The sequence below is a fragment of the Kribbella sp. NPDC043289 genome (genome assembly GCF_056436705.1).
Map to the genome: position 1 here is coordinate 399,621 of NZ_JBWKCB010000004.1, position 54,221 is coordinate 453,841.

General features: G+C 68.8%; 63 protein-coding genes and 1 tRNA gene (2 of these 64 cut by a window edge). 31 read left to right on the plus strand and 33 right to left on the minus strand.

Annotated elements, in window-relative coordinates:
- Together AC0662_RS26200 and AC0662_RS26205 are read left to right on the plus strand one after the other, a co-directional pair.
- Window positions 1-512: the 3' portion of a GNAT family N-acetyltransferase gene (locus tag AC0662_RS26200; RefSeq protein WP_478303874.1), read on the plus strand. 274 nt of this gene lie to the left of the window's left edge; the window shows 512 of its 786 coding nt (coding positions 275-786); the start codon falls outside the window, past its left edge; its stop codon occupies window positions 510-512.
- A gap of 259 nt (window positions 513-771) precedes the next feature.
- Complete coding sequence (locus AC0662_RS26205; RefSeq protein ID WP_478303876.1) at window positions 772-2,049, plus strand: MFS transporter; 1,278 nt, start codon at window positions 772-774, stop codon at window positions 2,047-2,049.
- Between the two features lie 54 nt (window positions 2,050-2,103).
- On the opposite strand, the gene AC0662_RS26210 is transcribed toward AC0662_RS26205, so the two are convergent.
- Window positions 2,104-3,093, minus strand: coding sequence for a TerC/Alx family metal homeostasis membrane protein (locus tag AC0662_RS26210; RefSeq protein ID WP_478303878.1), 990 nt, complete (start codon window positions 3,091-3,093; stop codon window positions 2,104-2,106).
- A gap of 293 nt (window positions 3,094-3,386) precedes the next feature.
- Window positions 3,387-3,956, minus strand: coding sequence for a DinB family protein (locus AC0662_RS26215; protein WP_478303880.1), 570 nt, complete (start codon window positions 3,954-3,956; stop codon window positions 3,387-3,389).
- Between the two features lie 65 nt (window positions 3,957-4,021).
- Here AC0662_RS26215 and AC0662_RS26220 point away from each other — a divergent pair, with 65 nt between their 5' ends.
- The 6 genes from AC0662_RS26220 (at window position 4,022) to AC0662_RS26245 (ending at window position 10,316) form a co-directional block, all read left to right on the plus strand.
- A complete protein-coding gene (locus AC0662_RS26220; RefSeq protein ID WP_452194574.1) occupies window positions 4,022-4,570 on the plus strand; it encodes a TetR/AcrR family transcriptional regulator in 549 nt (182 codons plus the stop codon).
- A gap of 53 nt (window positions 4,571-4,623) precedes the next feature.
- Window positions 4,624-6,117: an MFS transporter gene (locus AC0662_RS26225; protein WP_452194576.1), complete on the plus strand. Its 1,494-nt coding sequence runs from the start codon at window positions 4,624-4,626 to the stop codon at window positions 6,115-6,117.
- 307 nt (window positions 6,118-6,424) lie between these two features.
- Window positions 6,425-6,661, plus strand: a complete 237-nt coding sequence (locus tag AC0662_RS26230) for an RlpA-like double-psi beta-barrel domain-containing protein (protein ID WP_452194578.1) — start codon at window positions 6,425-6,427, stop codon at window positions 6,659-6,661.
- Between the two features lie 13 nt (window positions 6,662-6,674).
- Window positions 6,675-7,277 (plus strand): cell wall protein, encoded by a 603-nt coding sequence (locus AC0662_RS26235; RefSeq protein WP_478303883.1) that lies wholly within the window; start codon window positions 6,675-6,677, stop codon window positions 7,275-7,277.
- Window position 7,278: 1 nt separating this feature from the next.
- Window positions 7,279-8,100 carry a MauE/DoxX family redox-associated membrane protein gene (locus AC0662_RS26240; RefSeq protein ID WP_478303885.1) on the plus strand — a complete coding sequence of 274 codons (822 nt, stop codon included), beginning with the start codon at window positions 7,279-7,281 and terminating at the stop codon, window positions 8,098-8,100.
- Window positions 8,101-8,273: 173 nt separating this feature from the next.
- Window positions 8,274-10,316 carry a PQQ-dependent sugar dehydrogenase gene (locus tag AC0662_RS26245; RefSeq protein ID WP_478303887.1) on the plus strand — a complete coding sequence of 681 codons (2,043 nt, stop codon included), beginning with the start codon at window positions 8,274-8,276 and terminating at the stop codon, window positions 10,314-10,316.
- A 9-nt stretch (window positions 10,317-10,325) separates the two neighbouring features.
- Here AC0662_RS26245 and AC0662_RS26250 read toward each other — a convergent pair whose 3' ends face one another.
- From AC0662_RS26250 to AC0662_RS26275, 6 genes are all read right to left on the minus strand, one after another.
- The gene (locus AC0662_RS26250; protein ID WP_478303889.1) at window positions 10,326-11,183 is read right to left on the minus strand and encodes a haloalkane dehalogenase; all 858 of its coding nucleotides are present in this window, start codon (window positions 11,181-11,183) and stop codon (window positions 10,326-10,328) included.
- 11 nt (window positions 11,184-11,194) lie between these two features.
- Window positions 11,195-11,632 (minus strand): MarR family winged helix-turn-helix transcriptional regulator, encoded by a 438-nt coding sequence (locus AC0662_RS26255; RefSeq protein ID WP_452194588.1) that lies wholly within the window; start codon window positions 11,630-11,632, stop codon window positions 11,195-11,197.
- Between the two features lie 71 nt (window positions 11,633-11,703).
- A complete protein-coding gene (locus AC0662_RS26260; protein WP_452194589.1) occupies window positions 11,704-12,225 on the minus strand; it encodes an NUDIX domain-containing protein in 522 nt (173 codons plus the stop codon).
- A 53-nt stretch (window positions 12,226-12,278) separates the two neighbouring features.
- A complete protein-coding gene (locus AC0662_RS26265; RefSeq protein ID WP_478303891.1) occupies window positions 12,279-12,818 on the minus strand; it encodes a GNAT family N-acetyltransferase in 540 nt (179 codons plus the stop codon).
- A gap of 4 nt (window positions 12,819-12,822) precedes the next feature.
- Entirely contained in the window at window positions 12,823-13,698 is an 876-nt protein-coding gene (gene sigJ, locus AC0662_RS26270; RefSeq protein WP_478303893.1) for an RNA polymerase sigma factor SigJ, read from the minus strand.
- A 23-nt stretch (window positions 13,699-13,721) separates the two neighbouring features.
- The gene (locus AC0662_RS26275) at window positions 13,722-14,237 is read right to left on the minus strand and encodes a cupin domain-containing protein (protein WP_478303895.1); all 516 of its coding nucleotides are present in this window, start codon (window positions 14,235-14,237) and stop codon (window positions 13,722-13,724) included.
- A gap of 119 nt (window positions 14,238-14,356) precedes the next feature.
- Here AC0662_RS26275 and AC0662_RS26280 point away from each other — a divergent pair, with 119 nt between their 5' ends.
- From AC0662_RS26280 to AC0662_RS26295, 4 genes are all read left to right on the plus strand, one after another.
- A complete protein-coding gene (locus AC0662_RS26280; protein WP_478303897.1) occupies window positions 14,357-15,463 on the plus strand; it encodes an NAD(P)/FAD-dependent oxidoreductase in 1,107 nt (368 codons plus the stop codon).
- A 98-nt stretch (window positions 15,464-15,561) separates the two neighbouring features.
- A complete protein-coding gene (locus tag AC0662_RS26285; protein ID WP_452194598.1) occupies window positions 15,562-16,002 on the plus strand; it encodes an iron chaperone in 441 nt (146 codons plus the stop codon).
- A 3-nt stretch (window positions 16,003-16,005) separates the two neighbouring features.
- Window positions 16,006-16,872 carry an alpha/beta fold hydrolase gene (locus AC0662_RS26290; RefSeq protein WP_478303899.1) on the plus strand — a complete coding sequence of 289 codons (867 nt, stop codon included), beginning with the start codon at window positions 16,006-16,008 and terminating at the stop codon, window positions 16,870-16,872.
- Window positions 16,873-16,920: 48 nt separating this feature from the next.
- Window positions 16,921-20,034 carry a BTAD domain-containing putative transcriptional regulator gene (locus AC0662_RS26295; protein ID WP_478303901.1) on the plus strand — a complete coding sequence of 1,038 codons (3,114 nt, stop codon included), beginning with the start codon at window positions 16,921-16,923 and terminating at the stop codon, window positions 20,032-20,034.
- Here AC0662_RS26295 and AC0662_RS26300 read toward each other — a convergent pair.
- Entirely contained in the window at window positions 20,018-20,761 is a 744-nt protein-coding gene (locus AC0662_RS26300) for an ABC transporter permease (protein ID WP_452194603.1), read from the minus strand. The two genes, AC0662_RS26295 and AC0662_RS26300, sit on opposite strands and share 17 nt — an antisense overlap.
- Window positions 20,758-21,693, minus strand: coding sequence for an ATP-binding cassette domain-containing protein (locus tag AC0662_RS26305; protein WP_452194605.1), 936 nt, complete (start codon window positions 21,691-21,693; stop codon window positions 20,758-20,760). The genes AC0662_RS26300 and AC0662_RS26305 overlap by 4 nt, the downstream gene beginning before the upstream one ends.
- A gap of 158 nt (window positions 21,694-21,851) precedes the next feature.
- On the opposite strand from AC0662_RS26305, the gene AC0662_RS26310 reads away from it, so the two are divergent.
- Window positions 21,852-22,526, plus strand: a complete 675-nt coding sequence (locus tag AC0662_RS26310; protein WP_452194606.1) for a DUF4097 family beta strand repeat-containing protein — start codon at window positions 21,852-21,854, stop codon at window positions 22,524-22,526.
- Window positions 22,527-22,540: 14 nt separating this feature from the next.
- Here AC0662_RS26310 and AC0662_RS26315 read toward each other — a convergent pair whose 3' ends face one another.
- Window positions 22,541-24,004, minus strand: a complete 1,464-nt coding sequence (locus AC0662_RS26315) for an MFS transporter (RefSeq protein WP_478303904.1) — start codon at window positions 24,002-24,004, stop codon at window positions 22,541-22,543.
- Between the two features lie 92 nt (window positions 24,005-24,096).
- Here AC0662_RS26315 and soxR point away from each other — a divergent pair, with 92 nt between their 5' ends.
- Window positions 24,097-24,588: a redox-sensitive transcriptional activator SoxR gene (gene soxR / locus AC0662_RS26320; protein WP_452194609.1), complete on the plus strand. Its 492-nt coding sequence runs from the start codon at window positions 24,097-24,099 to the stop codon at window positions 24,586-24,588.
- On the opposite strand, the gene AC0662_RS26325 is transcribed toward soxR, so the two are convergent.
- Window positions 24,556-25,986: an FAD-dependent monooxygenase gene (locus tag AC0662_RS26325; RefSeq protein WP_478303906.1), complete on the minus strand. Its 1,431-nt coding sequence runs from the start codon at window positions 25,984-25,986 to the stop codon at window positions 24,556-24,558. The genes soxR and AC0662_RS26325 overlap by 33 nt on opposite strands.
- 224 nt (window positions 25,987-26,210) lie before the next feature.
- Between AC0662_RS26325 and AC0662_RS26330 the strand changes: the two genes are divergently transcribed.
- From AC0662_RS26330 to AC0662_RS26350, 5 genes are read left to right on the plus strand one after another with little or no spacing between them, the layout of a single operon-like run.
- Window positions 26,211-27,455, plus strand: coding sequence for an ROK family transcriptional regulator (locus AC0662_RS26330; RefSeq protein WP_478303908.1), 1,245 nt, complete (start codon window positions 26,211-26,213; stop codon window positions 27,453-27,455).
- Window positions 27,439-28,257, plus strand: coding sequence for an ABC transporter permease (locus AC0662_RS26335; protein WP_452194614.1), 819 nt, complete (start codon window positions 27,439-27,441; stop codon window positions 28,255-28,257). The genes AC0662_RS26330 and AC0662_RS26335 overlap by 17 nt, the downstream gene beginning before the upstream one ends.
- A complete protein-coding gene (locus AC0662_RS26340; RefSeq protein WP_478303911.1) occupies window positions 28,254-29,057 on the plus strand; it encodes an ABC transporter ATP-binding protein in 804 nt (267 codons plus the stop codon). Before AC0662_RS26335 ends, AC0662_RS26340 begins: the two co-directional genes overlap by 4 nt.
- Entirely contained in the window at window positions 29,057-30,064 is a 1,008-nt protein-coding gene (locus AC0662_RS26345; RefSeq protein WP_452194618.1) for an aliphatic sulfonate ABC transporter substrate-binding protein, read from the plus strand. The genes AC0662_RS26340 and AC0662_RS26345 overlap by 1 nt, the downstream gene beginning before the upstream one ends.
- Complete coding sequence (locus AC0662_RS26350; protein ID WP_478303913.1) at window positions 30,061-31,548, plus strand: sulfatase family protein; 1,488 nt, start codon at window positions 30,061-30,063, stop codon at window positions 31,546-31,548. The genes AC0662_RS26345 and AC0662_RS26350 overlap by 4 nt, the downstream gene beginning before the upstream one ends.
- 34 nt (window positions 31,549-31,582) lie before the next feature.
- Here the strand turns inward: AC0662_RS26350 and AC0662_RS26355 are convergent, their stop codons facing one another.
- The 3 genes from AC0662_RS26355 to AC0662_RS26365 are packed head-to-tail and all read right to left on the minus strand — an operon-like array spanning window position 31,583 to window position 34,022.
- Complete coding sequence (locus tag AC0662_RS26355; RefSeq protein ID WP_478303915.1) at window positions 31,583-32,326, minus strand: hypothetical protein; 744 nt, start codon at window positions 32,324-32,326, stop codon at window positions 31,583-31,585.
- Entirely contained in the window at window positions 32,257-32,715 is a 459-nt protein-coding gene (locus AC0662_RS26360; RefSeq protein WP_478303917.1) for a hypothetical protein, read from the minus strand. The genes AC0662_RS26355 and AC0662_RS26360 overlap by 70 nt, the downstream gene beginning before the upstream one ends.
- Window positions 32,712-34,022, minus strand: a complete 1,311-nt coding sequence (locus AC0662_RS26365) for a family 43 glycosylhydrolase (RefSeq protein ID WP_478303919.1) — start codon at window positions 34,020-34,022, stop codon at window positions 32,712-32,714. The genes AC0662_RS26360 and AC0662_RS26365 overlap by 4 nt, the downstream gene beginning before the upstream one ends.
- Window positions 34,023-34,198: 176 nt before the next feature.
- On the opposite strand from AC0662_RS26365, the gene AC0662_RS26370 reads away from it, so the two are divergent.
- Window positions 34,199-34,843: a dihydrofolate reductase family protein gene (locus tag AC0662_RS26370; RefSeq protein ID WP_478303921.1), complete on the plus strand. Its 645-nt coding sequence runs from the start codon at window positions 34,199-34,201 to the stop codon at window positions 34,841-34,843.
- Here AC0662_RS26370 and AC0662_RS26375 read toward each other — a convergent pair.
- Both AC0662_RS26375 and AC0662_RS26380 read right to left on the minus strand, forming a co-directional pair.
- Window positions 34,827-35,378 (minus strand): GrpB family protein, encoded by a 552-nt coding sequence (locus tag AC0662_RS26375; RefSeq protein ID WP_478303923.1) that lies wholly within the window; start codon window positions 35,376-35,378, stop codon window positions 34,827-34,829. The genes AC0662_RS26370 and AC0662_RS26375 overlap by 17 nt on opposite strands.
- Window positions 35,379-35,382: 4 nt before the next feature.
- Complete coding sequence (locus AC0662_RS26380; RefSeq protein ID WP_452194628.1) at window positions 35,383-35,694, minus strand: hypothetical protein; 312 nt, start codon at window positions 35,692-35,694, stop codon at window positions 35,383-35,385.
- Between the two features lie 94 nt (window positions 35,695-35,788).
- Between AC0662_RS26380 and AC0662_RS26385 the strand changes: the two genes are divergently transcribed.
- Window positions 35,789-35,914 (plus strand): hypothetical protein, encoded by a 126-nt coding sequence (locus AC0662_RS26385; protein ID WP_478303925.1) that lies wholly within the window; start codon window positions 35,789-35,791, stop codon window positions 35,912-35,914.
- On the opposite strand, the gene AC0662_RS26390 is transcribed toward AC0662_RS26385, so the two are convergent.
- Window positions 35,902-36,258, minus strand: a complete 357-nt coding sequence (locus tag AC0662_RS26390) for a YciI family protein (RefSeq protein ID WP_478303927.1) — start codon at window positions 36,256-36,258, stop codon at window positions 35,902-35,904. The two genes, AC0662_RS26385 and AC0662_RS26390, sit on opposite strands and share 13 nt — an antisense overlap.
- 152 nt (window positions 36,259-36,410) lie before the next feature.
- On the opposite strand from AC0662_RS26390, the gene AC0662_RS26395 reads away from it, so the two are divergent.
- Entirely contained in the window at window positions 36,411-37,460 is a 1,050-nt protein-coding gene (locus AC0662_RS26395; RefSeq protein WP_478303929.1) for an RNA polymerase subunit sigma-70, read from the plus strand.
- Entirely contained in the window at window positions 37,457-37,909 is a 453-nt protein-coding gene (locus AC0662_RS26400; RefSeq protein ID WP_478303931.1) for a DUF6069 family protein, read from the plus strand. The genes AC0662_RS26395 and AC0662_RS26400 overlap by 4 nt, the downstream gene beginning before the upstream one ends.
- Here AC0662_RS26400 and AC0662_RS26405 read toward each other — a convergent pair.
- Entirely contained in the window at window positions 37,878-38,609 is a 732-nt protein-coding gene (locus AC0662_RS26405; protein WP_452194637.1) for a class I SAM-dependent methyltransferase, read from the minus strand. The two genes, AC0662_RS26400 and AC0662_RS26405, sit on opposite strands and share 32 nt — an antisense overlap.
- 266 nt (window positions 38,610-38,875) lie before the next feature.
- Between AC0662_RS26405 and AC0662_RS26410 the strand changes: the two genes are divergently transcribed.
- The 3 genes from AC0662_RS26410 to AC0662_RS26420 all read left to right on the plus strand — a co-directional run bounded on the left by AC0662_RS26410 (window position 38,876) and on the right by AC0662_RS26420 (window position 40,570).
- Window positions 38,876-39,208 carry a hypothetical protein gene (locus AC0662_RS26410; protein WP_478303933.1) on the plus strand — a complete coding sequence of 111 codons (333 nt, stop codon included), beginning with the start codon at window positions 38,876-38,878 and terminating at the stop codon, window positions 39,206-39,208.
- A gap of 179 nt (window positions 39,209-39,387) precedes the next feature.
- Entirely contained in the window at window positions 39,388-39,705 is a 318-nt protein-coding gene (locus AC0662_RS26415) for a hypothetical protein (protein ID WP_478303935.1), read from the plus strand.
- A 226-nt stretch (window positions 39,706-39,931) separates the two neighbouring features.
- The gene (locus AC0662_RS26420) at window positions 39,932-40,570 is read left to right on the plus strand and encodes a macro domain-containing protein (RefSeq protein ID WP_478303937.1); all 639 of its coding nucleotides are present in this window, start codon (window positions 39,932-39,934) and stop codon (window positions 40,568-40,570) included.
- 60 nt (window positions 40,571-40,630) lie between these two features.
- Here AC0662_RS26420 and AC0662_RS26425 read toward each other — a convergent pair.
- The 6 genes from AC0662_RS26425 to AC0662_RS26450 form a co-directional block, all read right to left on the minus strand.
- Window positions 40,631-40,703, minus strand: a tRNA-Ala gene (locus AC0662_RS26425).
- Between the two features lie 721 nt (window positions 40,704-41,424).
- Window positions 41,425-42,069 carry a histidine phosphatase family protein gene (locus tag AC0662_RS26430; RefSeq protein ID WP_478303939.1) on the minus strand — a complete coding sequence of 215 codons (645 nt, stop codon included), beginning with the start codon at window positions 42,067-42,069 and terminating at the stop codon, window positions 41,425-41,427.
- Window positions 42,066-42,506, minus strand: coding sequence for a ribosome silencing factor (rsfS, locus tag AC0662_RS26435; protein WP_478303941.1), 441 nt, complete (start codon window positions 42,504-42,506; stop codon window positions 42,066-42,068). The genes AC0662_RS26430 and rsfS overlap by 4 nt, the downstream gene beginning before the upstream one ends.
- An 8-nt stretch (window positions 42,507-42,514) precedes the next feature.
- The gene (gene nadD, locus AC0662_RS26440; RefSeq protein ID WP_452194643.1) at window positions 42,515-43,126 is read right to left on the minus strand and encodes a nicotinate-nucleotide adenylyltransferase; all 612 of its coding nucleotides are present in this window, start codon (window positions 43,124-43,126) and stop codon (window positions 42,515-42,517) included.
- A gap of 14 nt (window positions 43,127-43,140) precedes the next feature.
- Window positions 43,141-43,299, minus strand: coding sequence for a hypothetical protein (locus AC0662_RS26445; protein ID WP_452194645.1), 159 nt, complete (start codon window positions 43,297-43,299; stop codon window positions 43,141-43,143).
- An 89-nt stretch (window positions 43,300-43,388) separates the two neighbouring features.
- Window positions 43,389-43,517 (minus strand): hypothetical protein, encoded by a 129-nt coding sequence (locus tag AC0662_RS26450; protein WP_452194647.1) that lies wholly within the window; start codon window positions 43,515-43,517, stop codon window positions 43,389-43,391.
- 144 nt (window positions 43,518-43,661) lie between these two features.
- Between AC0662_RS26450 and AC0662_RS26455 the strand changes: the two genes are divergently transcribed.
- A complete protein-coding gene (locus AC0662_RS26455; RefSeq protein ID WP_478303943.1) occupies window positions 43,662-44,111 on the plus strand; it encodes an Lrp/AsnC family transcriptional regulator in 450 nt (149 codons plus the stop codon).
- Here AC0662_RS26455 and AC0662_RS26460 read toward each other — a convergent pair.
- Window positions 44,044-45,243, minus strand: coding sequence for an MFS transporter (locus tag AC0662_RS26460; RefSeq protein WP_478303945.1), 1,200 nt, complete (start codon window positions 45,241-45,243; stop codon window positions 44,044-44,046). The two genes, AC0662_RS26455 and AC0662_RS26460, sit on opposite strands and share 68 nt — an antisense overlap.
- A 251-nt stretch (window positions 45,244-45,494) precedes the next feature.
- Between AC0662_RS26460 and AC0662_RS26465 the strand changes: the two genes are divergently transcribed.
- Entirely contained in the window at window positions 45,495-46,361 is an 867-nt protein-coding gene (locus tag AC0662_RS26465; protein ID WP_452194653.1) for a winged helix-turn-helix transcriptional regulator, read from the plus strand.
- Here the strand turns inward: AC0662_RS26465 and AC0662_RS26470 are convergent.
- Window positions 46,345-47,235, minus strand: a complete 891-nt coding sequence (locus AC0662_RS26470; protein WP_478303947.1) for an alpha/beta fold hydrolase — start codon at window positions 47,233-47,235, stop codon at window positions 46,345-46,347. The two genes, AC0662_RS26465 and AC0662_RS26470, sit on opposite strands and share 17 nt — an antisense overlap.
- Window positions 47,236-47,301: 66 nt before the next feature.
- Between AC0662_RS26470 and AC0662_RS26475 the strand changes: the two genes are divergently transcribed.
- Both AC0662_RS26475 and AC0662_RS26480 read left to right on the plus strand, forming a co-directional pair.
- Complete coding sequence (locus tag AC0662_RS26475) at window positions 47,302-47,880, plus strand: PadR family transcriptional regulator (RefSeq protein WP_452194656.1); 579 nt, start codon at window positions 47,302-47,304, stop codon at window positions 47,878-47,880.
- A complete protein-coding gene (locus tag AC0662_RS26480) occupies window positions 47,877-48,539 on the plus strand; it encodes a 4'-phosphopantetheinyl transferase family protein (RefSeq protein ID WP_452194658.1) in 663 nt (220 codons plus the stop codon). Before AC0662_RS26475 ends, AC0662_RS26480 begins: the two co-directional genes overlap by 4 nt.
- Window positions 48,540-48,543: 4 nt before the next feature.
- On the opposite strand, the gene AC0662_RS26485 is transcribed toward AC0662_RS26480, so the two are convergent.
- From AC0662_RS26485 to AC0662_RS26500, 4 genes are all read right to left on the minus strand, one after another.
- On the minus strand, window positions 48,544-49,788 hold the full coding sequence (locus AC0662_RS26485; protein ID WP_478304216.1) for a glutamate-5-semialdehyde dehydrogenase: 1,245 nt from the start codon (window positions 49,786-49,788) through the stop codon (window positions 48,544-48,546).
- 224 nt (window positions 49,789-50,012) lie between these two features.
- Window positions 50,013-50,429, minus strand: a complete 417-nt coding sequence (locus AC0662_RS26490; RefSeq protein WP_478303949.1) for a spore germination protein GerW family protein — start codon at window positions 50,427-50,429, stop codon at window positions 50,013-50,015.
- Between the two features lie 16 nt (window positions 50,430-50,445).
- The gene (locus tag AC0662_RS26495; protein WP_478303951.1) at window positions 50,446-50,631 is read right to left on the minus strand and encodes a hypothetical protein; all 186 of its coding nucleotides are present in this window, start codon (window positions 50,629-50,631) and stop codon (window positions 50,446-50,448) included.
- A gap of 13 nt (window positions 50,632-50,644) precedes the next feature.
- Window positions 50,645-51,163, minus strand: a complete 519-nt coding sequence (locus tag AC0662_RS26500; RefSeq protein ID WP_478303953.1) for a flavodoxin domain-containing protein — start codon at window positions 51,161-51,163, stop codon at window positions 50,645-50,647.
- Between the two features lie 138 nt (window positions 51,164-51,301).
- Between AC0662_RS26500 and AC0662_RS26505 the strand changes: the two genes are divergently transcribed.
- Window positions 51,302-51,730 (plus strand): hypothetical protein, encoded by a 429-nt coding sequence (locus AC0662_RS26505; protein ID WP_478303955.1) that lies wholly within the window; start codon window positions 51,302-51,304, stop codon window positions 51,728-51,730.
- Here the strand turns inward: AC0662_RS26505 and proB are convergent.
- Together proB and obgE are read right to left on the minus strand one after the other, a co-directional pair.
- Window positions 51,727-52,839: a glutamate 5-kinase gene (gene proB / locus AC0662_RS26510; RefSeq protein WP_452194670.1), complete on the minus strand. Its 1,113-nt coding sequence runs from the start codon at window positions 52,837-52,839 to the stop codon at window positions 51,727-51,729. The genes AC0662_RS26505 and proB overlap by 4 nt on opposite strands.
- A 4-nt stretch (window positions 52,840-52,843) precedes the next feature.
- Window positions 52,844-54,221, minus strand: the 3' portion of a protein-coding gene (gene obgE / locus AC0662_RS26515; RefSeq protein ID WP_478303957.1) for a GTPase ObgE. 206 nt of this gene lie beyond the right edge of the window; 1,378 of the gene's 1,584 nt are visible here — the last part of the coding sequence; its start codon lies off the right edge, out of view; it ends in the stop codon at window positions 52,844-52,846.

Below are 54,221 nucleotides of genomic sequence, written 5' to 3' on the forward strand. Positions count from 1 at the left end.
ATCGGGTGGCGTTCACTCGAGTGCGTATGACGATGGCGTTGGGCGACTCACCGGTGCCCGGATTACCCGCGGGGGTCGAGTTGCGGCCGGCGTCGGCGGCGGATCATCGGGCGGTGTTCGCGGCGAACGCGGAGGTGTTCGGCGGTAGTTCGCTCGGGTATGTGCAGGACTCGTTCGAGGAGTTCGAGCGGGATGTGGCCGACGACTTTCCGGACCACGGTCTGTGGTCGCTCGCCTGGGACCGGGACCGGCTGGCCGGTTGGGTGGTCAGCGGCCGGGACGACACTCCGTGGGTCGGCGTGCGGGCGGACTGGCGGCGCCGTGGGCTGGCGTCGGCGCTGCTGCGCGTCAACCACGCCGCGTTGTGGAGGTCCGGCGTACGGCGGGCATCGTTGTGGACTGTGCTGGAGAACCCGACCGGGAGCGTGGCGCTGTACGAGAATGTCGGGTACCGGATCGTCGAGCGGCAGTCGCGGTACCGGAAGTCTGTCCGGGGTCAGGAAGGAACCTGACCCGACCATCACGGGGGAACGGCCGGGCCAGGCACTCTCGATACTACCCCTGATCAGCAAGGACAGGTGTGTAATTCGGAGGCAGACGCGCCGGGTACTCGCCTACTCTGAGCGCCATGCGAACTCGCTCCTGAACGCGGACCCCGCGGCACCGGCACTGTCCGGCCCCGGCGCGTGCGCCACGTCAAGCGTTTGACCGCGCTCATACACCCCGGTCGCGCTTCGTCCTGCCCGCACACGCTTTCGGGAGCACCCCACAATGCCTGCCCTTCGGTCCGCCGACCCTGTCCGGACGTACTACGTCTACAACGCCGCCTGGTCGTTCCTCTTCGCCCTGTCCTTCACCCTCAGCGCGGTGTACTACGTCCGCGACGCCGGGCTGAACCCACTCCAGATGGTCCTGGTCGGGACCACCCTGGAGCTCGCCTGTTTCCTGTTCGAGATCCCGACCGGGATCGTCGCCGACCTGTACAGCCGCCGGCTCTCGATCGTGATCGGTTTCGTACTGATCGGTGCCGGATTCCTGCTCCAGGGGCTGGTGCCGGCGTTCGTGGCGATCCTCGCCGCCCAGGTGCTGTGGGGAATCGGCTACACGTTCATCTCCGGCGCCGACCAGGCCTGGATCACCGACGAGATCGGCACCGAGCGGGCCGGCCGGGTGTTCGTCCGGGCGCAGCAGTTCGAGCTCGGCGGGACGATCGCCGGTACGGTCACGGCCGGCGCTCTCGGGCTGATCAGCCTCCCGCTACCGATGGTGCTGTCGGGCGCCGGCATGATCCTGCTCGCGCTGCTGCTCGCAGTGTTCATGCGCGAGCAGAACTTCCACCGCACGCCACGCGAGGAGCGCGAGACGTTCCGGCACCTCGCGGACACGTTCAAGAGCGGCCTCGACGCGGCCCGCCGGCGTCCCGTCGTACGCACGCTGGTGATCATCAGCCTGATCGCCGGCCTGTCGAGTGAGGCGTTCGACCGGTTGTGGTCGGTGAAGATCCTGACCTTCACCTTCCCGACCGTGTTCGGTACGTCGGACCCGGCGTTCTGGTTCGCCGTCCTCGCGCTGGCCGGCACCGTCCTCTCGCTGGCCACGTCGGTCGCGCTCAACCGGTTCTCCCCCGAGCGCCTGCAGGCGACCCATCCGACCGGAATCCTCGCGACGCTCGCGCTTCTGCAGGTGATCGGTGTGATCACGTTCGCCCTGGTCGGCAACCTCTGGCTCGCACTGGCCGCGATGTGGATACGGACGATCGGCGACACGCTCGCGCACCCGATCCAGTCCGCATGGCTGAACCGGCACGTCGACTCCCGCTCGCGGGCGACGGTGATCTCGATGGTGTCCCAGGCGAACGCGATCGGTCAGGTCGCCGGCGGCCCACCGCTGGGCGCCCTCGGCCGTACGTCGCTCCGCGGCGCCCTGCTCGCGTCCGGCCTGATCCTGACCCCGATCCCCGCACTGTTCCTGCGCCTCACGTCCGCGCGAGCGGCGAAGGCGGACCGCCAACACTCACCAACCGCGTCCAGTGTCGACTCGACCGACTAGCCGCAGCGTCAGCCGCGGCGGTTCGGCAGGGTTGGTGAGTGGCTCAGGTCCGGGTCAGTCCTCGACGTTGATCCGGACCTCGGCGCGGCGGTTGTCGTACGACGACTTGATCAGGCTGGCGACCGTGGTGACGAACAGCGTGCCGACGATGAAGCCGAGCGAGGTCAGGATCCCGATGTGCGGCAAATGGATCGCGCCGATGTCGTCGATGTGCGAGCCGTGCAGCGCCTCGATGATCAGCTTCACACCGATGAAGGCGAGGATCACCGACAGGCCGACGTTCAGGTAGACGATCCGCTCCAGCAGGCCGCCGATCAGGAAGTACAGCTGCCGCAGCCCCATCAGCGCGAACGCGTTCGCGGTCAGCACGATGTAGGCGTCCTGGGTGAGCCCGAAGATCGCCGGGATCGAGTCGAGCGCGAAGATCACGTTCGCCATCCCGATCGCGGAGATGACGATCACCAGCGGCGTCAGCAGTCGTTTGCCGTTGTCGCCGCGCGTCGTCAGGTTGGCGCCGTCGTAGTCGTGCGAGATCGGCAGCACCTTGCGGAGCCCGCGCAGTACGGCGTTCTCCTGGAAGTCGGCGTCGTCGTTCTCGCCCTCGACCGCCAGCCGGATCGCGGTGTACACCAGGAACGCACCGAAGATGTAGAACACCCAGCTCGCCGCGGAGATCGCCGCCGCGCCGGCCAGGATGAAGATCGCCCGGAGCAGCATCGAGACCACGATGCCGATGTACAGCACCTTGTCCTGCGCGAGGCTCGGGACCGCGAACCGCGCCATGATGATCACGAAGACGAAGAGGTTGTCGACGCTCAGGCTGTACTCCGTGATGTAGCCGGCGACGAACTCGCTGCCCGACTGTCCCGGGCTGAAGAGGAACAGCCCGAGCGCGAAGAGCCCGGCCAGACCGACGTAGAACAGCACCCAGCGGGTCGCGTCCTTGATCGTCACGGTGTGGTTCCGGCGCGCGATGACGACCAGGTCGAACGCGACGATCGCGAGCAACCCGACGATCGTCAGCACCCAGACAACGGGTGGCATGACTGAAACCATGACGAACCTCCGGACGTCGGCGTACCGCTAGCGTGGTCCGGAGGTCTCTCCCACCCGCTCGGCCGACTCGACCGGAACGGGCCGGCAGCACCGGTTCGGCCGCCCAGGCCTCCCGTGATGACGACACTGCCGTGTCGGACCCGCACCGCGAGGGCGGGGTCCGAGAGGAATACTCCCCTCCTCAAACACGCCAAGTGTATCCGGTGCCGATCGATACCACCGTTCGGCAGGTCACATCCTGGAGCGTCGATCAGATCGTATACCGCATACAGCCTGCACGGCTAGCCCACGGCGCGGCCCCGATGGTTGTGGAGATAAAGGTCGCGGAGCAGGCAGAGCTCCGCGCCATGATGGACGATCTCGACGTTGCAGTAGAGGATCTTCTTCGCCATCGGCGCGTCGGCGAACGCGGGTGGATACCCCTGCGGTTCGCCGAGCCCCGCCGTACCGAGCCGGCGGACGCCGTCGACGAAGGCCGCGTACTCCACGTCGAACTGCCGCAGCGCCTCCCCCGCGGTCCCGGCGTACGGGTAGGTGTCGATGATCGACTCCTCGCCCCCGAAGTACCGCCCATTCGTGGCGGCCAGCCCGCCGATCAGATGCGCGATCCGCCACGCGATCGTCGTGACCGGCTCGGGGTCGTGCGGCGGCTCGGCGTAGTCCATCGTGAAGTCGCCCGATCCGAACGAGATCGGCGCCGAACTCTCGCCGCGCCGGCTGACCGTCCAGCAACCGGGCAACGGCTGCCAGAAGTACTCGTCGTCAGTCAGCCCGTCCAGCCGCGGGCGGAGGCGCTCCCGCCAGTGTGTGTCGAGCTGGTCGGCCACCTCTGCACCCCAGTCCACATCCATGCGCAGACCGTAGTCGCATCGGAGATAATGAGACACTGATGTCTCACATGAGCTACACTTGCCTCATGGCTGTTGATCGAGATCAGGTACTGCGCTCCGCCGCGAGCCTGCTGATGCGCAAGGCGACCGCAACGATGGACGAGGTCGCGCGGGCCGCCGGCATCAGCCGCGCCACGCTGAACAGGCAGTTCGCCGGGCGGGACGCGCTGGTGCGCGCGCTCGAGGAGCTCGGGATCACCGAGTGTGAGACCGCGATCGACAACGCCGCCGTCGACGACGGGCCGGCCACCGACGCGTTCCGCCGCCTGGTGCGCGAGATCGAGCCGGCCGCCGGACTGCTCGCGTTCCTGTACTCCGAGAACCAGCTCTTCGAGGGCGACGAGCAGAACGAGGGCTGGGCCCGGATCGACGCCCGCCTGGTCGGACTGTTCCGCCGCGGCCAGGAAACCGGCGAGTTCCGGATCGACCTCAGCCCCGTCTGGCTGACCGAAGCGCTGTACGGCCTGCTGGTCTCCGGCGCCTGGGCGGTCGTCGAAGGCCGGGTCGCCCGCAACGACTTCACACCGAATATCGCCGAGCTGCTGCTCGGCGGCGCTGTCCGGAGAAACGAATGACGCAACAGATCTCACCCAAGACTTCACCCAAGGACTTACAGGGGGCCGGCACCATGTCGCGGTCGGGGCGCTGGATGGCGCTCTCGGTCCTCGTTCTCGCCGTGCTCCTGGTCGCCGTGGACGCGACCGTGCTCGGCCTGGCAACGCCCTTCCTGACCGAGGATCTGCAGCCGTCGGGCACCCAATTGCTGTGGATCGGCGACGCGTACTCGTTCGTGCTCGCCGGACTGCTCGTGTCGATGGGCAGCCTCGGCGACCGGATCGGCCGTAAGCGCATCCTGCTGATCGGCGCGACGGCGTTCGGCGCACTCTCCGTGCTGAACGCGTACGCCGGTTCGGCGGAGCTGATGATCGTCGCTCGGGCGCTGCTCGGTGTCGCGGGCGCGACGCTGATGCCGGCCACGCTCGCCCTGATCCGCAACCTGTTCGTCGACGCCCGCGAGCGCAGCCTCGCGATCGGTATCTGGGGCGCGGCCGCCTCGGCGGGGATGGCGGTCGGACCGATCGTCGGCGGGGTCCTGCTGGAGCACTTCTGGTGGGGCTCGGTGTTCCTCATCAATCTGCCGGTGATGGCGATCCTGGTGGTCGTCGGCGCCAAACTGCTGCCGGAATCACGCAATCCGAACCCGGGTCCGTGGGACCTGATCAGCGTCGTCCTGTCGATGGCCGGAATGATCGGCGTGGTCTATGCGATCAAGGAATTCGCGGCCCACGGATTTGCCTGGGTATCGCTCGGTTCGGCGCTCGTCGGCGCGCTCGCGTTGTACGGATTTGTCCGGCGGCAGCGCCGACTGCCGATTCCCTTGCTGGATCTCCGGTTGTTCCGGAGTCGCGGATTCAGTAGCGCCGTGCTGGCCGATCTGTTGACCATTCTCGGACTGTCGGGTCTTATTTTCTTCCTGTCGCAGTACCTGCAACTCGTGCGGGATCTCCGGCCGATCGAGGCCGGGCTCGCTGAGCTGCCGGCCGCGATCGGATCGGTGGTCGCCGGGCTGCTCGCGGGTCGGGCCGCACGACGTTTCTCGGTGCGCGCGGTCGTGGCCGGTGGCCTGGCGGCGATCGGGCTGGCGCTCGCCTCGCTGACGACGATCAGTCACTCGACCGGCTATCCCCTGCTGGGTACGGCGTTGCTCGTGGTCGGTGCCGGTGCCGGGTTCTCGTTCACCGTCACGTCCGACGTGATACTCGCCGCCGTACCGAAGGAGGAGGCCGGCGCTGCGGGAGCGGTGTCCGAGACGGCGTACGAGCTCGGTACGGCGCTCGGTATCGCGCTGCTCGGGTCGATTGTCACCGGCATCTATCGCAACTTCCCGAGTCCGGCGGGGACGCCTACGACCGCGCACGAGTCGCTGGGCGGAGCGGTCGAAGCGGCCGCCCACCTTCCGCCGGACGCCGCGGCCGCTCTGCTCGACGCTGCCCGGCAGTCCTTCGCGAACGGCGTGGCGACTGCCGCCGGCGTCGGCGCCGTCGTCCTGCTGGCCACCGCGGTCGCCGCCTGGTTCCTGCTCCGCGGTCAATCCCTGGGCACCGAACAAGCGACCGACTGAACGATCTCCCGTGAATCGCAGGCAAAAAGTTCCCGTTTCTTTGCTAGGTGCTGGGAGATAGCGCCGAATCGGAGTACAAAGAACTTCTGTAGGTCTTTGTCCGCCCCTAGGCCTAGGAGGATTTGTCATGGCCGGATTCAACGGCGCAGCATCGTGGTTCTGTTGCGGAAACGCGTGGGGACCTTGTGGGAGCGCGGGCCACGGCGCCTGCGGAACCTGTAACTCGGGAAGTCTCCAGCACGCCTGGCCGAACACGTCCGACGCGTGTTACGCCATCACCCGACCGGATTCCTGCGGGTTCACCGGGATGTCCCGGCGAACCTGCGGTTACCGGCACGCCATCACCAATTTGTGCACCGGAAAACGCGTCACCTCGTCGATCGCGGACTGCGGTCCACAGACCGACCTGTTCTGCGGGCAACGTGCCTGCTGCGGCGGTACGTGCGCGACCAACCGGCTCGTCGACCTCACTCCGGCCGCGTTCACCGCGATCGGTGGGAGTCTCAGCGCCGGCCTGATCCCCGCCAACATCAACGTCGGATGAGGAGGGAGCTGAGATGACCACCACCATGGATCGCCGTTCCCTGCTCACCCGCGCCGCCCTCGGTGCGACCGGCCTGGTCGCCGCCAGTGCGATGGGCTCGCTCGCGCCGGAGGCCGCGTTCGCCACCACGACACAGTCCTTCGACGCGGGCCAGCCGGACCCGAACTTCGCCGAAGGTCTCGTCACCGGCCGGAACCGGGATCTCCTGCAGGTGCAGGGATCCGACGGCCGGCTGCACCGGATCCAGCTGACCGACGCGACCAGCGTCTGGAAGCTCCGCCCGACCACGATCAACCAGGCCAAGGTCGGCGACGGCCTGTACGCCCGCGGCGTGCTGCTACCGGACGGGATTCTGGCCGCGGAAGCGGTCTGGGTCAACATCGTCAACCTGACCGTCGCGATCACCTCGCTCGGCAAGGACAGCATGCATCTCGACCACCACGGCCAGAAGGTCGTCGGGCACGTCCAGCCGGGCACCACCGCAGCCGCGTACAACGGCACCCCGGCGGTCTCGGACCTGTCGATGCTCACGGTCGGCCGGCACGCGCAGGTGATCGGCGCCTGGCGACCGGGCACCAACGAGATCGACGTCGCGACCATCTACACGTCGAACTGACATGGGTATCGCACACATAGCGGCCGCCCAGCCGCTCCTGATCGGATTACTCCTGCTCTGGTCGTCGTTTGGCAAGTTCGCCGATCCGAAGCAGGCCGAGCGTACGGCGTTGCCGCGACTCGTCGGCGAGGCTCGCGCGATCACGGCGTACCGGACCGTTGCCGGGGTCGAGGCGTTGGTTGCCTTGGCTCTGCTACTGCCACCGGTGTGGACCGTCGAGGCGATCGCCGCGGTGGTCCTGGCGGCGGGCTTCACCGGCTTCCTGATCTACTCGAAGGTCGTCGTCCCCGAGGCCTCGTGCGGCTGCCTGAAGGCGTCGGCGAAACCCGTCGGCGGGCGCGCGATCGGGCGCGCTGTGTTGCTGCTAGCAACAGCGGTCCTGGCGGCGACGGCCTCGTCCGGTTGGTGGTCGGCCGGCTCGGCCCTCGCGGTCCTGGTCGTCGAGGCGGCCGCGTTCGCGATGCTGTCCGCCGAGCTCGACCAGTACTGGCTGCTCCCGCTCCGCCGCTTGCGGGTCCGACTCAGCCACCCGTACGCCGGTACGGAGTCCAGCACCGCACCACTCGCCGCGACCCAGCAGCGGGTGCTGCTGAGCCCGGCGTACCGCGCGGTCGACGGACTCCTGCATTCCGACATCCACGACTACTGGGACGACGAGGAGTGGCGCTTCGTGAGCTACGTCGCCACGTACGACGGCCGCCGGGCGACCGCCGTCTTCGCCGTCCCGCACCACGACTCCACGCCGGAGTCCATCCGGGTCGCCGTCGTCGACGAGGCCTCGGGAGACACCCTCTACCGGCCGACGATGCTCGCGACGGCGTAGCTGCAGGCCATCACAATCGCAGTCCGCCGCTCCCGTCACGCTCAGCGTGGCGGGAGCGATCGCATTGTGATGGCCTGGCGATCCGCGCTGTTGACAGTCGGCGTTATGGTTAGGAAGCTTTCCTAATAGTTAGTCCCCTGCAGCTCCTCCGCCCCGGAAACCCAGGAGACCTCATGAACCCCCGCTCGATCGCGGCGGCGCTGGCGCTCGCCGTCGGCGCGCTCACGCTGAACGCTCCCCCGCCCGCCACCGCGGCGGCCACCGACTACCAGGCCGAGGACGCGACCATCTCCCAAGGCGTCGTCGAGTCCAACCACTCCGGCTACACCGGCAGCGGTTTCGTCAACTACGACAACCTCGCCGGCGGTTACGTCGAGTGGACCGTGACGGCCCCGGCCGGTCCGGCCGACGTGACGCTGCGATACGCGAACGGTACGGCGGCCACTCGCCCGATGGACTTCACCGTCAACGGCCAGCCCGGCGCGGTCGGCATCACCTTCCCGGGCACCGGCGCGTGGACCACCTGGCAGACCAAGACCGTCCGCCTGCAACTCACCGCGGGCACCAACAAGATCCGGGCCCGAGCGACGAGCACCGACGGCGGGCCGAACGCCGACAAGCTGACCGTCACGCCGACCACCGACGACAGTACGCCGCCGTCGGCGCCCGGGAACCTGACCGTCAACGACATCAAGTCGAACGCCGCGACGTTCCACTGGACCGCCGCGACCGATGACGTCGGCGTGGTCCGGTACGAGATCAACCGCGGTGGCAACGTCCTGAAGGTTGTCGACGGCAACACCCTGTCCGCGACCGTGGACACGCTGACCGCGAACACGGCGTACGACATCTCGGTCGGTGCGTTCGATGCCGCGGGCAACGCTTCGCAGCAGAGCAACGTGGTCACGTTCACCACGCCGGGCAGCAGCGACACGCAACCGCCGACCGTTCCCGGGAACCTGCGTTCGACCGGCAGCACCGCGAACAGCGTCTCGCTCGCGTGGAACGCGTCCACCGACAACAGCGGAAGCATCGCCGGGTACGACGTGTACCAGGGCAGCACGAAGGTCGCGTCGACCGGTTCGCTGACCGCGACCGTGACCGGGTTGACCGCGAACACGGAGTACACCTTCACCGTGAAAGCGCGGGACCCGGACGGTAACGCGTCCGCGGCGAGCAACGGGGTGACCGTCCGTACGTCGACCTCGGGGGCCGGTGGCATTCCGGCGTACGACAAGGACATCGCGAAGGTTGATCTGGGCTGGAGTGTGGCGTTCCTGCCGGACGGGTCCGCGCTGGTGACCGAGCGGGACCGGTTCGAGGTACTGCGGGTCACGGCGAGCGGGCAGAAGACGACGCTCGGGAAGGTGCCGGGCGTGGTCACGACCACCGGCGAGGGCGGTCTGCTCGGGATCGCACTGTCGCCGAACTTCGCCGGCGACCACTGGGTTTACTTCTACCACACGGCCGCGGACGACAACCGGATCGTGCGGATGAAGTACGAGGACGGCAAGCTCGCGACCACGTCCTCTCCGGTCCTCACCGGACTCGCGAAGAACCGGTACCACAACGGCGGCCGGATCGCGTTCGGTCCGGTCGGCAAGCTCTACGCGACCGTTGGTGACGCCAAGAATTCCGGCAACGCGCAAAACAAGAACTCGCTGAACGGGAAGATCCTCCGGATGAACCCGGACGGCACCGCGCCGAGCGACAACCCGTTCTACAGCAGCGGCGGCAACGCGCGGTACGTCTGGAGCTGGGGGCACCGCAACCCGCAAGGTCTGGCGTGGGACTCGCGTGGCCAGCTGTGGGCCGCGGAGTTCGGCGAGAACAGCCAGGACGAGCTCAACCTGATCCAAAAGGGCGGTAACTACGGCTGGCCCGCCTGCGAGGGCACGATCGGCGACTGCGGCGGGTACATCGCGCCGAAGCGCACCTGGTCGACCTCGCAGGCCGGGCCGAGCGGCATCGAGATCGTCAACGACTGGATCTACATCGCCGGCGTCACCGGCGAGCAGTTGTGGGTCACGAAGATCAACTCGGCCGGCAACGGCGTCGGCACTCCGCAGGCCCTGTTCTCGGGCCGTTGGGGCCGCCTGCGCAGCGTCACACGCACGCCCGACGGCGGCCTCTGGCTCACCTCCACCAACAACGACAAGAACGGCGGTACGCCGAGCACGATCGACAATGTGATCGTCCGGCTGAAGTTCTCGTAGATTCTCTGGCTAGCGCAGGCCGTGACGGTCGAGCCAGCCGGAGATCTCAGTGGCGATCTCCTTCGGGCGGTCCTCGGCGGCGTGATGGCCGGCCGGACCGCAGTGCGCGATCTCCAACGCGGCGAGGGTGGCCGCGCACCATGCCTCGTACTCCGGTCCGATCAGCAGCGTCGGCGAACCTTCGAAGGTCAGCAGCAGCTTGGGTACGTCGGGACTCGCAGCGAGCCACGCGTCGTACGCGGCGATCCGCGCCACCAACTCGGCCGGATCGCCGCCGAGCGGCAGCTGCCGCGCCCACGCGAGGACGGGCTTGCGGGACTCGGGCGTCGGGTAGGGCGCGAGGTAGGTCTGCAGGTCTTCGTCGGCGACGGGTGTGAGCACGCCACCGGTGAAGGCTTGGCGGACGAACAGGTTCTGCTCCAGGACCATCTCCTCGCCGCGTCCCGGCGTACGGATCAGGCGGGAGCGGTCGGCCGCCTGCGGAGACAGGTCTTCCCAGGCCATCGGCTTCACGATGCTCTCGAAGAACGCCAGGCCGCGGACGCGCTCCGGGTGGCGTGCGGCCCAGTCGAAGGCGAGCGCACCACCCCAGTCGTGACCGACCAGGACCACATCATCGAGCTCGAGGGCGTCGAACCACGCGTCCAGGTAACGGGCGTGGTCGGCGAACGTGTAGTCGAGGTCGGGTTTGCCGGACCGGCCCATGCCGATCAGATCGGGTGCGAGGAGCCGGCCCTCGCCGACCTGAGGTGTGATGTTCCGCCAGACGTGCGATGAGGCGGGGTTGCCGTGCAGGAAGACGATCGGCGTACCGTCGCCGGTTTCTTCGTAGTGGATCGTGGAGTCGAGAATGTCGATCTCGGGCATGACGGAGTACCTCACAGTGGAGTGTCGAGAAGATCGGTGAGATCGCGGACGAAGCTCTTCGTCCGCGCGGCGCGGCGCCCGCCGAGCGGCGCCAGCAGCTTGTCGAGCAGGGCGGCGACGTCCGCGATCGCGGGCTGGATCGTGTCGCGGCCCTTCGCGGTCAGCTCCAGTCGCATGGTGCGGGTGTCGACGGCGTCGCGGGTCCGCTGGATCAGGCCGTCCGCGTCGAGGCTGCGCGCCAGCTTGGAGACGTACAGCGCCTCCAGGCCGGTGTGATCGGCCAGCTCCCGCTGACTCGGCGCCCGCCCGTCACGCTCCAGCCCGTACAGGGAGGCCAGCATCACGTACTGCGCGTGCGTCAGCCCCCGCGGCGCCAGGGCCCGGTCCACCGCCACCCGCCACTTCATCGACAACCGCCACACCAGATGCCCAGGAGTCGCCTCACTCATGAGAAATACTGTACATGGCTACTATGTACATGGCTACCATCTCAGCCGAACTGCTCGCACTCCGTCGGGCATTAGTTGCGGCCGAAGTCGGCGTAGGTGGGGATGCCGGTGGTGAGGGCGTGTTGGGCGAGGGTTAGGCGGCGGGTCATGGAGGGGCGGAGGCGCGCGGCCGCGGCGTCCAGGGTGAGGAAGTGGTGGGCTCGGACCTCGGTCGGGTCGAGGGTGAGCGCCTGATTGTCGAGGACAGCGTCGTCGAGGACGCCGCCGTCGAAGACGAAGGCGAGGGAATCGGACCACGGGCCGTGGGCGGGGACCCAGTCGACGACCAGCAGGCGGCCGATCGCGAGGTCGAGGCCGATCTCCTCCCGTACCTCGCGGCGGCAGGCGTCGTACGGCGACTCGTTCGACTCAACGACGCCGCCGGGGATGTCGAGCGTGGGTTTGTAGGTGGGCTCGATGAAGAGGATGCGACCGGCACCGTCGCGGATCAGCGCACCACCAGCGGCAGTCTTCCGCGGCAGCCGAGCGGCGATTCCGGGGTTGAACTCCGCCTCCGGCTCCCCTTCAGCAACAAGATCATCCTGTCGGTTCACCCCTCTAGTGTCGTCCCCAAGAAAGCTCGCCATGCCCGGCAACTCCGAGACGTCTACGTCGGCGGTTGATCCAGTGCGCGGGTCATCCAGATCGAGTCGCCGCGCTCCGGGTTCTTGTCGACGCGGCCGCTGTTCTCGAACCTGAGCTTCTCGAGGACCCGGAACGAGGCCGTGTTCCACTCCCGTACGGTCGCCCACAACCGCTTCCGCCCGGTCCGTGCCGCCGCGTCCAGGACGGCACGGGCGGCCTCGGTCGCGTACCCGTTCCCGTGCGCCCGGCGCGCCAGCTCGTAGGCGATCTCCGGATCGTCGAACGTGGCCTGTCCGACGGTCAGCCCGCAGTACCCGAGGAACTCACCCGTCGACCGCAGCTCGATCGCGAGCAGCCCGAGCCCCGGGTCGGCGCCGAGCGGGTTCTCGATCAGCCGCGCGCGGAACTCCTCGACCGTCGGGTGACCGTCGGCGTCGATCCGGCGCAGCGCACGGTGATCGCGCTCGAGCCACAGCCCGCGATGCGCCTCGGCGTCCGCTGGTCGCCACGGCCGCAGGTCGAGACGTTCGGTGGTCAGCGAGGCCGGGAAGTCGTCGTACACCCGGTCAACCTAGTTGACGGCGAAGGTGAGCCAGTTTGTCGGGGTTGAGGATCGCGCGGATGGTGATGATCGCGCCGTCGTGGATCTCCGGGATCAGTACGCCGGTAAGTTCGCCGGACTCGTGGACGAGGATCGCGGCTGCGTCGTTGACCTCGGCAACGGACAGGCGGGCGGTCAGGGCGCGTGGGCTGGACGCCAGGCCGGCCAGGTAGTGCGCGGCGCTGGAGCGACCGAAGATCGGTTCGCTGGCCGCGATCGCCTTGCCGCCGCCGTCCGCCCAGATCGCGGCGTCCTCGTGCAGGACCGCCTCCAGACCCTTCACGTCACCGTCGACGGTCGCCGCGATGAACCGTTCGACCAGCCTGGTGCCGTCGGTGGGTTCCGCCGCGAAGCGCCGATGCGACTCGCCGACCCGGGCGAGCGCGCGGTGGTAGAGCTGCCGCGCGTTCGCCTCGTCGATGCCGAGCACCTCGGCGCTGTCCCGATGCGAGTAGCCGAACGCCTCCCGCAGTACGAAGACCGCGCGCTCGGGCGGAGTGAGCTTCTCGAGCAGCACCAGGAAGCCCATCGACACCGAGTCCTTCAGCTCGACGGCGGCCTGCGGGTCGTTGCCGGTGGCAATCGGCTCCGGGAGCCATGGGCCGACGTACCGCTCGCGGCGGGCGCGGGCGGACGTCAGCCGGTTGATGCACAGGTTGGTGACGACCGTGGTCAGCCAGGCGGCCGGCGTCAGCACGGGGTCGCGCCCGGACCGCCACCGCAGGTACGCGTCCTGGACGACGTCCTCCGCCTCGGTCGCCTCACCGAGCATCCGGTACGCGACCCCGAACAACCGGGGCCGCTGCTGCTCGAACTCGGCGACGTCGACAACATCGTCCACGACCCCGATTGTGCCCGCCGCCATCAGAGCTCCGGCAGCGGGACCATCTGCTGCCGCTCCCCCACGCGCACGGCGAGTTCCTCCCGCCAGACCGGATTGTCGACGAAGTGGTTGTCGAACCGCTCCGCCGTCGCCAGTACTTCGGCAGGTGACGCCGCGCCGCGCCGGATCCGGTCACCGAGCCGGAAGTACTCGAACCGGTTGTTGCCGGGCGCCTTCACGATCAGGACGTCGGCGCCGGTGTTCATCGGCGTACCCCAGGCGTGGTGCATGAGTGGCGGGACCAGCAGGTAGTCGCCCTTGCCGACGGTCACGACCTGGTCGCCGGCGAGGATCCGGAGCGCGCCGTCGAGCAGGTAGAACATCTCCGGCGACTCCTTGTGGAAGTGCGGCGGCGGGCCGTCGACTCCGGGGCCGAGCGTCGTCCGGACGACGTTCATGATTCCGTCGGTGTGCTCGGCGTCGGCGAGCAGCCAGGTCTGGTTGGGTGCCTCGCCGAGCAGTTCGGCGGCGGCGCCGCGGGTCAGGACTGATTCCATCTCTGCCTCCTTGGGTCGACCACCTGACCGGGCAGCCCTCTCGATTCGTGACGTGACGGTCGTCACGTCACGTTCGAGGCCGTCCGCGGTGTCAGGTGGGCGTCGAGAGGAGCACGGAGATGACACCGCACATCGTCGTACTGGGGGCCGGGTACTCCGGTCTGGTCGCCGCGAAGCTCGCGGCCCGCCGGACCGGTGCACCGGTCACGCTGGTCAATGCCCGCGAGACCTTCGTCGAACGGGTCCGGATGCACCAGCTCGCGTCTGGGCAGCAGCTGCCCGAGCGGCCGATCAAGGACCTGCTCGCGGGCACCGGCGTCGAGTTCGTCGCCGACCGGGTACGTCGGATCGACGCCGCGACCCGCACCGTCGTACTGGGCGACCGAGAGCTGCGGTACGACGTACTGATCTATGCGCTCGGCAGTCGGGCGCACCTGGAATCGGTGCCGGGAGCAAGCGAGTACGCGTACACCGTCGCGGACGCGGACCAGGCGGGCCGGCTCCGCGACCGGCTGCGGACGAGCGGCACGATCGCGGTCGTCGGCGGCGGGCTGACCGGGATCGAGGCCGCCACCGAGCTCGCCGAGACGTACCCAGATCGGACCGTCCGGCTGGTGACCAGCGGCCGCCTCGGCGCCGCACTGTCCGAGCGCGGCCGTCGGCATCTGGCCCGTGCCATCCACCGCCTCGGCATCGGCCTCGTCGAGCAGGCGCGCGTCGCCGCAGTGGACGACGGCGGTCTGAAGCTGGAGGACGGTGACCGGGTGGCCGCCGACGTGGTCCTCTGGACAACCGGGTTCGAGGTCTCTCCGCTGGCGGCCGAGGCGGGCTTCGCCGTCGACGCGAACGGCCGGATGCAGGTCGACCAGACGCTGCGCTCGGTCTCGCACCCCGACGTGTACGCGATCGGCGACGCGGCCGCGGTACGGCGTACCACTGGGCAGGAGCTCCGGATGGCCTGCGCGACCGGGCTCCCCGCCGCGGCCCACGCCGTACGGTCGTTGGCTGCTCGTCTGTCGGGGCGGGAGCCGAAGCCGCTGCGGTTCCGGTACTTCAACCAGTGCATCAGCCTCGGTCGGAACGATGCTTTGATCCAGTTCGTGCACTCCGACGACTCGCCTCGCAACGCCGTCCTCACCGGGCGCGCTGCTGCCCGCTACAAGGAGACCATCGTCCGTAGCGCCTACCTCGCCCAGCGTCACCCGGCGCTGACGGCCTTGACCTGATCGATCAGTTTTCAAGAAGCGGTCGTCCCGGTGCGGCTTCTACTGTTTGGAGTGTTCAGGGCAGACACACCCAGCAGACACACCGAGAGGACACTCCGATGGCCACGCAGAAGCGCAGTACCGCCAAGCAGAAGTCGTACGACGGCTTCACCGAGGCCGAGCGGGACGCGATGAAGGAACGCGCGAAGGAGCTGAAGAGCAAGGAGGACCCGACCGAGGCGCAGCTCGCGAAGATCGCCGGGATGGCCGACGCGGACCGGGTGATCGCCGAGCGGCTGCACGCCCTGATCGCCGAAGAGGTGCCCGAGCTGACGCCGAAGCTCTGGTACGGGATGCCGGGATGGACGACGGGTGGCAAGAACGTCTGCTTCTTCCAGGACGCGGCCAAGTTCAAGGCCCGCTACGCCACGTTCGGGTTCAGCGACCTCGCGACGATCGACGACGGTGACATGTGGCCGACGTCGTACGCGATCACCGAGCTGACCCCGGCCGTGGAGAAGAAGATGCTCGCGCTGGTCAAGAAGGCCGTCCGGGGCTGACCCTTGACCGATCGAGTAGCCCGCGCCTTCGACGCCCTTGTCGGAGGTGGGGTCACCAGGCGCGAACTCAACCGCGGCGGGCGGAAGCTCCGCTGGATCGAAGCCGGCAGCGGTACGCCGGTCCTTCTCGAGGCCGGCGCGATGTCTCCGGTGACCGCCTACGCGGCGGTCTTCCAGGGGCTGGCGGGCGATCATCGCGTGATCGCCTACGACCGAGCCGGGTACGGCGCGAGCGATCCGGCTCCCCTCACGCTGGATCTGCAGGTCGGCGATCTGGTCGCCGTACTGGAAGAGGTCGGTCCGGCTGTGATTGTCGGCCATAGCTGGGGTGGTCTGCTCGCGCAGCTCGCGAGCTGGGCGCGGCCGGAGCTCGTGAGCGGGCTGGTTCTGCTGGATCCCTCCCACGAGACCTTCTGGCAGGACGCCGAGCCCGAGATGCGAGCGGACCGGACGCGGCCGCCTAACGAGGATTCGCGGTGGCAGGACGTGCACGACTTCGGGCGTGAACTGGCTCGGGATGTCGCTCGCAGCGTCGACGGCGACCCGCGGCTGCTGTCCGAGGCTTGCCTGTCGTATCTGAAGACGGACGACCAGCTGTACACGTACCTCGACGAGCTTCCGATGGTCCTTGATCACCTCGGCGAACTCACCGCACGACGGGCCGAGGCTGTCTGGCCGAAGATCCCGGTCGTGCTGCTCACCGCGACCAAGGGCCGGCCCGCGGAGTTCACGCCGTGGGTGCTCGCGGTGCAGGATCAGCTCGCCACCGAGTGTGGTGGGCGGCATCAGGTGGTGCCGGATTCGGGGCACTATCTGCAGATCGATCGGCCCGACCTCGTGGTGGCCTGCGTCGGCGAAGTCAGCGGCTGAACCGACCGCTCCCCGGCGCGTGGCAAAATCTGCCGGGTGCAGATCGGGATGCTGGGACCATTCGAGGTTCGCGCGGACGACGGCAGCATCGCCGACGTACCGGGCGCGAGGCTGCGTGGGCTGCTGATCGCGCTCGCGCTGGAGGCCGGGCGCGTGGTCCAGAAGGCCACGCTCGTCGACTGGATCTGGGGCGAGCAGCCGCCCGCCGACGCCGCGAACGCCCTGCAGCGCCTCGTCTCGCGGCTCCGGAAAGTGCTCCCGGAAGGCTCGGTCGAGGGCAACACGGACGGTTACCGGCTGCGTGTGGATCCCGACGCGGTGGACGCCGTACGGTTCGAGCGGCTGTTGACGCGGGCCCGGACCGACCAGGACCCGCAGGGCGTGCGGCTGCTGCGCGAGGCGCTCGCGTTGTGGCGAGGACCCGCGATGCAGGACGTCGGTCTGACCGAGAGCGGCGCGTTCGACGCCGCGGTGACCCGGCTCGACGGGCTTCGGCTGACCGCCATGGAGGACCGGTACGACGCCGAGATCACCCTCGGTCACGGCGCGGACGTGGTCACCGAACTGACCGACCTGGTCGCCGCGCACCCGGTCCGCGAACGCCTGGTGGCCGCCCTGATGCGCGCCCTCGTCGCGTCCGGCCGCGACACCGAGGCGCTCCGGGTCTACGAGCGCACGCGGGAGACGCTCGCCGATGAACTGGGCGTCGACCCGTCGCCCGAGCTCTCCGCGCTGCACGTCGCCCTGCTCCGCGGCGAACTGGTCCGCAAGGAAGAGAAGCGGAACACCAACCTGCGCGAGGAACTCACGACGTACGTCGGGAAGGACGCGGACGTCGCCTCGGTCCGCGACCTGATCGCCGAGCACCGGCTGACGACACTGATCGGCCCGGGCGGCTCGGGCAAGACTCGGCTCTCCGCCGAGACCGCGCGGACGCTGCTCGGCGATCTGCCGGACGGGGCGTGGATGGTCGAGCTCGCCGCGATCGGTCCGGACGGTGACGTGGCGCAGGCGACGCTCGGCGCCCTCGCGCTGCGGGACGCGCTGCTCGGCGACATCCCGGACGCGGATCAGACCGACCGGGTGATCGCCGCGATCCGGGAGCGGGCGATGCTGCTGATCCTGGACAACTGCGAGCACGTGATCGAGTCGGCGGCGACCTTCGCGCACCGGGTGCTCGGCGAGTGCAAGCGGGTCCGGATCCTCGCGACCAGCCGGGAGCCCCTCGGCATCACGGGCGAGGCGCTCTGGCCGGTCGCGCCACTCGCGCTGCCCGCGGAGACAGCCGACTCCAGCGAGATCGAGGCCTCGCCGGCCGTCCGGCTGCTGCAGGACCGGGCCAGCGCGGTCGGCAAGGACATGTCCGCGGACATGCAGACGATCGCGCGGATCTGCCGGGCACTCGACGGCATGCCGCTGGCGATCGAGCTCGCCGCGGCCAGGCTCCGCACCATGTCCTTGGAGCAGCTCGCCACCCGGCTCGACGACCGCTTCCGCATCCTCACCGGCGGCAGCCGTACGGCGCTCCCAAGGCACCGCACGCTGCGCGCGGTCGTCGACTGGAGCTGGGAGCTGCTCTCGGACGCCGAGAAGTCGGTACTGCGCAGACTCGCGGTGTTCTCCGGTGGCGCGAGCCTGGAAGCAGCCGAACAGGTCTGCGCCGGCGGCGACGTCGAGTCGTGGGAGGTTCTCGACCTGCTGACCTCGCTGACCGAGAAGTCGCTCGTCGTCACCAAGGACGACGCGCGCTACCGGTTGCTCGGGACCATCAAGGAGTACGCCGAGCAGCGGCTCGCGGAGGCGGGCGAGTCGGAACCGACCCGGCGTACCCATCTCCAGTACTTCACCGAGTTGGTCGAGACGGCGGACCCGCATCTGCGGCGCGTCGAGCAGCTGGAGTGGCTGGCGACGCTCGAAGCGGACCACGACAACATCGCCGCCGCGATGCGCGGGGCGCTCGCGGCTGGCGAGGCCGAAGGGTCGATGCGGCTCGCCGCGGCGGCCGGGTGGTACTGGTGGTTCGCCGGGCACAAGGTCGAGGGCAACGACTTCTTGATGGCCGCACCAACGGTTCCGGGTGAGGTACCGGACGAGACGCTGGCCGTGGTCTACGCGTTCGTCACCGGCTTCATGACGTCGGGCCGCGGGCGCGACCAGTACAACGCGGAAGAGTGGATCCGGAAGGCCGCCGAGATCAGCCGGCGGATCGACAACCCGCACCCGGCTGTCACGATGTCGACCGCGCTGGAGCGGTTGCTCGAGGGACCGTCGGCGTTCGTCACCGCGTTCGAGCCGCTGCTGGACGCCGACGATCCGTGGGTACGGGCGTTGGCTCGGTTGCAGGTCGGCAAGATGCGGATCATGCTCGGCGACGGTGACGAGGAGGCGGACGCCCTGCTCGCGACGGCGCTGACCGAGTTCCGCGCGATCGGTGAACGCTGGGGTACGTCGTTCGCGCTCACCGAGCTGGCCGACCGGCTCGCGGTCCGGGGCGATTTCGCCGCCGCCTGCGAGTACTACGAGCAGGCGATCGCGGTCGCCGCGGAGGTCGGGGCCACCGAGGACGTCGTACGGATGCGGTCGCGGCAGGCGCAGCTGTATTACCTCGTGGGCGACCAGGACGCCAGCGCGACGGCGATGGCCGAGGCGCAGCGACGCGCGGAGCGGGTCGCGTGGCCGGAGGCGCTGGTCGAACTGGCGCTCAGCAAGGCGGAGCTCGCGCGCTGGCGTGGCGACACCGCGGAGTCGCGCCGGCAACTCGACGCCGCGACGGCCACGCTGGGGCACGAGGCCGAGGAGGCCAACCTGCGAGCGACGATCCAGGACCTGCTCGGATATCTGGCCGAGGATCTCGACGAGGTCTGGCAGCACCGGAGCGCGGCGGTCCAGGCGGCGACCGAAGGTGGACACCTCCCGGGGATTGCGCAGGTGCTCCTCGGCGTCGCGGACCTGGCGTTGCGCACCGATCAGGACGAGCAGGCCGCGCGGTTGCTGGCCGCGAGTGCCGCCGTACGGGGACTGCCGGACCGCTCCAACCCGGACCTGAGCCGGATCGAGGAGGAAACGCGCCGTCGCCTCGGTGACACGCGGTTCACCGAGGCGACGGACGAGGGACGAACGGCGAGCTGGCAGGAGCTGGTCGCGGTTACGCTCGCTTCTTGAACGTCGAGGTCGCCCAGACGTAGCCGACCACGGCGATCCCGACGAGCCAGGCCAGCGCGGCCAGCAGGTCACCGGTCGCGGCCGACCCGTTGAGCAGCCCGCGCAGGCTCTCGATGATCGGCGTGAACGGCTGGTACTCGGCGAACTGCTTCACGCCCGCACCCATCTTGTCCGCCGGCACGATCGCGCTGCTGAAGAACGGCAGCATCACCAACGGCACCGAGGCCAGGCCGGCGGTCTCCGGCGTCTTCGCCGACAGCCCGAGGGCGACCGTGAGCCAACCGAGGGCGAGCCCGAGCAGTACGACGAGACCGATCACCCCGAGCCATTCGGTGAAGCTCGCGGACGGGTTGAAGCCCAGGGCGAAGGCGACGCCGATGATCGCCGCGATCGCGATCACGTTGGTCAGCAGGCTGGCGATCACGTGCCCGGTCAGCACCGCACCGCGCGGTACGTCCATCACCTTGAAGCGGTTGATGATGCCCTTGGTCATGTCGGAGTTCACCGAGGTCGCCACCGAGCCGAGTCCGTAGCAGACCGCCAGGAGGAGCATGCCGGGCGTCGCGTAGTCGACGTACGGGACACCGACGCTGAAGGCGTCGCCGAGCATGTAGACGAACATCAGCATGACCACGACCGGCATCAGCACGGCGTTGAACACCGAAGTGGGGTTGCGGGCGATGTGCTTGAAGTTGCGGCGCAGCATCACCATCGAGGGGTTCTTCATTTCGCGACTACCTCCGCGGTGTCGTGACCCGTCAAGGCCAGGAAAACGTCGTCGAGATCGGGGGTGTGGACGGAGAACTCGTCGGCCTCCAGCGAGGCCTCGTCGAGGCGCTCGAGCAGTGCACGGACCGACTTGGTGCCGCCGTCGCTCGGGACCCGGAGCGTCAGCGCGTCCTCGTCCTTGGTGGCGTTCGGCAACAGTTGCGCGGCCTCGTCGAGCTCCGCGACCGAGCTGAACCGGAACCGGACGTGGGTGCCGGGGATCAGCCGCTTCAGCTCGTCCGGGGTGCCCTGGGCAACCAACCGGCCCTTGTCGAGGACGGCGATCCGGTCGGCCAGTTCGTCGGCCTCGTCGAGGTACTGCGTGGTGAGGAAGATCGTCACGCCGTCGGCAACCAGTTCGCGGACGATCGTCCACATCGTCCGCCGGCTGCGCGGGTCCAGACCCGTGGTCGGCTCGTCGAGGAAGATGATCCGCGGGTCGCCGACCAGCGTCATCGCCAGGTCGAGCTTGCGGCGCATACCACCGGAGTACGTCGAGGCCGCCTTGTCCGCCGCCTCGACCAGGTCGAAGCGCGCCAGCAGTTCGTCGACGGCCCCCTTCTTCGCGGCCGGGGTCAGGTCGACCATCAACTGCAGGTTCTCGCGGCCGGTGAGCAGCTCGTCGACGGCCGCGAACTGACCGGTGACGCCGATCGTCGACCGGACCGCCTTGGCCTGGGACGCGACGTCGTGCCCGGCCACCTGGACCGTTCCGCCGTCCGCCGTGGTCAGCGTGGTGAGTACGTTGACGGTTGTCGTCTTGCCGGCGCCGTTCGGGCCGAGCAGGGAGAAGACGGTGCCCGCGGGGACCTCGAGGTCGATGCCGTCGAGCACGGTCTTGTCACCGAATGCCTTGCGCAGTCCGTGGACCGCGATCGCCGAAGTTGTCATGGGAACACCTTCGGCGGCCGTCCTGACACGCACCTGACACGCCGCCTACACCGTGTCAGGCGGTGTCAGGCGTGGTGTCCGGAGCGCGTGGCGGTGCGGTGTCAGGACCGCCGACCAGAGTGGTCGTCATCAACCGGACGCACACTCAGGAGCCGACGATGTCCACCTTCAGCACCCCCGCACCGATCTCCGCGAGCATCGACATCATCTTCGGCAACATCACGATCCGGGCGTCGGAGCGCACCGACACAGTCGTCAGCGTCCGCCCGACCGACCCGGCCTGGGAGCTGGACGTGAAGGCCGCCGAGCAGGTCGTCGTCGACTTCACCGACGGGAAACTGCAGGTCAAGCACCCGAAGCTGCGGTCGATCTTCAGCAAGCGGTACGGCTCGGTGGAGATCGTGATCGAGCTGCCGACCGGGTCCGACGTCCAGGGCTACACCGCCAAGGGCGAGTACGTCGTCACCGGCGCGGTCGGCGCCTGCGAGCTGAAGACCGCGAACGGTGACATCAAGATCGGTACGGTCATCGGCGCGCTGAGGGCCAAGTCGGCGACCGGCGACATCACCGTCGACGCCGCGAGCGCACAGGTCCACGTCCGCACCGCCAGCGGTGACATCCGCGTCGGGACCCTCGGCACCGGCACCGTCGACCTGTACACGGCCACCGGCGAGGTGGCGGTCGGCATCCCCGAAGGAACCGCCGCCGCCCTCGACGCCCACACCTCGGTCGGCCGCGTCTTCAACACCGTCGAGACCCCGGCCGCCCCCACCCACACCGTCGCCGTCCGCGCCCGCACCCACGGCGGCAACATCACCCTGCACCACGCGTGAGGACGCGAACAGCATCACGACGAGGACCGGTCCCCGAGGATCAGGGCCGCGACGGCCACGCTCAGGATCAGGCAGACGGCGCTGATGCCGATCTGCGTCACCTGCCAGGACCAGGTGAAGGCATCCAGTTCGGCGGCTGCCTGGTCACCGAGGTGGCCCGAACTGACGGCTGCCGCCTGAGCGCGGCCGGCGTCGAGCTTGGTCCCGAGAAGGCCGAGAAGGGAGGCGCTGAAACCCGCGATGACCAGGGCTTCCGCGGCGCCGCGGAGAGTGTTGAGAAAGCCGGCCGCCATCCCCACGCTGGTGGCCGGGACCAGGCTCATCGCCTGCCCGTCGGTGATGCCGAACGATGCGCCCATGCCGATGCCGATCAGGAGCAGCGGCACCGCGACGACAGCGACGGTATTGCCGGGCCGCACCACGGTCAGCGACAGGTTGCCGCAGACAACTGATGCCAGCGCGATCAGGATCACCGCCCGGGCCGAGATCCCCTTGTTCACCAAGCTGACAGCGATCATCGGTACCAGCAGGACCGGTGCGGTCAGGAGCAGCATCGCCGGGCCTGCGGCAGCTGGGCTCAGACCGGCGGCGGCCTGGAGGTACGTCGGCAGGAACACCAGGACACCCAGGAACCCGATCGACGTCGTCAACGTGGCGAAGCTCCACCCCAGGAAGCCACGATTCGCCATCAGCGCGGGAGACAGGACCGGCGACTTGGTGCGCCGCTGGACGATCACGAAGGCCGACAGAGCCAGCAAGGCGACGACGAAAGCGGTGACGATCCGGGGCGCGGCCCATCCGACGCCGGGTGCTTCGAGGACGGCGTACATCAGGGCCGACAATGCCGCGACGAACAGCAGACTGCCGAGCCAGTCGGTGGAGCCACCGGGCGAGCGTGACTCGGGCCCCCGGATCGCGGCGCCTGCGATGAGCAGGCCGATGGCCGCGAAGACGCCGAAGCTGCCGCGCCAGCCGGCGGCCGTGACCAGCAGACCGGACAGCGTCGGTCCGCTCGCGATCCCGACGCCGGCCATGGTGCCCATCAGAGCGAAGGCACGATGACGAGCGACGCCGTCGTACGCCGAGGCGAGCAGCGCACCGCCCGCAGCCATGATGCCCGCACCGCCGGCGCCCGAGACGATCCGTGCCACGTCGACGACCACGATGGACCGGCCGGCCGCGGCGCCCAGGAAGCCGATCGCGAAGACGGTCGCGGCGACGACGAACACCCGGCGGCGACCGATCCGGTCCGCGGCCGACCCCGCCACCAGGGTCATCGCGGCGAAGGCCAGGTTGTAGCCCGCGACCACCCAGTTCAGCGGCGATCCCGCGGTGCCGAGGTCGTTCCCGATGCTCGGCAGGGCCACCGCCGTGCCGGAGATCGACATCGCGACCAGCACGACGCCGGCCAGCACCACACAGAGGGTTGGGGCCGCGGCTCCGACGGTCGACCCGGTGCTCGTACTCGTTGCGCTCATGACGCCAGCTCAGAGCCTCAACCAGGGTTGAGCGCAAGTCGACCGCGGCTGTTGACCTCAACCGTGGTTGAGGCAATAGCGTCGCGCTCACGATGGACAAGCGCGTGGACACCAACGTTCCCCTCGGGATCGGCGAAGTGATCCGGCGTACCGGCGTTCCGGCGTCCGCGCTGCATTTCTACGAGCGCAAAGGGTTGATCCACTCCTCGCGCAACGCCTGCAACCAACGCGTTTACGCCCGCCACATGCTGCGCCGCATCTCCCTGATCATCGTCGCCAGGCGCCTCGGCGTACCCCTGTCCGACCTGAGCGTCGTCTTCGCCGGCCTCCCGCAGGATCACGCGCCGACCCACGCGGACTGGCAGCGCATGTCCCGTGCCTGGAAACGCCAGCTCGAGGCGCGTCGCCGAATCCTCGAAGACCTGGAGCACGAACTGACCGGCTGCATCGGGTGCGGCTGCCTGTCGATGAAAGCCTGCGCGCTCCTGAATCCTGACGACACCCTGCGCGCGGACGGCCCGGGCCCCGTCCGCTTGCAGCAGTCCGTCAGGTCAGAACCAGCGCCGCGCCGCGTCGTCGAGTGAGTCGTCGCCGTCGGCCCAGGCGATGACGCCGTCGGGGCGGATCAGGATCGCCTTCAGACCGAGGTCGTCGACCGGGCGCGCGGCGACGTACCGGAAGCGGCCTTCGTGGTCCTGCAGGCTGCCGGTGAAGTCGAGAAGCAGGCCGCGGCCGTCGGGCATCAGGTCGGCGAGGGTGCTGCCGTCGTGGAACGTGAAGTTCGGGGCGGTGCGGCCGACCAGCGGGTGCTCGCTGCCGAGGTCGTAGCGGAACGTCGTACCGGAGAGCTTGTGGGCCACGTACGAGGTCCCGTCGCGCGTGTCGAGCAGGTCGCGCATCACGTTCTGCAGCGCGGCCGCGTTCGGGCCCGGCTTCAGCACGGCGGTCTGCGCCCGGGTCCAGTCGAGCACCCAGGCACCGATCGGATGCCGCTCGTCGGTGTACGTGTCGAGCAGCCCGTCCGGCGCCTCCCCGCGGACGGTCGCTGCGAGTTTCCATCCGAGGTTCATCGCATCACCGAGGCCCGTGTTGAGTCCCTGACCACCCAGCGGTGCGTGGACGTGCGCGGCATCGCCGGCCAGCAACACCCGCCCGTTCCGGTACGTCGTGGCCTGCAGCGCGCGATCGGTGAAACTCGACGCCCGGTAGACGTCGGTCAACGTGACATCGGTCCCCGACACACGCCGCAGTACCTCCTGCAGATGGTCCCGCGTCAGCTCCTGTGAACGGTCGAACGCACCACCGTCGAAGTCGGACATCGCGACATGCCCTTCGGCCTGCATCACGATGTACATCCCGTACGGCGTCGGGTTGAAGCCCGGCTTCAACTTCTCCGCATCGGGCATCGTGCCGTGCACGATGTACCCGGTGAACTGCGGCGGCGTCCCGACGAACTCGAAGCCCACCAGCCGGCGCACCGTGCTCCGCCCGCCGTCACATCCGGCCACCCACCGCCCCGCGTACTCCGTCTCACCGGCGCTCACGACCACGTGATCGTCGTACTGCGTGACGCCTGAAACGTCGGCGCCGTACACGATCTCGACACCCAACTCGGCCGCCCGCTCCGCGAGCACCGTCTCCACCGCGTCGAGGCTCGTCAGCATCACGTGCGGGAGCGCACTCGGCAGCCGGTACGGCAGCGGCTCGACCTTGTCACCGTCCACCATCATCCCGGCGAAGTGGCCGCCACCTCGGAGCCCCTCGCCTTTGGATCCCGACCGCAGCGCGTCCAGCAGACCGCGCCGGGCGAACGCCTCGATCGACACCGAGGTCAGCCCGCGCATCCCCAGCGGCCAGGTCCGCCACGGCGACTGTTTGTCCTGCTCGCGCTCCAGCACCAGCACGGAGGCGCCGGCGAGCCCCAGCTCGCACGCCAGAAACAGTCCGACAGGTCCGGCACCGACTATGACTACGTCGTACATGAGATTCTCCCTTCTTCGACCTGGTTGTCCCAGGCACAACTGCACCGTGTCACCGGCGGCGCACGCACGGCGCACACGGCGCTGGCACCGCCCTGTCGCAGCCGATTCCCGGTTTGCGCCAGCGTTCGGCGGAATCCACGAGGTTTTTTGTCGGACTGTTGACGGAAAAATTCCGGGTTCTTAGCGTCACGGTCGTGCAGACGCAGCCAGGAGTTCAGGCACTCGTGCGGAGGACCCACGAAGAGCGGGTCCTCCAGGTGCTGCGCGCGCAGGGCGCGCTCAGCCGGAACCAGATCGCCCACGCGGTCGGGCTGTCCCGTACGACGCTGTCCGAGATCACCGGCAGCCTGCTGCAGCGCGGCGCGATCGTCGTGATCGACACCGACGCCGCGGATCGGGAAGGCAGCGGCCGCCCGGCGGAACGGCTGGCCCTGGACCCGGCGTCCGGCCAGTTCATGGGCGTGGACTTCGGTCACCGCCGGGTTCACGTCGTGGTCGCCGGCGCCTCGCACGAGATCGTCGCCTCCGGATCGGACCGGTACGAAGACCGAGTCGACTGGCCCACCCGGCTCGAGGTCGCGTTCCGGCTGCTCGAACGGCTCAGCACGCAGTACGGCGTCCACTACGGCGCACTGCAAGGTGTCGGCATCGGCATCCCCGGGCCGTACTCGGGCAAGCCGGACGTCCGCGGCTTCCCGTCACACCGCGCAGCCGCGGACGGGTTCCACGAGGCGTCGGTCGACGAGGCGTTCTGCGAGCGGTTCGGTGCACCGGTGATCGTCGACAACAACACCCGGCTGGCGGCGCTCGCCGAGGCGATCTTCGGCGAGAAGGCGATCGAGAACCTGCTGTACGTGCGGCTGTCCGACGGCGTCGGCGGCGGACTGGTGGTGGGCGGCCGCCTGGTCTCTGGTTCGGCCGGGCTCGCCGGCGAACTCGGGCACGTGACCGTGCACGCGGACGGCGAGCGGTGCCGGTGTGGCAAGACCGGCTGCCTCGAGACCGTCGCGTCGGCTCCGGCGATCCTGGCCGCCTGCCGGGCCGCGGGCCTCGCCGTCGACACCCTCGACGACCTCGCGACCGCCGTGGCCCGCTCGCACCCGGTCGCCGACCGCGTGCTGCGCGACGCCTCCGCCGCGGTCGGCAAGGTGCTGGCAGCCGTCGGGATGGCGCTGAACCCGTCCGAGATCGTGATCGGCGGCGAGATCACCCGGATCGCGCCCGTGATCGTCCAGCAGGCCGCGGCGACAGTCACCTACGAACTCTTCCCCGGCGCCGCCTCGCCCGGTGTACGGGCGGCGTACCTCTCCGACGACGACGGCGCCCTCGGTGCGCTGGCCGCCGTCTTCCACAGCTCGCCGTTGCTGGCGGGCTACCCCGAAACGCCGGCACCGGCCGGCACAGGTTCCCGGACGGTGGTCCGCCCGCGAACCGCGACCCAAGGAGTGGCCGATGGCCGTCATCAGTGACCAGACAGCCCGCGGCACCAAGCCGCGCGACCGGGCCGGCGGCAAGACCCGGGCCCGATCCGGCGGCCTCCCCCTGCTGCTGAACGCGATCTCGATCGGACTGGGCATCGCCCTGTGGTGGATCCTCGCGCTCGCCGGCCTGAAGCTGCCGACACCGCCCGAGGTGGTCTCGCAGGCCGCGACGCTGATCGGCAACGGCACGCTGGGCAAGGACATCCTGGCCAGCCTCACCCGGGTCCTGATCGGTTTCGCGCTCGGCACCGCGGTCGCCGTCCCGGTCGGTTTCCTGATGGGCTGGTACGCCGTCCTGCGCGGACTGGTCGAGCCGTGGATCCAGTTCTTCCGGACCGTCCCGCCGCTGGCGATCATCCCGCTGGCCATCGTGCTGATGGGGATCGGCGAGGCACCGAAGATCTTCGTCATCTTCCTGGCCGCGTTCCTGGCGTGCGTGATCTCGACGTTCCAAGGGGTCGTCAACGTCGACAAGACGCTGATCAACGCCGCGCGGGTGTTGGGGTCCAAGGACCTCGGCATCTTCGCGCGGGTCGTCGTACCGGCGTCGACGCCGTTCATCCTCGTCGGGATGCGGGTCGGGCTCGGCTCGGCCTGGGCCACCCTGGTCGCCGCTGAGCTGATCGCCGCCCAGCAGGGCCTCGGCTTCCGGATGCAGAACGCGCAGCTGTACTACGACCTGCCGACGATCTTCGTCGGCCTGATCTCGATCGGCATCCTCGGTCTGCTGATGGACCGCCTGCTGCTGATGGCCGAACGCAAGCTCACCGGATGGCAGGAACGCCGATGAACGCCAAGATCTCTGTCCAGTCCGTGACCAAGACCTTTGCTCTCGGCAAGGAGACATTCACCGCGCTGGACCAGGTGTCGCTCGACATCGCGGACAACGAGTTCATCACCGTCGTTGGGCCGTCGGGCTGCGGCAAGAGCACGCTGATGAACATCCTCGCCGGCCTCGAGGAACCGACCGCGGGCCGGGCACTGGTGGACGACGTACCGGTGTCGGGGCCGGGCCCGGAGCGTGGCGTGATCTTCCAGCAGTACGCGCTGTTCCCGTGGCTGACGGTCCGGAAGAACGTCGAGTTCGGGCTCAAGACCGCGGGTATACGCAAGGACGAACGGCGCGAGCGGGCGCAGCACTTCATCGACATGGTCGGGCTCAGCGACTTCGCCGATGCGCTGCCGAAGATGCTGTCCGGCGGGATGCGGCAGCGCTGCGCGATCGCCCGCGCGTACGCCGTGAACCCGTCGATCCTGTTGATGGACGAACCGTTCGGGGCGCTGGACGCGCTGACCCGGGTCAAGCTCCAGGAGCAGCTGCTGGAGACCTGGAGCCAGGAGCAGCGCACGGTCATGTTCATCACCCACGACGTCGACGAAGCGGTCTTCCTGGCGAACCGCGTCGTCGTGATGGCCGCGCGGCCGGGGCGGATCTACGACGTCATCAACGTCGACCTGCCCTATCCCCGGTCGGAGGAGTTCCGGCTCAGTCCCGAGTTCGCCGATCTGCGCAACCGTGTCTGGCACTCCGTCTACCACCAGGACGGCCGCACCGCGGCCGACTCCGCAACGATCCAAAGGACCTCCTGATGACACTTTCACGCAAACTGACGGCGCTGGCGGCGGGAGCCGTGGCCCTCGCGCTCACCCTCGCCGGCTGCGGCGGGTCCGACGACAAGGCAGCGGACGGTAAGCCCCTGGAGCAGGTGAACTTCGGCTACATCGCGGACTACAACGGCACCAGCCTGCTGGCGATCGCGAACGACCAGAAGCTCTGGCAGAAGCACGGCCTGAAGGCGGACACGAAGGTCTTCACCAACGGCCCGCTGCAGATCCAGGCGCTCGGCACCGGCGACCTCGACTACGGCTACATCGGCCCGGGTGCGTTCTGGCTGCCGGCGTCCGGGCAGGCGAAGGTGATCGCGATCAACACGCTGGGCAACGCCGACCGGGTGATCGCCCGCTCCGGCACCGACTCGATCGACCAGCTCCGCGGCAAGACCGTCGGCGTACCCGAAGGCACGTCGGGTGACATGATCCTGACGCTGGCGCTGAAGAAGGCCGGGATGACCAAGCAGGACGTGAAGGTGGTCACCATGGACGCCTCGACGATCGTGTCCGCGTTCGCGTCCAAGAAGATCGACGCGGCCGGCTTCTGGTACCCGGCGATCGGCACCATCAAGAAGCAGGTGCCGGACCTGACCGAGCTCGCGAAGAACTCCGACTTCGAGTCCCAGGTGTCCTTCCCGACCGCGTTCGTGGCCGGCAACAAGGTGGTCTCCGACCAGAAGGACAAGACCGAGAAGACGATCGCCGTACTGCGGGACGCGATGGCCTACCGCTCCGCGAACATGGACAAGTCGATCGAACTGACCGCGAAGATGCTGAACGTGCCGGCCGACCAGGTAAAGGCCGACGCGAGCAACGTCAAGGTGCTGTCGGTCGACGACCTGGACGCGAAGACCAAGGACGGTACGATCGACAAGTGGCTGAACGGGATGGACGACTACTTCGTGCAGGCCGGCAAACTGAAGACCAAGGTCGACCCGAAGACGTACTACACCGGCGACCTGTTCACCGCGGCGGGGGCCAAGTGACCGACCGGAAGAACATCCTGTTCCTGATGACCGACCAGCACCGGGCGGACACGCTCGGTGCCTACGGCAACAACCTCGGCACGACCCCGAACCTGGACGAACTGGCCCGCACCGGGACGACGTTCGACCGCTGGTACACGCCGACCGCGATCTGTACGCCGGCCCGCGCCAGCCTGCTCACCGGGCAGGCACCGTTCCGGCACAAGCTGCTGGCGAACTACGAGCGCAACGTCGGCTACCTGGAGGATCTCGGCGAGGGGACGTTCACGTTCTCCCAGGCGTTGCGCGATGTCGGCTACAGCTGCGGCCTGATCGGCAAGTGGCACGTCGGGACCAACAAGTCGGCCGGTGACTTCGGTTTCGACGGTCCCGACCTGCCGGGCTGGCACAACCCGGTCGATCACCCGGACTACCTGGCGTATCTCGAGGAGCGGGGACTCCCGCCGTACGAGATCTCGGACCGGATCCGCGGGACGCTGCCGAACGGCGGGCCGGGCAACCTGCTCGCCGCCCGGCTCCACCAGCCGGTGGAGGCGACGTTCGAGCACTACCTCGCCACGCGGGCGATCGAAACGCTCGAGCGGTACGCCGCGGACGATGAGCAGCCGTTTTTCCTGGCACTGCATTTCTTCGGGCCGCACCTGCCGTACATCCTGCCCGACGAGTACTTCGACATGATCGATCCCGCGGACGTCGAGCTGCCGCGGTCGGTGGCCGAGACGTTCCAGGGCAAGCCACCGGTGCAGAAGAACTACAGCGCGCACTGGACGTTCGACACGATGCCGATCGAGACGACGCGCAAGCTGATCGCGATCTACCAGGGGTACGTCGCGCTGATCGACTTCGAGATCGGGCGCGTGATGGCGAAGATGCAGGAACTCGGGCTCGTCGACGACACCGCGGTGTTCTTCACCTGCGACCACGGGGAGTTCACCGGGTCACACCGGCTGCACGACAAGGGTCCGGCGATGTACGAGGACATCTACCGGACGCCTGGTCTGCTGCGCGTCCCGGGTCAGCCCGAGGGCGTCGTACGCGACGAGTTCGTCAGCCTGCTCGACTGTACGGCGACGATCCTCGAGCTGGCCGGGATCGACGCGAAGCCCGCGACCGACTCGCGCAGCCTGCTCCCGCTGGTGGGTGGCGAGCCGGCCGAGTGGGACGACGACATCGTCTGCGAGTTCCACGGGCACCACTTCCCGTATCCACAGCGGATGCTGCGCACCGATCGGTACAAGCTGGTGGTGAACCCGGACTCGGTGAACGAGCTCTACGATCTCGAGCTCGATCCCGACGAGCTGCTCAACGTGTACGCGCACCCGGAGCAGGCCGACGTACGGTCCCGGATGCTGCGCCGGCTCTACACGGTGCTGCGCGACCGCGGCGACAACTTCTACCACTGGATGACGTCCATGTACGACGTCGGCGAAGTCGCTTATGACCCGTCAATGAGCGGACTGGACGAGTCGACGTACAACGCGTGATCCGTGGGGCCCCTGCGCGCGGCCCCACGGATGGTCACTGCAGGACGCGGAAGTCGTCGATCCAGGCGTAGCCCGGGGTCGACATCCCGTCGCCGCGCGGCTGCACGGTCAGCGTCGCGTACACGCTGTTCAGCAACCACGGCACCTTGTTGGCACTCCAGTCGGACGTCATCGACGGGATCTGCCGGAAGCCGTACGTCGCGACGGCGAGCCGGCCGGTCGCGCGGAAGCGGTCCATCTGGTCGCGCAGGAAATGCTTCTTGGACTCGAACCACGGGCTGCTCTCGAGGAACTCGTTCCACTGGTGCGAGGGGAACGGGTTCTTGATCGCATCACCGATCACCTGCCAGACCTGCGTGTCGGCCGCGTAGCCGTAGCGCTTGGCGAAGGCCGCGGGGATCGGGTCTTTCAGGTGCTGCTGCCAGTACCAGACCAGGGAGAACTCGGTGACCAGGAATGTCTGGTCAGACCTCAGCTTGGGCAGGGTGTAGTCCAGAAAGGCCTGGGTCGCGGCCTCGGTGGGAACGTGTGGGTGCAGGTCGACGCCTTCGAGCTCGGGTGTCTCGCGGACGAAACGCAGGTACCGCTCGACGGTCGGCGTGCGGTTCTGCGGGAGGTCCAGGCGGTTCAGCGCGCCCAGGTACAGGTGGGTTGTCGTTGCTTTGTTCTTCTCGATGACGTGCCGGGCGACGGTTTCGTAGAACTCGTTCAGTCGCTGGTCACGCTCGGCCGGCAGGCTCTCGATGAACGGCTCGTTGCCGATCGTGAGCACGTCCACCGTGCCGAGGACCACGGCAGCACGCGGTCCAGCCGGGCGAGCTCGGCGGCCATTTCGGGGCTACCCGGTCGTGGGAAGGACTGGTTGGTCTTCGGGAACTTCAGGCTGAGCAGGGTCTTGTAGCCGCGCTGATGCGCGTCCCGGATCACCTTGATGGTCTCGCTGTTCTCCGGCGGGACCGTGTCGGCTTCGGGCAGCGCATAGAAGCCGCGGACCCAGCTGTCGCGCGCCGACTGCAGCTCGCGGTAGTTCAGCTGGTCCAGGTTCTCGTTGTAGTTGGCGCCCAGAGCGCCGAGTGCGGGCAGCGGTTCGAGCTGGTGCGCCGGAGCGGCGGCCGCTTGGCCGCCGCTCACCAGGGTCAGCGCAGCGATGAGAGCTACGAGTTTCACGCATGCCTCCGGCGCTGCACGTACAGGCGGTTGCTCTCCGGCCCCGTCCACTCGATCCGGACCACCCCGGGTACGGCGGCGTCTCCGCGGCGGGACGGATCTGCCCAGTACCCGAAGGCCGGGTTGCGGAAGAACGTGGCGCACAGCTGGCCGGACACGTCTTGGAAGACATTGTTGTGTCCGGCACCGACACCGGCGGTCCAGCGTTCCGAGTACGGGCCTTCGAAATGGTCGGAGACCGCCATGATCAGGTCGTACTGGTACTGCGTGCGTCCCGCGCCGGGCGGGTCGTAGGCGTTGCGCGCACTGCCGTCCGGGTTGCTCGAGGCGCGGTCCCATGCGGCGTGCATGAGGTAGTACTTCCCGCCGTACCGGAAGACGTACGCGCCCTCGAGGTACGGCTCAGGCGTGTACGGGCTCTGCTGGAACAGCGGCAGGTTGGTGGTCGGGACGATGTCTTCCATGTCGTCGCGGAACGGCGCGTACAGGTTGTTGTGCAGCACGAGCCAGGCCTGGTCGCCCTCGGAGTACATACCGCCGTCGATGTGGTGATAAGCGCCCGGCTTGATGAACGCCGGGCCGCCGATGAACGAGTCGCCGAACGGCTTGTCGTAGTTGCCCTCAGCAACCCGGTACGGACCTTCGACGCCGCCTTCGCTGATCAGCAGGAACGAGCCGACCTTCTGCGAGTGGTCGCCCATACAGGCGACGATGTACCAGGTGCCACGGAAGTAGTGGATCTCCGGCGCCCAGACGTTCCCGCGCTTGCCGAACTGGCCGTGGTCGTCCCAGTACTCCTGCCAGGGCGCGACCACGGTGCGGCCCGGCGCGTTCTCGTCGGCGAACTCGGGTGACCAGACCTTGCCCATCTCGGCGTCGCGGATCCCGGTGGTGTCGGCGAGCCGCCACGGGCCGCGCAGCGAGTGTGCGGTCCAGACGAAGACGCCGTCGTTCCACGGGCCCGCTGCGGTCAGTCCGGGCGCGCGCGTCGTACCGGTCGCGACGTACAAGGGCTGGCCGTCGACGACGAAGCAATTGACGTAGGTGTCGCGCATCCACACGCGGCCGAGTTCCTCGTCGCGGGGGCGCAGCTCGAGCGGGAGGACGAAGGAGTTGTCGTCCCGCGGCCAGAGATCGAGCCGGGTGTCCGCCACGCCGTACGGCTGCCCCTCGGGCCAGGGTTCGGGGTAGCGGCGGCTTTCGGCGTACGCCGTTCCCGCGGGTAGCGCCGCCGCGCCCGCGACCCCCGCCATGCCGGTCAGGACCGATCTCCTGTTGATGTGCGCACCGTTGCCGGGTCGGTTCATCCTCAGCGTCCTCCTTCGTCGAGCCGGACACCCTGCCCCGCCCGGGGGCCACGGTAATGAGACTCATTTCGACACTGAACCGGCGGCAAAAAGGTTCTTCGCCGATCCGATGTCAAGATGGCGGTAGCGGCTCCGACCTCCTCGCGACAGCAACTCCGGTTCGAAGGAGCATTTCGATGTCCCAGGTCCGTGTTCACAACTTCGCGATCTCGCTCGACGGTTTCGGTACCGGCGAGGGCCTGTCCCTGGAGGCCCCGTTCGGCCACGCCGGCGAACGCCTGCACGAGTGGTACGTCGGCACGCGGTACTTCCACGCGGCGGACGACCGGCCGGGCGGCACGCTCGGCGTCGACAACGCGTTCGCCGAGCAGCACGACCGGGGGTTCGGGGCCGAGATCATGGGTGCCGGCAAGTTCGGCCCGCCCGGCTGGCAGGACGACCCCGACTGGAAGGGCTGGTGGGGTCCGAACCCGGTCTACCACTCCCCCGTCTTCGTCCTCACCCACCGCCCGCGCCCGTCGATCGAGATGGAGGGTGGAACGACGTTCCACTTCCTCGACGCGACCCCGGCCGATGCTCTCGTCGAGGCCCGCAAGGCCGCCGACGGCGCCGACATCCGGCTCGGCGGCGGCGCGACCCTGATCCGCGAGTTCCTCGCCGAGGGCCTGGTCGACTACCTGCACGTCGCCCAGGTCCCCATCCTCCTCGGCCGCGGCGTCCGCCTCTGGGACGGCCTCGAAGGCCTCGAGTCCCAGTACGACATCGAGCCCATCTCCACCCCCACCGGCATCACCCACCTGACCTTCACCCGAAAGGGCTAGCGAGGACACCCGCCACAAACGCGTCCTTGCCCGAGATATACGCCGTGCGATCGTCCGGAAACCTCCGTGCGAGATCAACCTTCAGCCCGGCGTACGCATCCCGCGCACGGACATCCGCGCGAAGCCGATCTCTGAACGTCACCCACTCCCGCCACCGCCGGCCACCGTGGGCTACAACGTGCAGATTGACGACGCGATGTCGCGGCGTCGCCTCCCAACCGAACATCAGGTTGGGACCCTCGTCCTCCTCCGCGGTGCCTCGATGGAGGAAGCCGAGCGACTGCAACGCCGCGACCACAGCTTCGTGGTCAGCTCCGGCCCGCAGACCCACAGCGACGTCGAGAATGGGCTTGGCGGGCAAGCCCGGTACTGCGGTCGAGCCGACGTGCTCGATCGCCGTCGCCAGGTCGCCCAGGGCTGTCCGCAGCTTCGGCGCCAACTGCTCGTACGCCGTCGCCCACGCGGGGCTGCTCGGGGCGAGGCTCACCCCGCCGCGCGTCAGCCCCAGTCCGGAGTCGTCGAAGATCCCGTCCAAACCGCTACGAGCGGTCGTAGTGGGACGGCGGGAAGGGGTGGCGGTCGGTCAGGGGGTAGATCTCGCCCTCGGACTCCTCGTGGCGGAGTTCGGCCTCGGCTTCCTGGTACTCCTCGGTGTCGCGGACGTCGGTCGGGACCGGGTCGTCGGTCGCCGGAGGTACGTCGTCCGGGTCGTAGGCGTCGATCCCCGCCTCGACCCGTTCCTGCTCGGTACGGCGAGCCAGTTCGTCGTCGTTCGGGCTCGTCGGCGCACCGCCGTGCTCCCGCCGGTCTCGATGAACGTCCTCGGACGTCTCGAAGGGTTCGTCGGTCATCGTTCCTCCTCGATTACACCCAGACCACGGTACGCACCCCGTGCCCTCCCGAACAGCGGTCGCTGGGCGCCGCGTCCGCCGTACCATCGACACCGTGACGGCCATCAGCAAGACCGCACCTGGAACAGCGTCCGAGGTGACTGTGAGATTTCGCCCACTGCTCGAGGCGCGGAACATCCGGGTGTTCGCCGGCGCCTTGCTCGCTGTTCAGTCCGACTGACCGGGGTCGTCCAGGAACTCGCGGACGTCCTGCGCGCACCGGCACGCGACCGCGTTCTTCGCCGCCCACTCCAGCGCCGCCGCCCGGGTCGGCACGTCGACGATCATGAAGCCGCCGATGAGCTCCTTGCTCTCCGGGTACGGGCCGTCCATGACCATCCCGTCGCCCGCCACCACGGCGTGCCCGACGTCGCCTCCGTAATCCAGCCCGCCGGCGAACACGTACACGCCGGCGTCCTTCGCCTCCTGGACCACCGCATGGGACTCCCGACCCACCTCCGGCCAGTCCTCCTCGGTGAGGTGGTTCATCGAACCGTTCTCGAACGAGATCAGGTACTTCGGCATCGCGTCGCTCCTTGTCCCGGAAGCCGTCCTCGGGCCACCGTCCACCCCTGCTACGAACGCTTCGCCCGGAATCCGACAGGGCTGGTGATGAGTTCTCGCGCCCGTACCCGTCATACCTCCAACGGCACATGATCGGACGGAAGGACGAGGTTATGGTTACGGACACGCGGCTGGAGGAGCACAGCGTGAACAGTCTGGGCGACGGCGCCCTGGGCGGGGACGGTCTCGACGGTTTGGGCGCGGGCGGCCTCGGCGAGGTTGACGAGGCGGCGTTCTCGGGGCTGGCGGAGCGGCACCGGCGGGAGCTGCACGTGCACTGCTACCGGATGCTCGGGTCGTTCCAGGACGCCGAGGACACCGTGCAGGAGACTTTCCTGCGCGCCTGGCGGCGACGGGAGACGTTCGCGGGCCGGTCGACGTTCCGCGCCTGGCTGTACCGGATCGCCACCAACGCCTGCCTTGACCTGCTCGCCGCGCGCCGCCCGGAGCCCGCGACCGACGGCGAGGTGCCGTGGCTGCAGCCCTACCCGGACCGGCTGCTCGACGAGCTGCCCGCGGACCACGCGGACGAGCCGGAGACCGTCGCCCTCGCGCGGGAGACGATCGAGCTGGCGTACCTGGTCGCGGTACAGCACCTCGCGCCGCGGCCGCGCGCCGTCCTCATCCTGCGCGACGTACTCGGCTGGCCGGCGAAGGACGTAGCCGAACTCCTAGGCGACTCCGTCAACTCCGTGAACAGCGCACTGCAGCGAGCCCGCGCCGGCCTGCGGGAGCACCTGCCCGCCGAGCGGCAGGACTGGACCGGAGGCAACGAGGACACCAGCACCCGCGAGCTGGTACGCCGCTTCACCGAAGCCAGCGTGGCCACGAACATCGACGTACTCGCCACGATGCTGCGCGACGACGTCCGCTGCTCGATGCCGCCCACACCTGGCCTGTACGTCGGCCGCGACGCCGTCGTGAGCGACTGGCGCGAGAGCGGCTTCGAGGAGATGAAGGGCCTACGCGGCGTACCCACGTCGGTGAACCGGCAGCCCGCCGTCGCGTTCTACCTCTGGCAGGAGCCCGAGGGCGCGTACCTGCCGCTTACGCTCGACGTCCTGCGCATCGCCGGCGGGGCGATCACGGAGATCATCACGTTCCACGCGGACCAGTTCCCACGACTCGGGCTCCCGGCGTGCCTCGCGGCAGGTGTCGAATGACCGGGAGCACCGTGGGGGTCGTCGGACGCACCGCCCACCCGGTCCGTGGGCTCGTCGTCACCGGCGTCATCGCCACGCTCGCGACGATGCTGACCGTCACGCTCGGCGCTGCGCTTGCTCAGGCCGTCGGGGCCGACTTCCAGATCCCCGACGGCGGCGAAACCATCCCATTGGCCGGGTTTGCCGTGGTGACGGGCTTCTTCTCGCTCATCGGCGTACTCCTTGCCGTCGCGCTCCTCCGCTGGAGCGCGCGTCCCGCCGTACCGTTCGTGTGGACGACAGTCGTCCTGACCACGATCTCGCTGGTCCCGCCCCTCGTCTCCGGGGCTGAGGTCGCCACCATCGCAGCTCTGCTCGCACTACACCTCGTCGCCGCCGGCGTGATGATTTCCACCCTCACAACGAGCCTCCGCCGCGCTAATCGCGACGGCGGGCGAGGTGCGCCGTGATCTCGGCGTCGACCTCGACGGTCTCAGGAAGGACCTCGAGAGTGCGGCGGAACACCTCGTCCCGATCCGCGGGCGCGAGCATCACGTACGCCGAGATCGTCGAGAGCTGCCCGATGTAATCGCGAGCGCTCATCGTCAGCCGCCGATCGATCACCGACTGCCGAACATCGCCGAACCATTCGGACTGCTGAAGCTCCGTCCCAGGCCACTGCATCGGCCGATCCGCACGCGTGCCGTCCGGCGACGGCACGCCATCGTCCTCCAGGTACGGCGCCCGCGCCTCGCGCGCTGCCTCTCTGAGGTCAGGGTCAGCTAACTGCGTCGGCACACCGCACGACGCGAACACCCCACCCGGCCGGACCAGCCGAGCCATCCGGTCCCACCGACCTTCGGGGTCGGTCCAATGCAGCGCAGCAGCCGAATACACCAGGTCGTACGACGAATCGAGCGGCAGATCCTCGAACGCGGCCTGCACGGTCGTCACATCCGCCGGCACATGCTTCCGCATCACCGCGAGCATCGCCGCATCCGGTTCGGTCGCCGTCACCGCGATCCCACCCTGCGCGAACAACCGCGTCGCCTTACCCGTCCCCGCACCGATCTCCAGTGCGGTCCGAACCGGCGCCCCGGCGTACGACGTCACCAACTCGAGCAGCTCCACCGGATACCCCGGCCGAAACCGCTCATAAGCCTCCGCCACCGCCCCAAAACTCAACGCCCGCTCGACCATCCCAGCATCCTGACACTCCCCGCCCCACCCCGCCTGCCATTTTCCACTGACCACCAATCAACTGACAGCGAGCCGCCACGCAGCAGGTAGAGCCCGACATCCAGAACGCCTCGGGTACGAGCTTTGTCGGGCGATGCCAACGACGCCTCTGCCAGACGAGTCGCGACGGCCGAAACATGGATCTCGGCGCGCGCTCGTTCGACGGGGCCGAGTGCGAGCCTGGCTAGGGTACGGCTGTGACCGATCGCGAGATGCGTCGAGTGATGCCGTTCCCGTACGAGGGCGACCGCTTCCCGTCCGCCCTGGGTGCCATCGTGCAGAACACGGTCCTTCGCGGCGAGCAGCCGGCCAGAGAAGTGATCCACACGCCGGAAGGCGACTGGTGCATCGGCGACGGAGTCAACGATCCGAACCTTCCCGACGCCGCCACAGCTACCCACATCTCGCATGCTGTCGAACGGAACAGCTCCATAGCTTCCCTCGCCAACATGCCACCGGGTCACATCGCCCAGCGCTCTGATCCAGGACACAACTGGGAGATCCGTATCCTCACCGGTTGGGGAGACTAGCAAGCCCTACATGTCGGCAGATCCGTGTCGCCTCACTCCACCAAGCTGACCGAGGACGCCGTACCGGCACGAACTGCGGCCAAAGCCGCGATCCGCCAGGTGATCTGCTGCAACGCGACCCCCGATCGCGCATACGCAGACACTCCTGCGCGTGGCCGCGGGCGGCAATACTTACCGACATGACGACCGACGATGCTTTGCCCACCTGGCTGGCCGCCGGCGCATCTGTAACCCACGGGACCTTCGGGACTGGGATCGTCGGCCGTGTAGGCGATTACAACGGCGTACCGACAATCTGGATCGACTTCGACTACGGCGAACGGAAGGCACTGTCGCTGAAGCACGGCCTCCCACACCTCGCCCCTCGAAGGCGACGGACACGAAGCACTCCATCACGCCCCGATTTGCAGTGCGACATCTGCGGAGCACGACCGCTGGTCCTCAACACCCACAGCCAGAAACTGTGCGAGGCTCACGAGACCATGTTCCGCCCCTGAGGCCTGACCTCGTTCCCGTCAGGCACAACGGCGCAGGCTCCGTTCATCATGTTGCCTAATCGCCCAATTCGCCGACCAGCATCCTGTTGACGGCGGGGCCACGGCTCGTGTCGTAGCGTCGGCATATGGCCCATAAAGCACGCATCGGAGTACTCACGACCCACCAGCACCTCGGTGCCCGCCCCACTGCATCAGCAGCCGACTCCTCCTGCGAGAGGTTGGCGTGATGCCGCCGCATCTGCTTCTGGTCGACTTCGACGCCGATCTCGTTTCGGCCTGGCGCGAGGTCTTCGCCGATCAGATTGAAGAGGGCGTCATCGACGCGCAGCAAGGATCGTTGCTGGACGTGCTGCCGGAGGTGGACGCCGTACTCACAGCAGGAAACAGCTACGGGCAGATGGACGGCGGTGTCGATCGAGCACTGTCCGAGTACTGGTCCGACGTCCAGCGATCCGTGTGGGCAGCGATAGCTGACGAGCACCACGGCTACCAACCGGTCGGGGCCGCGAGTGTGGTCCCCACTGGCGGCGATCCGTGCCGTTGGCTCGTCTACGCACCCACCATGCGCGTACCAATGCCGCTGCCAGGTGAGCTGGACATCGCCGTACACGACGCTTTCTGGGCCGCTCTGCTGGCAATCACTCGCCATCCGGAAGCCAACACAGTCAGGAGATTAGCCACGCCCGGCTTCGGCACGGGCTACGGCCGCGTCCCACCCCGCCGAGCCGCACAACTGATGGCCGCCGCCTACACCATGTGGCGACTCCCAGCCACCACCCGCATCTCCCAACGCGAGCAACTCCTCCACCGAGCCAACTCGCAGGACGCCGCGGCAACGGACGGCGCCCTGCCCCGAAATCGGTAGTCACTCAGGTCATGCAAAAGGCCGGTCTCCCGAGTGGGGAAACCGGCCTCTGACCTGCGGTGGAGCTTAGGGGATTCGAACCCCTGACCTCTTCCATGCCATGGAAGCGCGCTACCAACTGCGCCAAAGCCCCGCGGTGTCTTGCGGACTCGGAAAGCTTAGCGGATGAGTGCCTGCAAAGAAAAATCGGTTCCCTCGTGGGGCTGATGTGGTGCGCACCACGCTCGCCGGCCGCCGCAGACGTGCGTCCGTGGACGGGGACTGAGGATAGGAGATGGCGGGCGGAAGCCTGATATTGCAGGTCTCCAGTCACCGCGGGCTATCTCCAGTTGCCACCCACCACGCGGGTTCGCCACCGCACTGCGCCGACGAGCGCCCGAAGCGGTCGCCGATCGCCATCGGGGAGTTCTGTGCACCTCGATCGACCAGCAGAACTCCCCAGTGCGGTCCGGTCGGCGACCTTCGCCGCAGTCGGTACACCGTTCCACGGTCCGCGACCCACCAAACGCAAGAAGCAACGACTGCCACGAAACGGTGTCCTGTCTCCTCGCGCAGCGGCGCCGGCGGACGTCCCATGCACTGGCGCCCGTCACGCCGGCATACCCCCGTAGTTGACCGCCAAGCGCGGTGCTCAACGACACTCGCGCGTCGCCGAGGGCGCCGAAGAGCTGCAGCCGCGAAGCGGTGACCTTTCAGCGCGCGAAGCGGCGTCGTCGCCCCGAGGAGCGGTGTGTACTTCGGGCGGGACCCGTCGCAGTTGACCGCCGGGCGCGGTGCGCCCTGAAACGGTGTGCGCGCCGCCGGAGGCGGTCAGAAGGACTGCCGCCGCGGAGCGGGGTCCTCTCCGGGGTGGGTCAGCGTTGGGGGTCGTCGCTCATTACTGGTTCGGGGAGGGAGCCGGCGTTCCATTCTTCGATGCGCCAGCCGTGGCGGCCGGGGAGGAGGCTGACCCAGTTGCAGTTGGAGAGGCCGCCGAAGGCGGGCCAGTGGGGCTTGGGGATGCCGAGGAAGAGGCAGATGCCGACGCGGGCGGCGAGGCCGTGGGTGGCGACGACGGTGGTGTCTTCGGCGGTGCCTTGCTCCGCGATGCGGGAGAGGGCGGCGGCGAAGCGGTCGGCGACTTCTTCGATGGTTTCGCCGTTGGTACCGCGGCGTTGGGGTTCACCGCTGCGGATCCGGGCCGCGGCCTCGGGGTTGATCGCGGCGAGTTCGGACATGGTGAGGCCGGCCCAGTCGTCGACGTCGATCTCGCGGAGTGCCTCGTCGTACTCGATTTTGAGGCCGGTCAGCGCGGCGAGTTCACCGGCGGTGGAGGCGGCGCGCTGGAGGTCGCTCGCGAACAGGCGAGTCGGCGCCAGGGAGGCGAGCCTGGCCGCGGCGGCGCGGGCCTGGCCGATGCCGACCGAGTCGAGGGGGATGTCGGCCTGGCCCTGGATCTTGTCCTGAAGGTTCCATTCCGTCCGGCCGTGCCGCCAGACGATCAACCGGCCCGCGGTCATTCAGCAGACGCTGACGCCGGGCCCGAGGCAGAGCCGACAGCGTCCGAGCCAGCAGCATCCGGCACGGCGGATGGGCCGGCCGACGGCAGTGGGATGACTGGGCAGTCGCGCCACAGCCGCTCGAGGGAGTAGAACGCGCGCTCCTCGTCGTGCTGGACGTGGATGACGATCTCGAGGTAATCGAGGAGTACCCAGCGGCCTTCCCGGGCGCCTTCGCGGCGCACCGGCTTGGCGTCGAAGTCTTCCCGGAGCTTGTCCTCGATGGCGTCGACGATCGCGCGCACCTGGCGGTCGTTGGAGGCGGACGCGACCAGGAACGCGTCGGTGATGGCGAGCTGCTCGGACACGTCGAACGCGAGGACGTTCTCGGCCTTCTTGTCGTGCGCCGCTTCCGCGGCCGCGGTCAGCAGCTCGATAGCGCGTTCACTGGCGGGCATAAAACGTCCTAACGGTTGGTGTAGAGCTCACGCTTGGCGATGTACTGGACGATGCCGTCGGGCACCAGGTACCAGGTCGGGTTGCCCTTGGCGACCCGGGCCCGGCATTCGGTGGACGAGATCGCCAGCGCCGGCACCTCGAGCAGCGTGATCCGGTCCATCGGCAGCTGGTCCAGCGGCAGTTCGAGCTGTTCGGTCCCCGGCCTGGTGCAGCCGACGAACTGGGCGAGCTTGAACATCTCGTCCACGTCCCGCCAGGTGAGGATCTGGGCGAGCGCGTCGGCACCGGTGATGAAGAACAGTTCGGCGTCCGGGTACAGCTTGGACAGGTCGCGCAAGGTGTCGATGGTGTACGTCGGACCTGGCCGGTCGATGTCCACTCGACTGACCGAGAACCGCGGGTTGGACGCGGTCGCGATCACGGTCATCAGGTACCGGTCCTCGGCCGGGGAGACGTTCCGTTCCGACTTCTGCCACGGCTGGCCGGTCGGGACGAAGATCACCTCGTCGAGGTCGAAGTACGACTGCACCTCGCTGGCGGCGACCAGGTGACCGTGATGGATCGGGTCGAACGTTCCGCCCATCACACCGATACGTCGTACCCGCTCCACAGCAGTCATGCCCATCGCGCCGCTCAGCTGTGCGGCCGGCCCTTGCCCATGATGACGGTGACGAGCAGCAGCAGGACGAGCACGAACAGGGCGAACCCGCCGTACCACCACTTGGAGATGTGCGAAGCCTCGACCGTGGCTTCGGTGATGGCCGCCACCTGCGGCACGAGGATCGAGAACATGGTGCAGAGCCTATCTCGTACTGCCTCCGACGACAGCGACCGGTGGCCTCGGGACACTCACCGAGGGACACCGGTCGCGGAAGGGGAGGTCAGCTGTGGCGGACGTGACGGGTCAGCAGCCGGCGCCAGGTGGACGGTACGGCGTGGGCGCGGCGGGCCTTGGCCGCGACTCGGTGCCGCTCGTCGATGTGGGCACGGGCAACGTCGGGGGTGATCATGATTCCTTCACTGGGTTGGTACGGCGGAGCCGGGATGGACTGTCCCCGGTACCTCAAATTGTACGAGATCAACTACGCTCTCACAAACGAATTAAAGGCTGAACGCATTCCCAGCCTTAGAATCTGTGGTGAACAGGAGGAGTCATGGACGCAATCGATCGGCAGCTGATCGAAGCGCTCCGGCTGAACGGCCGCTCCAGCTGGGCCGAGCTCGGCCGGGAGGTCGGCCTGTCCGGCCCGAGCGTCCAGGAGCGGGTGCGCCGGCTCGAGGAGCGCGGCGTTGTCCTCGGGTACCGCGCGGTGGTCGCGCCGGACCAGGTCGGACTCGGGACCAGCGCGCTGATCGGGCTCTTCCAGCGCGACGACGTGGAGACCGACGACATCGTCGAGCAGGTTCGCGAGATCGAGGCGGTCGAGGACTGCTGGTTCGTGGCCGGCGACCAGGAGCTGGTGGTGAAGGTCCGGGTCCCCGACGTGACGCAGCTCGAGGCGGTCGTCGGCTCGCTGCGCCGGGTGAACGGCGTGGTCAGGACGCGGACGACGGTTGTGCTGTCGACTCGCTGGGAAGGCCGTCCCGCGCCGCTGCCCGAGTAAGGAGCAGTACGACGCCCGCGGCGAGCGCGAGGGCAGCGGCGACGGGATAGAGCAGGCGGGGGGCGTGCTGGTACGTCGTACCGCCGATCGCCGGTGCGAGGAACATGCCGCTGATCGACGCGGCGGCGTACAGGCTGGAGTAGCGCCCGACCATGCCCGCGGGCGCGGCGTCGGCGACGTGGGCGGTCGCGGTCGGTTTGTACAGCATCTCGCCCGCCGTCATCACGACGATCGCCAGCGCAGCCCCGGCAAGCGCGGGCCAGACCCCGACAATCGCGAGCCCCACGCCGATCAGGGCGAAACCGGTCGCGATCACGCGGGTCGCGCGGTGCCCGCCGAGGCGTACGGCGAGCGGCGCCTCGAACAGGACGATGACGACGGAGCTGGCCCCGAGCAGTACGCCGTACGCGACGGCCGGCGTGCCCGCATCGCGCAGTAGGAGCGGCAGGGTCGCGAAGATCTGCCGGTACACGGTGTCGACGACGATGATCGTCGCCAGCACCATCAGGACCGGGCGATCACTGAGGACCGCTTTCCACAGGCCGGTCGTCGAGGCGGTCGGCGTACGGCGGGCGCTCGGGACCCACCGCCAGACGATCGCGGCCATCACCAGGCTGGTGATCGCGTCGGCGGCGAAGACCAGCGAGAAGTCGTAGGCCGCGAGCAGTCCACCGAGCGGCGGGCCGATCGTGAAGCCCGCGTTGGTCGCCGTACGGGACAGCGCGATGCCCTCGCGGCGCCGTTCGGGCGGGAGGGAACTGGTGACGAGGGCGCTGAGATTGGGCCGCCCCGCTCCGCCGAACAAGCCGGCCAGCGCGGCGACGACAGCGATCGCCGGTCCGGGCACGAACGGCATCGCCATGCACGAGACCGCCCAGAGCAGTTGGCTGGCCACCGCCGCTGTACGCAGGCCGAAGCGGTCGCCGAACCAGCCGCCGCCGAGGTTGCCACCAAGCAGGCCGACGCCGTACGCCGCCGCCGCGAAGCCCGCCTGCTGCGCCGACATCCCGCGGTCCTCGACGAGGTACAGCGTCAGGTAGACCCACGCGAGCGCACCGGCCCCGTTAACCAGCTGGCCGACCATCACGGCCTTCAGCCAGGTGGGCAGTTCCGCGATCCGGCGCCAGTACATGTCGGTCCTTCGGTAGAGTGAGTTCCTGTTGGGAACTTACTGGGCCAGCCAGGGCGTGTCTCCCACTCCCGCGCCGCAGCGAGCAGGTGCTCGGTGCGGTAGCTCGGTGCGCGGGAGCGAAGGTCTCGATGCGGAGCATCGTGGCCTTTGCTCCCGTGCGGCGAGGTGCCGTGCCGAGTGCCGCGCAGTAGGCGGGGGAGTGGGAGACACGCCCTAAGCGTGGTGGCAACCGGATTCGAAGGAGCGCGGACGTGCGGCGGAGCAGATTCTCCCCCGAGCCGGACTGTGCGATCGCGCAGTCCCTCGCGGTGGTCGGCGACGGCTGGGAACTGCTGATCGTCCGCGATCTGGCCCGCGGGGTCTCACGGTTCGACGAGCTGGCGGGGTCGCTGCAGATCTCGCGGAAGGTCCTGACCGAGCGGCTGACCGGCCTGCTGGACAGCGGGATCGTCGAGCGGTCGGCGTACCAGGAACGGCCGACTCGGTACGCGTACGAGCTGACGCCGCGCGGGCGAGCCCTCCTGCCGGTCCTCGTCGCGCTCCAGGACTGGGGCGATCGCTGGCTGCTCGGCGACGGCTCACTGACCGGGACGAACGCCGCTGACGAGCCGCCGGCGCACCGCCTCCACGACCTGGCGGGTCAGCGAGTCCCGTACGTCGCTCTGCCGTCGACCGCGGGTACGACGGTTGACGTGGTGGACGCGGATGCCCGCGCGACCGTCCTGTTCGGGTATCCGGCGACGGGGCGGCCGACGCCACTGCCCGCGGGATGGGACGAGATCGCGGGGACCACTGGGTGCACGCTGGAGAACCGGCTGTTCGCCGGACGACTGTCCGAGTTCGCCGAGCGGGATGTCGCGGTGCGTGGGGTCAGCACGCAGCGGACCGACGAGCAGCAGGCGTTCGCGAAGGCGGAGGACATCCCACACCTGCTGCTGTCCGACCTCGACCTGGAACTGGCGGCGGCCCTGCGGTTGCCGACCTTCCGGGCCGGTGGGTACGAGCGGTTGAAGCGGGTGGTGCTGGTGATCGGCGCCGATCGTGTGGTGCGAGCCGTGCGGTATCCGGTGACCGACATCGCGGATGCGGTCGACTGGGCGCTCACGACTGCTTCGTGAAGAAGGCCTTCACTTCGGCCGCGATGCGGCGTACTGCTTCGGGTTTGCCGGTCGGGTTGACGCCGCCCGGGTCCGAGGACGAGCCGTGGTCGAAGCCGTCGAACTCGATCCGGCGGCAGTGCGGGAGCACCTTCTCCAGCGTGGCGCGGCCCGGCTCGAGACCGTGCAGGCCCTTGGTGCCGCCGAGCAACAGAACCTCGGCGTCGACGGTGCGGAAGTTGTCGAAGGTGCCGGCCAACTCGGCGACAATGGTGCCTTCGGCATGGATCGTCGGAGCCAGCTGGCGCATCGTGATCGCGTCGCCGCCGGCCTGACGCTCCTCCTTCGCCATCATCTTCTCGGTCATCCAGCGGAGCAGGCCGCGCGGCATCACCTTGAGGAACGCCGGCGCCATCTCGAAGCCGAACATGCTCGTGACCATCGCGCCGGCGACGTCACCGCGGGCGATCTCCTGGTCGAAGCGGGCCAGCCACTCACGGTGCGGCGCCCCGTCGGCGACGATCGCGGGCTCGTAGAGGGCGACCTGCTCGAGCCCGGGGAGCACCCGGGCAGCCTCCAGGACCACCGCTCCCCCGGCACTCACGCCGAACGCACGGTCGGCACCGGCCGCGGTGAGGACGGCCTCCAGATCCTCCAGCTCGGTGTGGACGCCGTGGTCCGGTCGTTGCGGGCCGGAGAGGCCGCGACCGCGGCGGTCCGGGAGGTAGACCGTGAACTCATCGGCCAACGCCTCAGCGAGGAGCGTGTGACTGCGGGCGGACTCCATGCTGCCGTGCAGCACGACGACGGCCGGTCCGTGCCCGGTTTTGTAGTAGCCGATCTCAGTGCCATCCCGGGAGGTGACTGTGTCCTGGGTCAGTTCTGCTGTTCTCATGACTCGATAGTTACACGCGACCTAGTTACATTGCAACTAGTTTCTTTGTACCGCTATTCTGAGCGTGTGACCTTTCGACGCTCCCCCCTCGCCCTGGCGATCCTCGGCCTCCTGGAGAACGGGCCGCTGCATCCGTACGGGATCCAGCGGTTGATCAAGCAGTGGGGCAAGGACCAGGTCGTCAACGTCGGGCAGCGGACGAGCCTGTACCGGATGATCGTGCGGCTCGAGGAGGCCGGCCTGATCGCCGTCGGCGCGACGGAGCGCGACGAGCGTTACCCGGAGCGCACCGTGTACCACCTGACCGACGAGGGCCGGCGGACCTGCCGGGAGTGGCTGGCGGAGATCATCACGACACCGCGGAACGAGTTCCCGGAGTTCCCGGCGGCGCTGTCGTTCGTGATGCTGGTGACGCCGAACGTGGCGGGTGAGCTACTGGTCCAGCGGCGTGAGTTGCTGACGAAACGGATCGCCGAACTGCACCTGGAGCTCAGGACACAGGTCGACGGCGAGCCGATACCGCGGTTCGCGCTGCTGGAGACGGAGTACCAGGTCGCGGTGGCGGTCGCCGAGGCCAAGTGGATCGACGGGGTACTCCACGACCTGCGGTCGGGCAGGCTGACCTGGACGCCGGGGCCGGTGTGACCAACCGGGCCGGCGACGGTGCGGCACCAGAAGTTGAAGTCTGGTGGGCCGAGGTCGGCCTCGCCCGGCAGGACTTCATCGCGGATCTGAACGACGTCGAGCGCGGGCGCCTGGACGCGTACCTACGAGACGTGGACAAGGCCAGGTTCCTGCTGGGCGTGACGATCGTACGACGAGTCCTCGCCGCGCGACTTTCGTTGCCAGCAGCAAAGATCGAGCTGGACCGGACCTGCCCCGAGTGCGCCAAGCCCCACGGAAAGGTACGGACCCCAGGAGCCGAGCTCTCGGTGACGCACTCAGGCGACCTCGTCGGAGTCGCGTTCGCAGAGCAGCCGGTTGGGCTCGACGTGGAGCAGATCGACTCGACAATCGACGTCGACGCAGTAGCCAGGATCGCCTTGGCCCCCGCGGAGGCCCAGGAACTCAATGGGTACGACGGAATCGCCAAGGCGCGGGCGTTCACGACGTACTGGACGCGGAAAGAGGCTGTGCTGAAGGCAACCGGGGAAGGTCTGCGCGGCGACCTACGCGCGGCCGTCCCGCCCGGGATGCACGTAATAGACCTCGAGGTCGGCGCCGATCACCGCGCGGCTCTCGCCATCATCTCGCGCGCACAACCCACTATCCGCACGCCCAGCATCACCGAACTACTCGCCTGAACAATCAGCTTCGGAGCTGACCCTCACCGGTCACGATGTACTTCGTCGAGGTCATCTCGGGCAGCCCCATCGGCCCGCGGGCGTGGAGTTTCTGAGTGGAGATCCCGATCTCGGCGCCGAAGCCGAACTCGCCGCCGTCGGTGAAGCGGGTGCTGGCGTTCACCACGACCGCTGCCGAGTCGACCGCCTGCGTGAAGCGACGCGCCGCGGACTGGGAGCGGGTGATGATCGCCTCGGTGTGCCCAGAGCTGTACCGGCGGATGTGCTGCACCGCCGCTTCGAGCGAGTCGACCACGGCCGCGGAGAGATCGAGCGAGTTGTACTCGGTCCCGAAGTCCTCGTCGGTGGCAGCAACAACATCCTTGCCAGCAGCAACCACTGCCGGATCGCCGTGCACGGTCACGCCGGCCTCGGTCAGAGCCGGCAGCGCCTGCGCCAGGAACTCGTCGGCGACCGAAGCATGCACGAGCAGCGACTCGGCCGCGTTGCACACACTCGGGCGCTGGGTCTTCGCGTTCAGCAGGATCCGCAGCGCGAGCTCGAGGTCCGCGTCCGCGTCGACGTACACGTGGCAGTTGCCGACCCCGGTCTCGATCACCGGGACCGAAGACTCCCCCACCACCGTCTGGATCAGACCGGCGCCACCGCGCGGGATCAGAACGTCGACCAGCCCGCGCGCCTGCATCAGCTCCTTCACCGCGGCGCGATCCGTCGGCACGCCCTGGACGACGTCCGCGGGCAGTCCGGCCGACTCGGCGGCGTCCCGCAGTACGGCGATGATCGCCTCGTTGGACGACTTCGCGGACGAGGAACCGCGGAGCAGCACGGCGTTGCCGGACTTCAGGCAGATGCCGGCGGCGTCGGCGGTCACGTTCGGGCGCGCCTCGTAGATGATCCCGACCACACCGAACGGGACCCGGACCTGGCGGAGCTCGAGACCGTTCGGCAACGTGTAGCCGCGGGTCACCTCGCCGACCGGGTCGGTCAGCCCCGCGAGCTGCTCGAGCCCGGCCGCCATCCCGTCGACGCGCGCCGGGTTCAGCGCCAGCCGGTCGACCGTGGACTCCGGCGTACCGGCTTCGCGCGCGGCCGCGACATCCTTGGCGTTGGCCGCGACGATCGCGTCCGTGTGCTCCCGCAGCGCAGCCGCCATGGCGTGCAGCGCAGCGTCCTTGGTCGCCCGGGACGCGTCAGCCAGGGAGTACGACGCCTCACGGGCCCGGCGCGCCAGCTCGATGATCTCGCTCACCCCTTCATCGTATGGCCCCACCACGGCTCCGACGGACACGGATCTCACCAGACGGCAGCACGACCCGCCGGTGATCCCGATCGCCGTGGCCGCCTCGGCCCGCGACATCGGCAACACCTTCGCCAACGGTCGCGGCAGGTCGCCGGACTGCGAGAACGCCGGCATCGTGGCGAGTTCCTCGAGATCATGGACGACCCACGCGGCGAGCAGACCCCAGGCGAGCTTCACTCGCCCATCGTAGGTTGCGGCTCTTCGGCCGGAGCTGTTTGTTTGGCTCGGCGGTTGCGGAGGAGTTTGAAGAGGGTTCGTAGGGTCAGTAGGGCGACCAGGCCGACCAGTTGGCCGCCGAGGATGACCTTGGTGACGTCGACCGCGGGTGACCAGGTGACTTCGCGGTCGCTGATCACGTAGACGCCGACCGGCCTGGCGGACAGCCCGAAGCCGCCGCCGGATCCGGATCCGTCGCTGCCCGGTCCGGTGATGCCTTCGCCGCGACCTGCTCCCCCGCCGCCGGTGACACGCGCGACCGGCAGCAGCGTGAAACCGTTGTGACTGACCGGAGTACCGAAGACAGTTCCGGCTCTGGCACCGTCCGTCACCCCGCGCAGTACGTCCACCACGTCCTTGTCTGGCTTACCCATGGATCCCCTCCTGGATCTAGGCGCCGAGGAACTTCAGCAGGTCGTAGGTGACGAAGGCCGGCCACACCACGGCTTTGAGGATGCCGAGGATGACCGGCCAGAAGCCGTCGGCGCGTTGGATGTAGTACACCAAAGCGCCGATCAGCCCGAGTCCGTAGACGGCGTTTCCGGCGCCGCTGGGCGCACCCCGTTTGGTCGTCATGTGAAAGCCGTGCTCAGTCGGTTCTGGAGGGTGCGGTGGTCCGGAGGTGCGTCGCGATGGTGTGCGACCAGGCGGCGATGCGCTCCGGGTTGCGGAAGTCGCCACCCTTGCCGGCGCGGACCATCGCCTTCGCCATGAACCCCGCGGCGTCCTCGGTGAGCCGCCCGCCGAACGTCACGTGCTCGACCGCGCCGAGTCGATCGGACAGCTTCGCGACCTGTGACACGGGCCGGATCTCACGCCGGTCAGCAGAATCGTCCAGCGGCCCGCTGCTGAACAGCCAGACCGGACGGTTCCGCAAAGCGTCGGCGTGCCGGCGCGCGAACGTGCGCGCATCACGATTCCACCGTCCCGCGTAGAGTGCGCCGCCCAGCACTACGGCGTCGTACCCCTCGATCGCAGACACGTCCGCGGCCGGACGAGCCTCCGCGGTCAGACCGTCCGCCTGCAGTGCGGTGACGATCATGTCGGCGATCCCTGCCGTCGACCCGTTCTTGGTGCCGTACGCGACCAGAACACTCGATGTACTCATGTCGCCTCCCCAACCTCACTCCTAGCCTCCCGACCACGCAGGAAAACAGCCAGGGGCCACTGTCCCGACGACCCGGGACCTTCGGACCAGGATCGCTCGACGCGATGGACAGACCATGGAAGGAGAGGAGGTGCGATCGTGCTGAAGCAAACGAACCACCGAGCCTCGCCGGGTACCCGACGGACCGGCTACGTCATCGCGATCCTGATCAACACCGCCGTACTCTTCGCCATGTACTCCTGGCCGGGATGGCAGACGGTGCCGTTCCTCACGGCCGAGACGACGGCGGTGCTCGGCTGGGTGACCGCGTCACTCATCGCCGGTCTCGTCGCCAACGTCTGCTATCTGGTGACGGATCCGCCGTGGCTGAAGTCCCTGGGAGACCTGGGGATCACCGGCATCGGCCTGGTCGCCGTCGTCCGCGTCTGGCAGGTCTTCCCGTTCGACTTCGACGACTCGTCGTTCGACTGGACGTTGCTGCTGCGGATCATGCTGGCCGTCGGCTTCTTCGGATCGATCGTCGCGCTGATCGTCCAACTCGTGTCGTTCGGCCGGGCGCGACGCTAGAGCAGCACCAGGTCGTCGCGGTGGACGACTTCGCGTTCGTACGCCGCTCCGAGTTCGCGGGCGAGGTCGCGCGTTGAACGGCCGAGGAGCTCGGGGAGTTCGGAGGCGTCGTAGTTGACCAGCCCGCGAGCGATCGTCACGCCGGACGGTGAGACCAGGTCGACGGGATCACCGGCGGAGAACGTCCCCTCGACCGCCGAGATCCCCGCGGGGAGCAGGGATGCGCGGCGTTGCGTCAACGCACGTACCGCGCCCTCGTCGAGGTGCAGCATGCCCTGACCGGACGTCGCGTGCGCCAACCACAACAGCCGGGTCTTGCGCCGCCGACCCGTCGGATGGAAGAGCGTCCCGACCGGCTCGCCGCTGAGCGCTTCACCGACCCGGCCGGCCGAGGTGAGGAGGACCGGAATCCCTGCCTCAGTAGCGATTGCGGCCGCTTCGACCTTCGTCTGCATGCCGCCGGTACCGACACCCGACGTACCGGTCTTGCCGATCGCGAGCGGCTCCAGGTCGGCGGCGCCACGGATCTCGGTCACCATCGACGTACCGGGCTTGCGCGGATCCCCGTCGTACAGGCCGTCGACGTCGGACAGCAGCAGCAACAGATCCGCGTGCACCAGGTGACTGGTCAGCGCCGCCAGCCGGTCGTTGTCACCGAAGCGGATCTCGGTCGTCGCCACCGTGTCGTTCTCGTTCACGATCGGTACGACGCCGAGCTCGAGCAACCGCGCGAACGTGCGGAACGCGTTGCGGTAGTGGCTTCGCCGGGTCACGTCGTCGACCGTCAGCAGCACCTGCCCGACCCGCAAACCGTGGGCCGCGAACGCGTCGCTGTAGCGGGCCATCAGCAGTCCCTGGCCGACCGAAGCAGCGGCCTGCTGGGTGGCCAGGTCGCGCGGTCGGGTCCGCAGCCCCATCGGCGCCAGCCCGGCGGCGATCGCGCCGGAGGAGACGAGTACGACCTCGGCTCCCGCCACCCGTCGCGCCGCGATGGCGTCGACGAGCAGCCGGAGTCGTTCGAGGTCGATCTTGCCGCGCTGGGTCAGCGACGACGAGCCGACCTTCACGACGATTCGCGTGGCGTTGGTCGCCTCCGCGCGCTGGTTCATGAAATCAACCGTTCTGGTCGAGATCCTCCTGCGACGCCAGCTCACGCGCTTCCTTGCGTGCGAGCTTCGCCGCAGCCGCTGCTGCTCGTTTCGCTTCCGCCGGCGACAGGTCCACGTCGTCGACGTCCCAGTTGCCGCCGTACTCCGACCAGTCCTCGGACCGCTCGCCTTCCCGGAAGGCGTGGTACTCCGAGTCCTTCGTCCGCCGCCGCTGGGCCGCGGGACGATCTTCCTCGAGCCGGTGGTCCTCACCGCGCCGGGCGAGGATCTCCGCGCCGGCCTGGATGTCCGGCGCGAAGTCGAACACGATCGCGTTCGGCCCGTCGCCGATCATCACCGCGTCACCGGCCTGCGCGCCGAGCTTGATCAGCTCCTCCTCGACGCCGAGGCGGTTCAGCCGGTCGGCCAGGTAGCCGGTCGCCTCCGCGTTCGCGAAGTCGGTCTGCCGCACCCAGCGCTCCGGCTTCGCGCCCTGCACCAGCCAGCCGTCCTCGTCCGGCAGCTGCTTGACCTTGAACTCGGGTCCGCCCTGCACGTGCGGCCGGATCACGATCCGCGTGGTGTCGGGCTTCTCCTGCTCCGCGCGACGCCGTACGACGATCTCGGCCATCGCGAACTTCAGCGCTTCCAGGCCCTCGTGCGACGCGGTCGAGATCGGGAACACCCGCAGCCCGCGCTGCTCCAGCTCGGTCTGCACCATCTCCGCGATCTCCCGCGCATCCGGTACGTCGATCTTGTTCAGGGCAACGAGTCGCGGCCGGTCCTCCAGACCACCGTGCGCCTCGAGCTCGGCCTCGATCGTGTCCAGGTCGCTCAACGGATCGCGGCCCGGCTCGTACGTCGCGCAGTCGATGACGTGCACCAGTGCCGCGCACCGCTCCACGTGCCGCAGGAAGTCGTGCCCGAGCCCACGCCCCTCGCTCGCGCCCTCGATCAGACCGGGGACGTCGGCGACGGTGTACGTCGTGTCGCCGGCGACGACGACACCGAGGTTCGGGATCAGGGTCGTGAACGGGTAGTCGGCGATCTTCGGCCGGGCCCGGCTGATCGCGGCGACCAGCGACGACTTGCCCGCGCTCGGGAAGCCGACCAGGCCGATATCCGCGACGACCTTCAGCTCCAGGACGAGCGAGCGCTCCTCGCCGTCCTCACCGAGCAGCGCGAACCCGGGCGCCTTCCGCGAGCTGCTCGCCAGCGCCGCGTTGCCCAGACCGCCCTTACCGCCCTGCGCCGCGACGAACTCCGCACCGGGTCCGACGAGATCGGCCAGTACCTCGCCGTTCGCCGTACTGATCACGGTGCCGTCCGGGACGCCGAGGACCACGTCGCCGCCGTTGCCGCCGGCCTGGTGGTCACCCTTGCCCTGGGCACCGTTCGTGGCG

What these genes read in the sequence shown, in the direction of transcription:
- AC0662_RS26205 (WP_478303876.1), top strand. Translation starts at nt 772, where the DNA reads ATGCCTGCCCTTCGGTCCGCCGACCCTGTCCGGACGTACTACGTCTAC.
- AC0662_RS26210 (WP_478303878.1), bottom strand. Translation starts at nt 3,093, where the DNA reads ATGCCACCCGTTGTCTGGGTGCTGACGATCGTCGGGTTGCTCGCGATC.
- AC0662_RS26215 (WP_478303880.1), bottom strand. Translation starts at nt 3,956, where the DNA reads ATGGATGTGGACTGGGGTGCAGAGGTGGCCGACCAGCTCGACACACAC.
- AC0662_RS26220 (WP_452194574.1), top strand. Translation starts at nt 4,022, where the DNA reads ATGGCTGTTGATCGAGATCAGGTACTGCGCTCCGCCGCGAGCCTGCTG.
- AC0662_RS26225 (WP_452194576.1), top strand. Translation starts at nt 4,624, where the DNA reads ATGTCGCGGTCGGGGCGCTGGATGGCGCTCTCGGTCCTCGTTCTCGCC.
- AC0662_RS26230 (WP_452194578.1), top strand. Translation starts at nt 6,425, where the DNA reads ATGTCCCGGCGAACCTGCGGTTACCGGCACGCCATCACCAATTTGTGC.
- AC0662_RS26235 (WP_478303883.1), top strand. Translation starts at nt 6,675, where the DNA reads ATGACCACCACCATGGATCGCCGTTCCCTGCTCACCCGCGCCGCCCTC.
- AC0662_RS26240 (WP_478303885.1), top strand. Translation starts at nt 7,279, where the DNA reads ATGGGTATCGCACACATAGCGGCCGCCCAGCCGCTCCTGATCGGATTA.
- AC0662_RS26245 (WP_478303887.1), top strand. Translation starts at nt 8,274, where the DNA reads ATGAACCCCCGCTCGATCGCGGCGGCGCTGGCGCTCGCCGTCGGCGCG.
- AC0662_RS26250 (WP_478303889.1), bottom strand. Translation starts at nt 11,183, where the DNA reads ATGCCCGAGATCGACATTCTCGACTCCACGATCCACTACGAAGAAACC.
- AC0662_RS26255 (WP_452194588.1), bottom strand. Translation starts at nt 11,632, where the DNA reads ATGAGTGAGGCGACTCCTGGGCATCTGGTGTGGCGGTTGTCGATGAAG.
- AC0662_RS26275 (WP_478303895.1), bottom strand. Translation starts at nt 14,237, where the DNA reads ATGGAATCAGTCCTGACCCGCGGCGCCGCCGCCGAACTGCTCGGCGAG.
- AC0662_RS26280 (WP_478303897.1), top strand. Translation starts at nt 14,357, where the DNA reads ATGACACCGCACATCGTCGTACTGGGGGCCGGGTACTCCGGTCTGGTC.
- AC0662_RS26285 (WP_452194598.1), top strand. Translation starts at nt 15,562, where the DNA reads ATGGCCACGCAGAAGCGCAGTACCGCCAAGCAGAAGTCGTACGACGGC.
- AC0662_RS26295 (WP_478303901.1), top strand. Translation starts at nt 16,921, where the DNA reads ATGCTGGGACCATTCGAGGTTCGCGCGGACGACGGCAGCATCGCCGAC.
- AC0662_RS26300 (WP_452194603.1), bottom strand. Translation starts at nt 20,761, where the DNA reads ATGAAGAACCCCTCGATGGTGATGCTGCGCCGCAACTTCAAGCACATC.
- AC0662_RS26305 (WP_452194605.1), bottom strand. Translation starts at nt 21,693, where the DNA reads ATGACAACTTCGGCGATCGCGGTCCACGGACTGCGCAAGGCATTCGGT.
- AC0662_RS26310 (WP_452194606.1), top strand. Translation starts at nt 21,852, where the DNA reads ATGTCCACCTTCAGCACCCCCGCACCGATCTCCGCGAGCATCGACATC.
- AC0662_RS26315 (WP_478303904.1), bottom strand. Translation starts at nt 24,004, where the DNA reads ATGAGCGCAACGAGTACGAGCACCGGGTCGACCGTCGGAGCCGCGGCC.
- soxR (WP_452194609.1), top strand. Translation starts at nt 24,097, where the DNA reads ATGGACAAGCGCGTGGACACCAACGTTCCCCTCGGGATCGGCGAAGTG.
- AC0662_RS26325 (WP_478303906.1), bottom strand. Translation starts at nt 25,986, where the DNA reads ATGTACGACGTAGTCATAGTCGGTGCCGGACCTGTCGGACTGTTTCTG.
- AC0662_RS26335 (WP_452194614.1), top strand. Translation starts at nt 27,439, where the DNA reads ATGGCCGTCATCAGTGACCAGACAGCCCGCGGCACCAAGCCGCGCGAC.
- AC0662_RS26340 (WP_478303911.1), top strand. Translation starts at nt 28,254, where the DNA reads ATGAACGCCAAGATCTCTGTCCAGTCCGTGACCAAGACCTTTGCTCTC.
- AC0662_RS26345 (WP_452194618.1), top strand. Translation starts at nt 29,057, where the DNA reads ATGACACTTTCACGCAAACTGACGGCGCTGGCGGCGGGAGCCGTGGCC.
- AC0662_RS26365 (WP_478303919.1), bottom strand. Translation starts at nt 34,022, where the DNA reads ATGAACCGACCCGGCAACGGTGCGCACATCAACAGGAGATCGGTCCTG.
- AC0662_RS26370 (WP_478303921.1), top strand. Translation starts at nt 34,199, where the DNA reads ATGTCCCAGGTCCGTGTTCACAACTTCGCGATCTCGCTCGACGGTTTC.
- AC0662_RS26380 (WP_452194628.1), bottom strand. Translation starts at nt 35,694, where the DNA reads ATGACCGACGAACCCTTCGAGACGTCCGAGGACGTTCATCGAGACCGG.
- AC0662_RS26390 (WP_478303927.1), bottom strand. Translation starts at nt 36,258, where the DNA reads ATGCCGAAGTACCTGATCTCGTTCGAGAACGGTTCGATGAACCACCTC.
- AC0662_RS26395 (WP_478303929.1), top strand. Translation starts at nt 36,411, where the DNA reads ATGGTTACGGACACGCGGCTGGAGGAGCACAGCGTGAACAGTCTGGGC.
- AC0662_RS26400 (WP_478303931.1), top strand. Translation starts at nt 37,457, where the DNA reads ATGACCGGGAGCACCGTGGGGGTCGTCGGACGCACCGCCCACCCGGTC.
- AC0662_RS26415 (WP_478303935.1), top strand. Translation starts at nt 39,388, where the DNA reads ATGACGACCGACGATGCTTTGCCCACCTGGCTGGCCGCCGGCGCATCT.
- AC0662_RS26420 (WP_478303937.1), top strand. Translation starts at nt 39,932, where the DNA reads ATGCCGCCGCATCTGCTTCTGGTCGACTTCGACGCCGATCTCGTTTCG.
- AC0662_RS26430 (WP_478303939.1), bottom strand. Translation starts at nt 42,069, where the DNA reads ATGACCGCGGGCCGGTTGATCGTCTGGCGGCACGGCCGGACGGAATGG.
- rsfS (WP_478303941.1), bottom strand. Translation starts at nt 42,506, where the DNA reads ATGCCCGCCAGTGAACGCGCTATCGAGCTGCTGACCGCGGCCGCGGAA.
- nadD (WP_452194643.1), bottom strand. Translation starts at nt 43,126, where the DNA reads ATGACTGCTGTGGAGCGGGTACGACGTATCGGTGTGATGGGCGGAACG.
- AC0662_RS26445 (WP_452194645.1), bottom strand. Translation starts at nt 43,299, where the DNA reads ATGTTCTCGATCCTCGTGCCGCAGGTGGCGGCCATCACCGAAGCCACG.
- AC0662_RS26450 (WP_452194647.1), bottom strand. Translation starts at nt 43,517, where the DNA reads ATGATCACCCCCGACGTTGCCCGTGCCCACATCGACGAGCGGCACCGA.
- AC0662_RS26455 (WP_478303943.1), top strand. Translation starts at nt 43,662, where the DNA reads ATGGACGCAATCGATCGGCAGCTGATCGAAGCGCTCCGGCTGAACGGC.
- AC0662_RS26460 (WP_478303945.1), bottom strand. Translation starts at nt 45,243, where the DNA reads ATGTACTGGCGCCGGATCGCGGAACTGCCCACCTGGCTGAAGGCCGTG.
- AC0662_RS26470 (WP_478303947.1), bottom strand. Translation starts at nt 47,235, where the DNA reads ATGAGAACAGCAGAACTGACCCAGGACACAGTCACCTCCCGGGATGGC.
- AC0662_RS26490 (WP_478303949.1), bottom strand. Translation starts at nt 50,429, where the DNA reads ATGGGTAAGCCAGACAAGGACGTGGTGGACGTACTGCGCGGGGTGACG.
- AC0662_RS26495 (WP_478303951.1), bottom strand. Translation starts at nt 50,631, where the DNA reads ATGACGACCAAACGGGGTGCGCCCAGCGGCGCCGGAAACGCCGTCTAC.
- AC0662_RS26500 (WP_478303953.1), bottom strand. Translation starts at nt 51,163, where the DNA reads ATGAGTACATCGAGTGTTCTGGTCGCGTACGGCACCAAGAACGGGTCG.
- proB (WP_452194670.1), bottom strand. Translation starts at nt 52,839, where the DNA reads ATGAACCAGCGCGCGGAGGCGACCAACGCCACGCGAATCGTCGTGAAG.